Source organism: Aeribacillus sp. FSL K6-2848 (assembly GCF_038004325.1).
Taxonomy (GTDB): domain Bacteria; phylum Bacillota; class Bacilli; order Bacillales; family Aeribacillaceae; genus Aeribacillus; species Aeribacillus composti.
In genome coordinates, this window is the sequence record NZ_JBBOQQ010000001.1 from 2441612 (window position 1) to 2499282 (window position 57671).

Annotated in this window: 48 protein-coding genes, 1 riboswitch and 1 other annotated feature (2 of these 50 running past the window's edge); of the genes, 18 read left to right on the plus strand and 30 right to left on the minus strand. The window is 39.1% G+C overall.

The window, feature by feature from the left end; genetic code table 11:
* A protein-coding gene (locus NSS70_RS11715) for a M20/M25/M40 family metallo-hydrolase (RefSeq protein WP_340881651.1) crosses the window boundary here: on the plus strand, positions 1 to 669 show its 3' portion. Its footprint begins 162 nt before the window's first position; the window shows 669 of its 831 coding nt (coding positions 163-831); the start codon falls outside the window, past its left edge; its stop codon occupies positions 667 to 669.
* A 250-nt stretch (positions 670 to 919) separates the two neighbouring features.
* Positions 920 to 3415 carry a sigma-70 family RNA polymerase sigma factor gene (locus tag NSS70_RS11720; RefSeq protein ID WP_340881653.1) on the plus strand — a complete coding sequence of 832 codons (2496 nt, stop codon included), beginning with the start codon at positions 920 to 922 and terminating at the stop codon, positions 3413 to 3415.
* 19 nt (positions 3416 to 3434) lie between these two features.
* Here the strand turns inward: NSS70_RS11720 and drmB are convergent, their stop codons facing one another.
* The 4 genes from drmB to NSS70_RS11740 all read right to left on the minus strand — a co-directional run bounded on the left by drmB (position 3435) and on the right by NSS70_RS11740 (position 11366).
* Entirely contained in the window at positions 3435 to 5135 is a 1701-nt protein-coding gene (gene drmB / locus NSS70_RS11725) for a DrmB family protein (RefSeq protein ID WP_340881655.1), read from the minus strand.
* Positions 5136 to 5169: 34 nt separating this feature from the next.
* On the minus strand, positions 5170 to 8475 hold the full coding sequence (gene drmA / locus NSS70_RS11730; RefSeq protein ID WP_340881657.1) for a DISARM system helicase DrmA: 3306 nt from the start codon (positions 8473 to 8475) through the stop codon (positions 5170 to 5172).
* Positions 8476 to 8602: 127 nt separating this feature from the next.
* Entirely contained in the window at positions 8603 to 11047 is a 2445-nt protein-coding gene (locus NSS70_RS11735; protein WP_340881659.1) for a DEAD/DEAH box helicase family protein, read from the minus strand.
* Positions 11040 to 11366 (minus strand): nucleoside triphosphate pyrophosphohydrolase, encoded by a 327-nt coding sequence (locus NSS70_RS11740; RefSeq protein WP_015864194.1) that lies wholly within the window; start codon positions 11364 to 11366, stop codon positions 11040 to 11042. The genes NSS70_RS11735 and NSS70_RS11740 overlap by 8 nt, the downstream gene beginning before the upstream one ends.
* Before the next feature lie 141 nt (positions 11367 to 11507).
* Between NSS70_RS11740 and NSS70_RS11745 the strand changes: the two genes are divergently transcribed.
* From NSS70_RS11745 to NSS70_RS11765, 5 genes are all read left to right on the plus strand, one after another.
* Positions 11508 to 11672, plus strand: coding sequence for a hypothetical protein (locus tag NSS70_RS11745; RefSeq protein WP_158082868.1), 165 nt, complete (start codon positions 11508 to 11510; stop codon positions 11670 to 11672).
* A gap of 213 nt (positions 11673 to 11885) precedes the next feature.
* Positions 11886 to 12062 (plus strand): hypothetical protein, encoded by a 177-nt coding sequence (locus NSS70_RS11750; RefSeq protein ID WP_340881663.1) that lies wholly within the window; start codon positions 11886 to 11888, stop codon positions 12060 to 12062.
* 389 nt (positions 12063 to 12451) lie between these two features.
* Positions 12452 to 12919, plus strand: a complete 468-nt coding sequence (locus tag NSS70_RS11755) for a CBO0543 family protein (protein WP_340881665.1) — start codon at positions 12452 to 12454, stop codon at positions 12917 to 12919.
* Positions 12920 to 13041: 122 nt separating this feature from the next.
* Complete coding sequence (locus NSS70_RS11760) at positions 13042 to 13374, plus strand: hypothetical protein (RefSeq protein WP_042411413.1); 333 nt, start codon at positions 13042 to 13044, stop codon at positions 13372 to 13374.
* Between the two features lie 238 nt (positions 13375 to 13612).
* Positions 13613 to 13813 carry a hypothetical protein gene (locus NSS70_RS11765; RefSeq protein WP_340881669.1) on the plus strand — a complete coding sequence of 67 codons (201 nt, stop codon included), beginning with the start codon at positions 13613 to 13615 and terminating at the stop codon, positions 13811 to 13813.
* Positions 13814 to 13970: 157 nt separating this feature from the next.
* Here the strand turns inward: NSS70_RS11765 and NSS70_RS11770 are convergent, their stop codons facing one another.
* The 17 genes from NSS70_RS11770 to NSS70_RS11850 all read right to left on the minus strand — a co-directional run bounded on the left by NSS70_RS11770 (position 13971) and on the right by NSS70_RS11850 (position 33112).
* Complete coding sequence (locus NSS70_RS11770; RefSeq protein WP_340881671.1) at positions 13971 to 14969, minus strand: IS4 family transposase; 999 nt, start codon at positions 14967 to 14969, stop codon at positions 13971 to 13973.
* Positions 14970 to 15077: 108 nt separating this feature from the next.
* Positions 15078 to 15944, minus strand: coding sequence for a 2-oxoacid:ferredoxin oxidoreductase subunit beta (locus tag NSS70_RS11775; protein ID WP_063386733.1), 867 nt, complete (start codon positions 15942 to 15944; stop codon positions 15078 to 15080).
* Entirely contained in the window at positions 15945 to 17702 is a 1758-nt protein-coding gene (locus NSS70_RS11780) for a 2-oxoacid:acceptor oxidoreductase subunit alpha (RefSeq protein WP_063386732.1), read from the minus strand. It abuts the gene before it with no gap.
* A gap of 369 nt (positions 17703 to 18071) precedes the next feature.
* On the minus strand, positions 18072 to 18332 hold the full coding sequence (gene spoVS / locus NSS70_RS11785) for a stage V sporulation protein SpoVS (RefSeq protein WP_003181955.1): 261 nt from the start codon (positions 18330 to 18332) through the stop codon (positions 18072 to 18074).
* 353 nt (positions 18333 to 18685) lie between these two features.
* Positions 18686 to 19795: an IS4 family transposase gene (locus NSS70_RS11790; RefSeq protein WP_144596560.1), complete on the minus strand. Its 1110-nt coding sequence runs from the start codon at positions 19793 to 19795 to the stop codon at positions 18686 to 18688.
* Between the two features lie 126 nt (positions 19796 to 19921).
* Positions 19922 to 20716 (minus strand): TIGR00282 family metallophosphoesterase, encoded by a 795-nt coding sequence (locus tag NSS70_RS11795; protein WP_063386731.1) that lies wholly within the window; start codon positions 20714 to 20716, stop codon positions 19922 to 19924.
* 82 nt (positions 20717 to 20798) lie between these two features.
* Positions 20799 to 22358 (minus strand): ribonuclease Y, encoded by a 1560-nt coding sequence (rny, locus tag NSS70_RS11800; RefSeq protein WP_063386730.1) that lies wholly within the window; start codon positions 22356 to 22358, stop codon positions 20799 to 20801.
* Positions 22359 to 22606: 248 nt separating this feature from the next.
* Positions 22607 to 23647 carry a recombinase RecA gene (gene recA, locus NSS70_RS11805; protein ID WP_082829319.1) on the minus strand — a complete coding sequence of 347 codons (1041 nt, stop codon included), beginning with the start codon at positions 23645 to 23647 and terminating at the stop codon, positions 22607 to 22609.
* Between the two features lie 139 nt (positions 23648 to 23786).
* Complete coding sequence (locus NSS70_RS11810) at positions 23787 to 25046, minus strand: competence/damage-inducible protein A (protein ID WP_340881673.1); 1260 nt, start codon at positions 25044 to 25046, stop codon at positions 23787 to 23789.
* An 18-nt stretch (positions 25047 to 25064) separates the two neighbouring features.
* On the minus strand, positions 25065 to 25643 hold the full coding sequence (gene pgsA, locus NSS70_RS11815) for a CDP-diacylglycerol--glycerol-3-phosphate 3-phosphatidyltransferase (RefSeq protein WP_094246009.1): 579 nt from the start codon (positions 25641 to 25643) through the stop codon (positions 25065 to 25067).
* A gap of 54 nt (positions 25644 to 25697) precedes the next feature.
* Positions 25698 to 26585 (minus strand): helix-turn-helix domain-containing protein, encoded by an 888-nt coding sequence (locus NSS70_RS11820; RefSeq protein ID WP_066246440.1) that lies wholly within the window; start codon positions 26583 to 26585, stop codon positions 25698 to 25700.
* Between the two features lie 15 nt (positions 26586 to 26600).
* Positions 26601 to 27395, minus strand: coding sequence for a YmfK family protein (locus tag NSS70_RS11825; protein ID WP_066246441.1), 795 nt, complete (start codon positions 27393 to 27395; stop codon positions 26601 to 26603).
* Positions 27396 to 27541: 146 nt separating this feature from the next.
* Complete coding sequence (locus NSS70_RS11830; protein WP_063386726.1) at positions 27542 to 27799, minus strand: DUF3243 domain-containing protein; 258 nt, start codon at positions 27797 to 27799, stop codon at positions 27542 to 27544.
* Between the two features lie 73 nt (positions 27800 to 27872).
* Positions 27873 to 28586: an elongation factor P 5-aminopentanone reductase gene (ymfI, locus tag NSS70_RS11835; RefSeq protein ID WP_235600408.1), complete on the minus strand. Its 714-nt coding sequence runs from the start codon at positions 28584 to 28586 to the stop codon at positions 27873 to 27875.
* 15 nt (positions 28587 to 28601) lie between these two features.
* Complete coding sequence (gene yfmH / locus NSS70_RS11840) at positions 28602 to 29891, minus strand: EF-P 5-aminopentanol modification-associated protein YfmH (protein WP_063386724.1); 1290 nt, start codon at positions 29889 to 29891, stop codon at positions 28602 to 28604.
* Positions 29888 to 31165, minus strand: coding sequence for an EF-P 5-aminopentanol modification-associated protein YfmF (gene yfmF, locus NSS70_RS11845; protein WP_340881676.1), 1278 nt, complete (start codon positions 31163 to 31165; stop codon positions 29888 to 29890). Before yfmF ends, yfmH begins: the two co-directional genes overlap by 4 nt.
* A 573-nt stretch (positions 31166 to 31738) precedes the next feature.
* Complete coding sequence (locus tag NSS70_RS11850; RefSeq protein ID WP_327847978.1) at positions 31739 to 33112, minus strand: IS1380-like element ISGsp2 family transposase; 1374 nt, start codon at positions 33110 to 33112, stop codon at positions 31739 to 31741.
* A gap of 201 nt (positions 33113 to 33313) precedes the next feature.
* Positions 33314 to 33358: riboswitch (PreQ1 riboswitch) on the plus strand.
* 9 nt (positions 33359 to 33367) lie between these two features.
* On the opposite strand from NSS70_RS11850, the gene NSS70_RS11855 reads away from it, so the two are divergent.
* From NSS70_RS11855 to NSS70_RS11900, 10 genes are all read left to right on the plus strand, one after another.
* Positions 33368 to 33856, plus strand: a complete 489-nt coding sequence (locus tag NSS70_RS11855) for a QueT transporter family protein (RefSeq protein ID WP_339196478.1) — start codon at positions 33368 to 33370, stop codon at positions 33854 to 33856.
* A 939-nt stretch (positions 33857 to 34795) separates the two neighbouring features.
* Entirely contained in the window at positions 34796 to 36154 is a 1359-nt protein-coding gene (locus tag NSS70_RS11860; protein WP_094245205.1) for a transposase family protein, read from the plus strand.
* A gap of 349 nt (positions 36155 to 36503) precedes the next feature.
* Positions 36504 to 36726, plus strand: a binding site (T-box leader).
* Positions 36727 to 36825: 99 nt separating this feature from the next.
* The gene (gene trpD, locus NSS70_RS11865) at positions 36826 to 37863 is read left to right on the plus strand and encodes an anthranilate phosphoribosyltransferase (RefSeq protein WP_339196480.1); all 1038 of its coding nucleotides are present in this window, start codon (positions 36826 to 36828) and stop codon (positions 37861 to 37863) included.
* Positions 37860 to 38648: an indole-3-glycerol phosphate synthase TrpC gene (gene trpC / locus NSS70_RS11870; RefSeq protein WP_339196482.1), complete on the plus strand. Its 789-nt coding sequence runs from the start codon at positions 37860 to 37862 to the stop codon at positions 38646 to 38648. Before trpD ends, trpC begins: the two co-directional genes overlap by 4 nt.
* The gene (locus NSS70_RS11875; RefSeq protein ID WP_339196484.1) at positions 38649 to 38999 is read left to right on the plus strand and encodes a phosphoribosylanthranilate isomerase; all 351 of its coding nucleotides are present in this window, start codon (positions 38649 to 38651) and stop codon (positions 38997 to 38999) included.
* Positions 39000 to 39007: 8 nt separating this feature from the next.
* The gene (locus NSS70_RS11880; protein ID WP_339196486.1) at positions 39008 to 39256 is read left to right on the plus strand and encodes a phosphoribosylanthranilate isomerase; all 249 of its coding nucleotides are present in this window, start codon (positions 39008 to 39010) and stop codon (positions 39254 to 39256) included.
* Positions 39257 to 39327: 71 nt separating this feature from the next.
* On the plus strand, positions 39328 to 40539 hold the full coding sequence (gene trpB, locus NSS70_RS11885; protein ID WP_339196488.1) for a tryptophan synthase subunit beta: 1212 nt from the start codon (positions 39328 to 39330) through the stop codon (positions 40537 to 40539).
* Positions 40514 to 41296, plus strand: coding sequence for a tryptophan synthase subunit alpha (gene trpA, locus NSS70_RS11890; RefSeq protein WP_340881680.1), 783 nt, complete (start codon positions 40514 to 40516; stop codon positions 41294 to 41296). Before trpB (NSS70_RS11885) ends, trpA begins: the two co-directional genes overlap by 26 nt.
* Before the next feature lie 34 nt (positions 41297 to 41330).
* A complete protein-coding gene (gene trpB, locus NSS70_RS11895; RefSeq protein ID WP_340881682.1) occupies positions 41331 to 42494 on the plus strand; it encodes a tryptophan synthase subunit beta in 1164 nt (387 codons plus the stop codon).
* A gap of 85 nt (positions 42495 to 42579) precedes the next feature.
* A complete protein-coding gene (locus NSS70_RS11900) occupies positions 42580 to 42876 on the plus strand; it encodes a chorismate mutase (RefSeq protein WP_340881684.1) in 297 nt (98 codons plus the stop codon).
* Between the two features lie 754 nt (positions 42877 to 43630).
* Here the strand turns inward: NSS70_RS11900 and NSS70_RS11905 are convergent.
* Positions 43631 to 47023 (minus strand): InlB B-repeat-containing protein, encoded by a 3393-nt coding sequence (locus tag NSS70_RS11905; RefSeq protein WP_340881686.1) that lies wholly within the window; start codon positions 47021 to 47023, stop codon positions 43631 to 43633.
* A gap of 564 nt (positions 47024 to 47587) precedes the next feature.
* Between NSS70_RS11905 and NSS70_RS11910 the strand changes: the two genes are divergently transcribed.
* Positions 47588 to 50167: a LuxR C-terminal-related transcriptional regulator gene (locus NSS70_RS11910; RefSeq protein WP_339196500.1), complete on the plus strand. Its 2580-nt coding sequence runs from the start codon at positions 47588 to 47590 to the stop codon at positions 50165 to 50167.
* A 241-nt stretch (positions 50168 to 50408) separates the two neighbouring features.
* Here NSS70_RS11910 and NSS70_RS11915 read toward each other — a convergent pair whose 3' ends face one another.
* The 8 genes from NSS70_RS11915 to dapG all read right to left on the minus strand — a co-directional run.
* Positions 50409 to 50591, minus strand: a complete 183-nt coding sequence (locus NSS70_RS11915) for a YfhD family protein (protein ID WP_063386722.1) — start codon at positions 50589 to 50591, stop codon at positions 50409 to 50411.
* A 103-nt stretch (positions 50592 to 50694) separates the two neighbouring features.
* On the minus strand, positions 50695 to 50823 hold the full coding sequence (locus tag NSS70_RS11920) for a YfhE family protein (RefSeq protein ID WP_339196502.1): 129 nt from the start codon (positions 50821 to 50823) through the stop codon (positions 50695 to 50697).
* Positions 50824 to 50906: 83 nt separating this feature from the next.
* A complete protein-coding gene (locus NSS70_RS11925; RefSeq protein WP_339196504.1) occupies positions 50907 to 53219 on the minus strand; it encodes a DNA translocase FtsK in 2313 nt (770 codons plus the stop codon).
* Positions 53220 to 53354: 135 nt separating this feature from the next.
* Positions 53355 to 53573 carry a YlzJ-like family protein gene (locus NSS70_RS11930; RefSeq protein ID WP_066246452.1) on the minus strand — a complete coding sequence of 73 codons (219 nt, stop codon included), beginning with the start codon at positions 53571 to 53573 and terminating at the stop codon, positions 53355 to 53357.
* The gene (locus tag NSS70_RS11935) at positions 53570 to 54304 is read right to left on the minus strand and encodes a ClpP family protease (protein ID WP_066246454.1); all 735 of its coding nucleotides are present in this window, start codon (positions 54302 to 54304) and stop codon (positions 53570 to 53572) included. Before NSS70_RS11935 ends, NSS70_RS11930 begins: the two co-directional genes overlap by 4 nt.
* A gap of 120 nt (positions 54305 to 54424) precedes the next feature.
* A complete protein-coding gene (locus NSS70_RS11940) occupies positions 54425 to 56080 on the minus strand; it encodes a ribonuclease J (protein WP_063386718.1) in 1656 nt (551 codons plus the stop codon).
* 187 nt (positions 56081 to 56267) lie between these two features.
* Positions 56268 to 57143: a 4-hydroxy-tetrahydrodipicolinate synthase gene (gene dapA, locus NSS70_RS11945; protein WP_340881689.1), complete on the minus strand. Its 876-nt coding sequence runs from the start codon at positions 57141 to 57143 to the stop codon at positions 56268 to 56270.
* A gap of 22 nt (positions 57144 to 57165) precedes the next feature.
* On the minus strand, positions 57166 to 57671 hold the final stretch of the coding sequence (gene dapG / locus NSS70_RS11950) for an aspartate kinase (RefSeq protein ID WP_340881691.1). It continues 709 nt past the right edge of the window; only the last 506 of its 1215 coding nucleotides appear in the window; its start codon lies off the right edge, out of view; it ends in the stop codon at positions 57166 to 57168.

Here is a 57671-nt window from a genome sequence, read left to right on the forward strand (position 1 = left end):
ACAGATTGGCGCGAAATCGACGATTACGGAAACTTGCTTGCTGCTGTCTACTGCGGAAACGGTCCAACGATTTTGCTTTCCGCCCATATGGATACAGTTCGCCCGTTTTCACCGAAACGCACGATTATCGAAAACGGAACGGTATTAAACAGCTCGCACGGCATCTTAGGCGCCGACGACCGCGCGGGAATCGCGGTCATCTTAGAAATACTTGATTTCATTCGCCATTCCCGCTTCAAGGGAACGCTCAAAATCGCCTTTACCGTCGAAGAAGAAATCGGCTGCCTCGGCTCGCGTAACATCGACCCAACATTTTCGCAAGACGTCGATGCCGCGATTGTCGTTGACCGCCGCGGAACGCGCGATATCGTCACTTCTTACGCCGGCATCGTGCCATTTTGCGACGATAATTACGGCCGCATTTTTGAAACAGCTGGAGCGCTCGCCGGCATGCCCGACTGGAAAATGACCCACGGCGGACTCAGCGACGCCAAAGTCTTCGCCGAATTCGGCATTCCATCTGTCAACTTATCCGTCGGCTATGAGCATGAACATACCGAATTCGAAACGCTCGACTACAAAGCAACGCTTGAAACGGTGATGTTACTTGAAACGGTATTTGAAAACAATATGATTACAGAAGAACTAGTCGTCACGTATAAGTGTTAGGAGTTATTAATGAAAAGTAGAGTGGATAAGAGAAGCCACTCTACTTTTGTATAATCCAAATAACTACATTACATCTACAATATGTAGCATCATATCACTCTTCTGGTTTAAATAGAATTTTCTCTGCTGTCTGCTTTATTGTTTAAAAATACCTGATTAATAATAAACTTTTGCTTCTGGTATAATAATCTAAAAAAACAAAAAGGATATAACAGTTTTACATTTTTTCTTGTACTAGGGGGAATTGGGAATGAAAAATGGTCCTATTTACAGCAATATATCCATAATTAATAGAGCATTCCGTGCGCTTGGATCTCCCCTTCACCGTGACCTTATTATTGATTTTGTTCGTACACATTGGGGAAATGGAAGAGGACTTCCGCTTGAAGAAGCTCAAAATCTTGTAAAACTTGCTCTTGAAGCTCAATTTTATTATGAAAAAGCAAGTGAAGAAGATCATTTTTCACGTAAAGAAGTTTATTGCAAAGAGCTAGACCGTCTCTATTATAATATGCAAATTAACCCTTATCCATATCAATATAATAGTAGAATAATGAATTTAACAATGAGTGAAATCTATTTAGATCCCCGATTTGATACAATTTCATCTGATGACGGAATTATATACTTAGTTCTGAGCGAATGGAATTTGCTGAATGATTTAGTCTACTATTATATGGTAAAAAACAATATTGACAAAATCCCAATTTCCGATATATACAGAAATGTTTTATCTAAATATTCAATCGATGATCCTAATGCATACTTTTTTCCAAAAATTGATCCTCGTTTTCAAGTTAATCGCAAACAAATCGTTTCTCTAGTTGAAAAAAACTATAGCGAGGCATTTCTTTCTGTTCAAGTAACCGACTATATTAAAGAAAAAGTTGCGATGAAAATTCCTATCATTAAACAATTTGTAATGGATAGTAAGGAAGCTGTTAAAATACGGTATATCATTAAACGAATATTTAACTTGCAACCACATCAACCGTTGTTTTTTCCGTATTTCGAAGCAATTAAACAAATAGTTCCACTATTGCAAAACAATCTTTTTTTAGTAAATGACGACTCTCTCATATATTCAGCATCCAAAGAATTACCGAAAATCATACCAAAACAGCGCTTATATGGAAGCACTAATTTGGATATCATTGATTTAAAGGTTAATGAACTAGACTATAACATAAATAACCAGACTACTTCGCTAAAACAAAAGGATCAAACATCTCATGAAACAACGCCGCTAGTGAAAAGACAAAAGTTGAGCTATACCCTTCGCTATTATGATCGAATTCAAGAAACTTTAGCTGCACATTATTTCAAAGATTGGATTCAAAATGGTTATTTAAAAGTAAATTTCTTAGATGGTGAAAAAATAACACCTATGATTATTCATTATGATGAAAAGAACAATGTGTTATATGGTGAACATCTTAGTAATTTTATGATCGATTACGATTTAGAGCCTGGACAAAAGCTAGAATTTTTTCTAAAAGACGATCATTTATACTTGGAATTAGGTGTATTTGATGAAAAAGCACATACAGAGCAAATGAAATATGAAGACTTAGCTAAGCTATCAGAAATGAAAAAGCTAGGCACCAAATCACTAATGCAACATTTAGCTGAACTTCTAATGCTGCATCCATCAGGATTACATATTCGCGAAATCGTACGCGACATTCAAGAAGATACTACATACGCAGAGAGCAGTATTCGAAATACTTTATCTTCCTATCCATTTTTTGAGCCTATTAAAGGAAAGGTGGGGTATTGGCGGTTCAACCCTAAACTGTGGAAAAAACAATATATGGAATTAGAAAATAATATAAAAAATAACCTCAAATCAAAATCAATACCTACTCTTAGACAACAATGGAAAATAAAAGCGTTAGCATCCACTAAAACAAAGCGACGCTTGACCAACGAACAATTTAAACAATTGCCGAAAGAAACTTTTCTTTCTTTAGCATGGGACTATTATTCATTTACAATTTACCAATATGCAAAAAAATTTTCATGTGAAACAGTTCCAATGGAGGATCTTTATCAAGAAGCCTATTTCGCATTACATAAGGCATACGAAAAATACAATCCCGAATTGGGCGGTAGTTTTTATCATTATTTTCGCAGACATTTATTTGCTCGTTTACAACGCTATAAATCAGACAATTTGTCCTTGATTCGTATTCCTACTCATCGGATTGAAACACTTATGAAAAATGATCAAATCTTCGAAAAACAACTAATAACAAATGAGAAAACTAATATTAACATCTTGGATAGCGACTATATACTTTTCAAAACAAATTATATCAGTTTTGAAGAACTTTATTCTCTATATGATGACAATGTTGGAGATGAGGCACGTGCACGCATATATTGTTATTTTAACCATCCTTTTTATGAAGACACCAGCTTAAAAAGGCAGGTTTTTATTGATTATTCTTATATTGAAGAACCTGAGGAATGCGACTGGCTTTTATCAGAAGAGCGTTATGAGGAAGAAATAGAAAACCGCGTATTGGCTGAGAGCGCTATTGATTATTTACGTAATATCATAAAAAACCCGAGAGATTGGAAAATAATTTTGTATCGTTTTGGCTTTATGACAGGTGAAGAAATGACATTGCAAGAAATCGGGGAATTATTCGGTGTTTCCCGTGAACGTATACGTCAAATTGAAAACAAAGCCCTCAAACATTTAAAAAAATGTCCAGCATTAAAAGGAGCAAACCCATAATAGAGTTTGCTCTTTTTTCTTACAATTGGAAAAACGCAAGACTTTCTCCTTCATTTAAGGGAATTAAAGTTCGTCGATCAAGAAGCTGATTCCCCCACTCACATGATGTTTCAGAAACAAATCCACAAGCATGGCAAGCTGCCCCGTTAACGGTAGATTGCATTTCAAATCTTGCATCGGAGCAGTGAGGATCAGACGAACAATACTCCATTTTCTCAAGCGCGCGTACAAAGATTGGATATAACTTCTCTGGCTTAGATAATTCAATTAGCCCACCTAATCCTCCCTCTGAATCAGACGATGCTGTATAAATTAACACACCATACATATCGTCGCTACAATACAATCTCTCTCGCAGAGATGTAGTAGCATATCCAGAGAACCTTGCAAATTCTTGAATCATCGCATGACTAAACGTATGAATCAATATATGGCGGGCTTTTAAATAAATAGATGAATTCCCCAGTTGTTCCCGACGTTTATTATAGCGCTCAAAAATACGAGATAATTCTTGTTTCACATTCTCCTTATTTTCCCATTCTAATAGTTTCTGGATATTGAATTGAAAAAATATACCCTCTCCTAAATTTTTTACCGCTGGCAACCAATCGGTTGACCGGCTATTCTTCATGATGGAGCAAAAAGGAATCTCCGTAGCATCGAATGGATCTAGGTAATGAAGGCGTGTAAATCCTCTCAATACTTGAATTTCAGGTAATGATTCTATTTTTACAATGGATGAAAAATATGGTTTCATTTGTTCGTGAATCTCTACTTCAACAGATTTAAAACCTGTCTCTTCTAAGTAATCAACATTTTTCTTAATTATTGTATTCCATTCTTGCTTACGAATGGTTTCATATGATACTGATTGCTCATACTCACCATTTAAAATTTGCTCAACAGCAGGAAGTTCATTTTCTGTAATATCTAACAATATTAAGGCAATTTGTTTAAATTGCTCATATGATCTATCCTTTATCTTCAGTAAGTTATGTTTCTCTCTGTTTACTTTTTCGATTAAGTTGTCTACTCTCCCATCACTTAAAGGAATACTTAATGTACTAAATACGATGGGAGTATATAACTTCGAAGCCCCACGTAAAACTGTCTCCATTTGTTCTTTGCATTGCTCTTTATCTTGTTCTTCATCCCCTATCCATGGACGTTCTCCTGTACAATCCATCGTAAATTTCATAATATTTGCCAATGATTTTTGTTTTCTACATTTCACACATTGAACATACATATCTGAAAGGGATCCAGCCATACCTCGATAAGTCATTTTTAATATCGGTTTTTTACATTCTTCTTCGCCTTCATGAAGCCATTCAATCCATGGAAAATCTCGAATATGACCATGTTTACACGCTATGACAAAGCGACTAGGAAATAACTCTATTTTTACATTTTCTTTTCCACAGTAATAACACTCTCTTGTATCCCATTCTGTCATCATTCCACATCTTGGACATACTTTCCATTTTGGAAACGGCCGCGCAGTTACACTTATCTTTTCTTGATCTTCATTGAGCAATCTCAAATAAGGAACTCCTAATGAACTCCTTACACGCTCATCTTCTATTACATTTTTGGAACGAAAATCCCATAAATCTGCAGCCATAATCATAACACTGCCACTCAACATATCCACAATGGCGCCTGGTCCATGATAAAACAAAAGCTGGCTTGGCCTCAACTGCCCGAATTGTCTTTCCATAATTCTACACCTCAAATAATTATTTCTTTTGACTTTATCCTTTCCACGCTTTTACTTCAATCTCTGCTTCCACACTTCTGAGAGAATGCATCGCAGGTCTTGCGTCTTTCAATGCATTGCTATCACCAAATGGTTTCAATAAATAAGGCATATGATTATATTTTGAAGATCGATAGGCAAGTGAATCATATTTATTTGTCATTCCAAGCCACCAATCTAAAACACTTTCAATATGTTGTTCAAATTCTTGCTCAGATATTTCTCCTGTCTTTACGGCTCTCTCAATCAAAAATTTCTTAATCTCTTCAACATCTTCGTTTATCACAAAACGTTTTGCGCTTTGCTCTTTGCTAATCTCTATGATTCCTTGCCGTATTGATCCTACTACCAAACCGGTTAATCCACGTTGAATACTCCCTCGAGCAAATGGTGTCACACTTGTAGGTTCAACAAAACGGTAAATTGAACTGTGATAAGATTTAAATCTTTCATAGTGTGATAAATCCCGTGGACGTAAAGAGTTGAATAAGGTTAAAACAAGACCTGGATATGTTCTTCCAACACGGCTAGTTGCTTGAATATATTCTGATGTTGTTTTTGGTTGACCATGCACTACCATAATTCCAAGACGATTGACATCCACTCCTACCGAAATCATATTTGTAGCTAATACAGCGTTAAGCGCTCCATTTTCTGCATACGTTTTTTCCATTTGAGCCAGCAAATGAGGAATTTCCCTTGCTTTTCTTCGACTTGTCATTTCCTCAATAACTAATTCCTTTTGCTCGGAATTCTCATTAAGTAATTTTAAACGAACTGGGATTTCATCTTTAAAAAGCATTGTTGTTCCTGCTAATTCTTTTATCGTATTAAAATACCCTAAAATTGTCCAATACGGATCAATTACAGGTCCTTTTAATTTTTCACTTATTGTCAACAATGCTGAATAAACATGGACAGAATGAATTTTTCCACTGACACCCGGTGCACAAATTCCTACATATAACCTTCCTGGCTTTTGTTGTGTTGGAACTTCATACGATACAAAATTATCTGTTGCTTTTAGGACTGGTAAAGGAAATTGACTAGCCTCACGGCCGTAGAGACGACGAATCTGTTCATCAGCTCCTCTAATAGTGGCCGTAGATGCGACAATTTTAGGACCTGCTCCATCATATTGACATAAATAATCTACAGCTAATTCGTATAGACCCGTCAAAGATCCTAATGGACCAGAGATTAAATGCAGTTCATCTTGAATAATCAATTCAGGAGGCTTTAAATAATTAATTTTCTTATATCCTTTTTTATTCGTTTCAGAAAAAATAAACCCCTTTTCTAAATCATAATGAGTTTTACGACCAAATAACTCATACATATCTTTTTTCCAAGCAATCTGCGCCATTTTATCAACAGTTCCTATAAGAATCGTAGGAACATATTGATAAATAGCCTCATCAATCGTTAAAGCAGGAATTCCCTTTTCAGATGAAAAAGGACAATCATAATAATGACAACGAATTAATTGCTTATGCCGCTCAATGATGTAATCCTCCGCATTAAGTTCTGTTCCGCACCAAGGACAGTGAGTTAACTGCATCGGATTTCCTTCTAGTACTTCGTTTCCTTCCCTAATTTGCTCCATTTTTAGTATTGCATCTTCATATGTATTAGGTGAAGAAGATTGTCCTATCCAAAGTCCTATACGAAATGGTTCAATTCCATATTTTTCAGGATTTTCCTGACGAATCAACTCAGCAGCGCAAATCATAGCTGCAGCTCTTTGAAATTGCTGTGTTGTTAGCAACCGCAATGTATAACGCATAAATACAGTAACACCTGCATATGTTTCCGGATTATCCCACTCCCCAATAAGCCGACGATATCCCATGGTAAATGCAGCTAATCCTAGATACGCCTCTGTTTTCCCCCCACCTGTCGGAAACCAGATTAAATCTACAACATCTCTATCTTCGTGATGTCTATCAACAATACCAGCGATATTCATTAATAAAAATGCTATTTGGAATAAACGCCATTCCGATGTATATTTTGGTTCTATTCTCTCTTGAAAAGTACGATAATGCAAAGCAACCTTCGATTGAGCTTGCTGAATCATCATAACTTTATTTGCAAATTGGAATGCTTCTTTTACAGAAGGATTGCTTATAATTAAACAAATACCTTCTCGAATTCTTTTAATTATTTTTTCAATCTTGTTAACATTATTTCTCGCTATATCTTGTAAATGTTCCGGCAAAGATGGAATATGACCTTTTTGTTCACATAGCCATTTTTCATATTGCTCAGGAATAATAGATAATGTTGTATGTAAACTTTCCGAATCCATTTCACTTAACTCTTTCATAAAAAATCGAGCATGAGAGAAAGTACGATGCTCTACAACAGGCAATTCATAAAAAGGAAGCCATTTGCTCTCAATAATGACGTACTGATCCGTTTCTTTCCAATCTACGCCAACCCCATGACCAACTGCATACTCATGAAAATGCCGTCCGTATAATAGCTCATCTTCGTAATGATTTATATCAGCTTTGGAAGAAAAAACAGCTATATGTTCCTTAGGAACCTCCACAATCATTTTTGTTTGAAACATAATTTCACTTTGTTTTGGATATGAATCCCGTTCATAGCTGTTAATCAAAAATAAACTAATATGATATAAACCGTCATGATATTTAATTTTACAACGTACTCGAGCAGGCTCATTTTTAGCCACATATGTTTTATTTTCAGGAACAAAACACCATTCTTCTTGTAGTTGCGTCCGTTTATGTTCTTCATCATCGTACATTCCCCAACTAATGTGAACTTTTATACTCGAAAGGGATTTCATTTTAAAACTAAATCCCATCGCAGATGGACGAAATACATGGCGATGAATAAGCATTTCATCCATCGCTTCATCTTCTAATAATTGTTTTGTTTCAATATGATTTTCTTCTTCATTAATAACATCAAAAGTGGAACCGAATGGAACAAGCTTCCCAGTTAGATAAAGGGCCATTGGTGCTTTTCTACGACCGAGAGTTTCATTTTCTTCAAATGGACCAACGAGAAATTTCTCTAATTCTGAAAGAATCGTTGAACGCATTTGAACATATTCATTCACATCTATATGAGTCTTATAAGACTGTAAGTTTTCCCCCTTCTTAAGTCTTACTTTTTGGTTTTCAACAACAAAAATATCATTGTATTCTTCCACAAAGCGCTTAATGGTTTTATCAGTCCAAAAACTTCCTATATTTTTAGCATCTTTAAAATCTAATTCTTTATTTTCCTGTAAGTATTCTAGTAACTTCTTTGCTCCTGGCTTCATCGAATCCCTCCACATATAGTAAAAAATGCCTAAAATTATCGTATCGAAAACATAAGAAAAATGTTGTCGAATCGTGTCGGTATAAATAAAAACAGAAGCGTGTATTAGCTTCTGTTCTCATAAACAATTATTTATTCTTTCTCTCAAAATACACATGCAACCTGTACTCACAAATCTCCTTCGTCCATTGGTATAAAATCTCTTCGTCTTCCGGTCCGATGGAAAATGTTAAAGAAAACACATTGTTGTCAAAGGAAAGAAGTCCGTTTGAACTCCCGCTCCATTTCGTCATCGGCATTCTAGCGATAAGTTTGCTTACTTTTTCTTCATCGTAAACCCATAGCCGTTTTGTTTCCTTGTCTGAAAAATCAATGCGCTTCCGGTATTCTTTCTCGGTTAGATAGCGATGGAAAAATGGTGCTGCCTCTTGCGGCGTAATCGGCAAATGCCATCGTGAAGAACCCCGTTGAAGCATCGCCTGTAAAACAACCATTTTGTAGCTTTTTGTCATCGGAGTGCGTTCTACTTCCACTAACCATGATTCATACTTTGAGAAAATTTCTTTCTCTCGTTCTGACAGCTCCCCAGCCCAATAAAGAAACCCGATATACGATTTAAACTCTGATTTATATTCAGACGCCTCACTTCTTCCATAGAGATGAAGCTGCAAGTATGTCGGGCGATAACCGAGTTCCTGTTTTAGTTGTTGATAGTCAAATAATAGTTTCTCACGACGCGGCTGGCGTTTTTTTCTCATTTCTTCTAATAAGTTAATAGCCTGTATATCTAAATGAAGCGAGCAATTGTCGGGAACGGTCGGTATCACCTTTTCTCTTTTTCCATTTTTCTCCGCATTGCGCTCTGTATCAAACAATTTCAGCTTCACATCAGCATTGCGATAGTTTCCGATTAAATCGATTATGACGCAATAATCCTTTCCTTCGTACAACCGAAGTCCGCGGCCGACTTGCTGGGTGAACACGGTGAGCGATTCTGTCGGCCGGACAAACAGCAATGTATCCACTGATGGAATATCAACGCCTTCATTAAATAAGTCCACCGTGAAAATAGCATCTAATTCCCCTTTTTCCAGCATCGCGATAGCTTGATCGCGCGGAATGTCTGTCTGCTGGGAGTGAAGGCTGACCGTTCGATAATTTCGTTTTCGAAAATATTCGGATAAAAAGTCGGCTTGTTTGATCGATGAACAAAATACAAGCGTTCTTGTTTTCTTATATTTCTCCCATGCTTTTAAAATCTTGTCCGCCATTTCTTCTCTTAGCTGCACTTGAAGCAGTTCTGTTTCATCATAGCGGTTGCCAAGCCATTTGATCTTGGAATAATCCGTATCGTCGTAAACACCGTAATAGCGGAAAGGAGCAAGCCATCCGCGCTGAACCGCTTCAATAAAATCAATTTTGTAGGCAACATTTCCGTCACAAATCGCATATACATCTTTGTTGTCATTTCGATCTGGAGTTGCGGTAATGCCAAGCAGAAATTTTGGCTCGAAATAGTCAAGCACCCGCTGGTAAGAACGCGCCGCGTCGTGATGAAATTCATCGATGATAATTAAATCGAACGCATCTTTGGAAAAGGCTTTTAAATGTTTTTTCATGCTTAGCGTAAAAATGGAGGCAAAAATAATGTCGGCATCCTTATCTTTCTTATTTCTGTCATAAATGCCAAATGTTTTATTCGGGATAACCCTTTGAAACGAACGTTTTGCCTGCCGAAGAATTTCTTCACGATGTGCGATAAACAGCGCTTTTTGAAAATTGCGGGCAAAAAATGCGGCTAAATACGTTTTCCCAAGTCCTGTCGCCATGACAACCATCGCCTTGTCGTAGCCTTCTTCGTAAGCCGCTTCCAGCCGCTCGAGCGCTTCCACTTGGGCAAAGCGCGGCTGAATCGTTTCGTATGTGACCGTTGCTGGATCGTAAATTACGTCATGATCACGTTCATTGATTTCCGTCTCCGCTTTATCCACTGGAAGCATTAATTCAACTTCTTCCGATTCCGCCCACGTTCGCGCAAGATTCGGATGCCGTTGGTGATAGTCATGATACTGGTTTTCATAGTCCTTTAATGTCTCTTCGTTCACTTGTACTGTTTCATCAGCGTAAAACAGCTTCAAAAACTCTTCCATTGACTCTGCAAATACGTTTTCATCGACAGTTTTATCCAGCCCGATGTTCCATTCGATTCCCTCTGTCAGCGCCGATTTCGATAAGTTGGATGAGCCGACAATAAAATAGCCGTTCGTTGTATTTTCAAATAAATATGCTTTCGGGTGAAAAGATACTCCCCTGCTTCGCCATAAACGAACTTCGATGTCCGGATGAATAGAGATCAGCTCACGAAGCGCTTCCGGCTGGGTGACAAAGAGATAATCGCCAGCGCAAATTTTAATATCCGCCCCTCGTTCCGCCGCTTTTTTCAATGTTTCTTTCAGCAGGCGGACACCCGATTTCATCACGAACGAGGTCAATATGTATATGGTTGACGATGTTTCGATATGTTCCTGTATCTTTTCGATAAGATTGCGTTGAATTAATTCGACCTTACTCATCGTGTACCTCGACTAAAAAGATTTTTTCTTTAAATCCTCCCCGCTTCTCTGCTTTTTCCGCTCGAATTTGTTCAACGCGTTCGATCGACGATCCGTGGCATTCGGCAAGAGCATGAATAATTTCCAGCACATCCGCCAATTCTTCCAGCGCTGTTTCATTATCACTCGCATTCATATATTCTTCTAATTCTTCAAATGCTTTTTTTCGCAGCTCTTTGCGATATTCGTCATCTTCCAATATTCTCGTTGTAAATGTCTTTCCCGTTTGTTCAATAATTTGTGGAATCTTATCACGGACAAGTTTGTTGTATACTGGCATGATACCCTCTCCTATTTTTATTTTCTCTTTACATATTCTACAAGATTTTTCCCTTGTTTGAAATGTGCACTTTTCTGCCCTCTATCGAAAAATGAATCATCGTCTTTGGGAAACGATAATCGATTTAAAGGATTTGTCTTTATGATCAATGTTATTAGTTGGCGACTTCTTCTTTATCCAACTCCCAAACAAGATAATCTCACATGGGCTGGGAAATTGGATGACATCACCGCCAATCTAGACAATGCCGCCATTCAAATTCTCCTTTCCCCCTCCAAGACCAAAACGCAAGACCCATTATCTTAATCGCGGCATTCATCCATGCACGGGATGAATCGTTCATAATTGTTTTTATGGCCCATCACCGTGTTTGGGTGAGCACTTTTATCAATGCGGTATCCATGAATGAGAAAATTCGTATCCAACCCAAAACATCATATACATACTGAACTCGCTCATAAGGAAATATAAGTAACAAACGATGATGATTTCCACTTCCAGAAAATGAAAGGGGATACGATGAGAAACATTGCTGCTTTATTTTCAATTCTGATGCCTGGATTTGGGCAAATATATAATGGTCAATTCATAAAGGGTGTCTTCTTTGTCATTGTGGAACACTTTGATAATGCATTCGGACATATAAACGAAGCCATTCACCTTGATTTTAACGGATTACATCAACAGGCTATCTAGGTGACCCATTTTGACTACATGTTATTTTACCCTGGATTTTATGTTTATTGCGTATGGGACGCATGGTATCACGCAAAACCAAATGCGGACAAGACAAAAACTGCCATTCCTTTTATTATAGGCGGTTTTCTGGGAGGGATGGGTGCAATATTCGCAAACCGGCTGCCGATACCTACTCTAACCGTCGCAATGTTAATGATCATTCCGATGATTTGCGGCATGATCGTATTTAGAGATCAATAAGCGCATCTTTTGTCTATTTGAGCCACGAGTTAGTGAAACAACCAAATCAGTGCTTAAGCGGCATTTTCATTTATTCAGAAATATTCCATTTTTCTCTTGTCCATACTAAACGATATGCAAATCAATCATAGGAGATGGATGAATCCATGGACAGAATCCTTTTGTGGGCATTGCTGATGATTGGCATTGCCTTACTTTGTTTTAGTCTGAGAAAACCGCTAATCAAAGACACGCTTTTAGTGTTCTTATTGAAAGCCTATTTTTCCTCATTTTTTGGCGTTATTGTTGCAGAAGGAAAATTGGTTGAATACCCTGTAAGGTTTTTAGGCCAATATTTCGACACGAGCATTCTTTTTGAATACTTTCTGTATCCGATCATGTGTGTGTATTTTTACCAAACCTCTTATCATTCTCGCCTTCTGGGCATTATCGTGCAATGCACATTATATACCGCTGCTTTAACGATCATTGAGGTTCTTTGTGAAAAATATACAGATTTAATTAACTATCATACATGGACATGGATGGATTCGTTTATAACCATCTTTATCCTATCGTTTTTCGTGCGCATGATTATGGAGCTAATCAACAAAAGGGAGCAATCAACAGGATAATGTGCATGAGATCATGCCTGATAGGAACTGCATACATGCCGCTACTTTCTAAAAAAGAAGTCTAATTTTCTGCCGCTGCTTCTATATATGTAGTAATAGATGATAAAAGGAGGCAGCAGATCATGATACTGTACGATGTGAAAAACAAGCTATTCTACAAAGTCATCAATTCAGGCCGACCAAAAATGACAAATTTCCCTCAAAAAAGGGCATGGGGCTACGTCTGGAAAACAGTGAACGGAGAACGGGTTAAGTTTTGGTTTGACTTTGCAAAAGGGCGGTATATGTATTTTCAATACGGACAAAAGTGGTATCGCGTACGATATTTGCAGTCGAATGATAAAAAGACAAATGAAGATATTTTCAATGGGGTGCTGATTGATTTAAGCATCGATGGGCAGGAGTTGAAACTATTGAAAGGCAATGCCGAAAAATATGAGAAGCAAGCGATATGACGTCAGTTGCAATAATAAGGTGGCAAAGAGGGACGGAGACCATACCCGTCAGGTTAGCGGTATAAAATTTTTTAGGATGATACGCATGTTCGAAAAATCAATCAAAGGATGAAGAGAAAACCAAATGCTGGGCATGGGGGTGTCTAATAAGTCGTTTTTACGGCTTATTGACGCCCCCATTAATGTGTTAGAAACATTGATATATCGGTGTTTATGATTTTTTGTTCTCAATGAGGATTTGACTTTCTGGACAGCCCCATTATCCATGACCCACACTACCATATCCCCAATTTCTTTAAAAGATCCGATACCGTTTCCTCTCCTTTCCTTCGGTCTTTCCTCGCGTGTTTCCTTAACAGAGACAGGAGAGATGGAAGGGCGGTTTCCATCGCTTGGGGATGCAAAAGAAACCGATGCCAATACGATTGGAGGATATTAAGCGCTTTCCATTCACTGATCTCGATTCCCTCCCGTTGATGCCAATACCTTCGGGCTTGGAACAGAAGAGTCTGCGTGACTAAAATGGCAATCAATGTCCCATATAAGTGGCATTCGAATCGTTCCTTCTTCATCTTTTTGACACGGTCAAGATCAAATCAGCCCTTAAATAACAGCTCCACTTGCCAGCGCAGCGAATACAGCTCATAAACTTGTTGCGCATCAAACGATTCTTGTGGTAAATTGGTCAGTAAGATGTGATATTTCTTTTGTTCAAGGGTTTGGCGTGACAGCGCCTTCCCTTTCTTTTTTTCCTTTTTCCGCACGTACGCCAGCCGTTTTTCCCATTCTTCCGCCGTGAGACGGCGAAAAATCAGACGCGGAACATACAGGCGTTGGTGTCCGATATACACGTGTTCCACTTCCACGGCTTCCCCCTCGCCCAATCGATTTCCTATCGATTCCCAATCCCATTCGTGCCACTCCCCGTCCTGCTTGATATAGACTTTGATATCGGAACGCAACCGGGTAATATAATAAGCACCTCGAGCATCGATCTCCGCCAGCGTGGCGAGTGAAAAAAACCCCAGATCCCGAATGCAAAGGTCATTCGGTAAAATCGTGTGCTGGGTATGATAAGCAAAACGGGCATCGGAATCATTGGCCTGTTGGACGCACAGCTGAAGACAGGTTCCCGATAACAGCTCATACTCAAATTGGATTTTGGCGCCAGATGAAACCGAACCTTGATCCTCACCATAGTCGGTCGGAAGTAAAAAACTGGTAGAGTCTAAGATCCACAGACGGGTGAAACAAGCGCGATACGTTTCGGTGATGGAAGAGAGTGCCGGACGTTGATGCATCAGGAGAGTAAAAAAGACCTCTTTTAAAAACGCCACGGCACGAGGCGTAAACCGCTGATTCAGTCCTTCATTCGAGAGAGAGCAATCATGCCAGAGCGCCAAATCGGCACACAACCGCTGAAGCGACTGACAGGCGAGCGATCCGTCTCCCCAAGCACATAGTGTCAGAAAGGCTTCCGCTGTTAATGAACGCTGCCGCTGAATGAATCCGACTTTCCGTTCCAGACGGGTCAGTTCTTCATAGGAGAAGAGTTGACGAATCGTTTTTATCCATGCCTTCATCTTTTTTGCCATCAAAAAATAATCCTTTCCAACGATGATTTTCGTTAGAAAGGATACCATGTTTTTGGCGCTGAAAAAAGATCAAATTCTTAACTTGATGGCTATGGGGGAACCCCTCTCCTACATAAACTCTGCTACTAATTCGTCAAATTTTTCTTTGCTAAGTTTCAGTTCAGCTTTTGCAAGCGGCACTTCGCCGAATCCTGGAACAAGCTCTTCATATGGTTTTTGTTCTTTATTTTGATAAATAAGACCTGTTACAAGACCGTTATATTCCATTAACGTTTGCATCGCAAGTTTTTTGTCAGAAGGATCATATCCTTCAATATCTTTCAGCTTTGTTAAATTCTCTTTAAACCAGTCGTATGTGTTCACTTTGTTATAAGTAACGCAAGGACTGAACACGTTGATAAAGGAAAAGCCTTTATGCTGAATTGCTTGTTCGATCAAGGAAGTTAAATCTTTTAAATCTGTCGAAAAGCTTTGCGCAACAAACGTAGCACCTGCTGTTAACGCCAATTCCATTACGGACAGCGGAGATTCAATTGAACCTTGCGGGGTGCTTTTTGTTTTAAAACCGACATCACTTCTTGGGGACGTTTGTCCTTTTGTTAACCCGTAAATTTGGTTGTCCATCACAATATACGTAATGTCGATATTTCTTCTCATCGAATGAATGGTATGCGCCGTACCAATAGCAAACCCATCGCCGTCACCGCCAGCTGCTATGACCGTTAAATCTTGGTTCGCCATTTTTACACCTTGTGCGATCGGAAGCGCACGACCGTGAATTCCATGGAAGCCGTAAGAATATATATAACCTGAAATCCTTCCTGAGCATCCAATTCCGGAAATGACTGCAAGCTGATGCGGTTCCAAACCGACATTAGCCGCTGCCCTCTGTATAGCTGCTTGAACCGAGAAATCGCCGCAACCCGGACACCAATTCGGTTTGACATTGTTGCGAAAATCTTTAAAAGTGGCCATTTAGAACAACACTCCTTGTTTTGTGAACTCCTTGCTTTGCGTATAAATTTCATTCGGCAGGAACGGGTTTCCGTCATATTTTAATAGAGATTGAATTTTGTCAGCAAATCCGACATTCATTTTTATAAGATTTGCTAATTGTCCTGTTGCATTATGCTCCACAACGATGACTTGTTTAGCCTTTTCAATGAGCGGGCGAATTTCCTCTTTCGGGAATGGATGAATGAGACGGATGTGCGCATGGTTCACTTTCACTCCGTCTTCTTCTAGACGTTCCATCGCTTCCTCAATGGCCCCTCTTGTCGAAATGTAGCCGATGAACAAAATATCCGGCTCTTCATGCTTGTCATTTTTATGAACTTTATTGTTGAACTCTATTTGTTCTAATTTGCGAAGCCGTTTTTCCATTTGCGCCTTTCTGTTTGCGGCAGCTTCCGAAGGTTTTCCAGTTTCATCGTGCTCAACACCTGTCACATGGTGGATGCCGTTTTTCATTCCAGGAATCACTCGCGGCGATATACCGTCTTCTGTTATTTCATAGCGTTTGAAATACCCTTGATTGCCTGCTTCCGGAACTAATTCTTCATTTAATAGTTTTCCGCGCCGAATTTGGATAGATTCATAGGAAAGAGGTTCAACCGTTTGCTTACCAAGAGAAAGCTGCAAATCAGAAAGTACAATCACAGGGCATTGGTACTCTTCCGCTAAGTTAAACGCCTCAACCGTATCATAAAATGCTTCTTCCACCGTACTCGGTGCAATAACAATTTTTGGTATCTCTCCATGTGTTCCGTAAATCATAGCCATTAAATCCGATTGCTCCTGCTTAGTTGGAAGTCCAGTGCTCGGACCACCGCGCTGTGTATCAACTATGACTAGCGGAGTTTCCGTCATGCCTGACAGACCGATCGATTCCATCATTAATGATAAACCAGGACCAGCAGAGGAAGTAAATGCCCTAGCGCCAGCATAGTTGGCTCCAATCGCCATTGTGGCTGCAGCGATTTCGTCTTCCGTCTGAATGACAGCTCCTCCTAAATCTGGAAGCTTTTTAATCAAATATTCCATAATTTCCGAAGCGGGAGTAATCGGATAGGCAGCCATAAAGCGTGCACCAGCGGCAATCGCACCTAGAGCGATGGCGTCGTTTCCAATCATGAACATCCGCTTTTGACCATCAGCTTTTTCCAAATAAAGATCTGAACGGTCAAACCCTAATTCTTCTTTTAAATATTGGGCGCCTTTTCTAATCGCCTCCATGTTGTTTAAGACGACTTGTTCGCCTTTTCTTCCGTAAGTGTCTTGTACAACTTCCTGAAATAATGACGGGTCAAGATTCAAAATTGCGCTTGTTGCACCGATTGCAACCATGTTCTTCATTAAAGATGTTCCCAGCTCTGAAGCGATTTCCGTAAAAGGTACTGAATATAAGGAAACATTGCTTCCTTCAGGGATTTTCGGTCCAAACTTTGCATCGGCAAGAATAACTCCGCCGTCCCGCAATTCGTGAAAATTAAAATCGATCGTTTCTTGGTCAAAAGCAACAAGAATATCTAAATCATCGCTTATCGTTCGAACTTTCTTCGTGCTGACACGAATTTTATTGTTTGTATGTCCCCCTTTAATTCGTGAAGAAAAGTGGCGGTATCCATATAGGTAATAACCAAGCCGGTTGAGCGTAATTGCAAAGACTTCTCCTGTACTTTCGATTCCTTCTCCTTGCTGCCCACCGACTTTCCATGAGAGTTGGTTTACCATTTCTATGTTACACTCCTTTGGATCTAAAATATCTTTATCATTTCCGGTATTTTAGAGGCCCACTGCCCTGCCGAAAAGTCTATGATGATGAATTATGCTATTTTTAGCAATAATAACCTTGTTCTGGCAGCAAAACCACCATACCTTAAAATTTTTGGGATAATCCTAAACGATTTCAATTTTATCCCTAAATAATCAAAATTACAAGTTTAAATGCTTGTAATGACAAAAAATTTTAAATATTCACCATTCTCTACTTCTGTATAATGAAATTATAATAAAACCGATAAATATTATCAACATTTTAAGCAAAAAACAGTCTGCAACCGAAAAGGAGTGCAGACTGTTTAGCTAATTTATTTAAACATGTTATCTCGGCTCAACAATCAATTTAATGGCTGTTCGTTCTTCACCGTCTATTTGAATATCTGTAAATGCCGGAATACAAATTAAGTCAACACCGCTCGGAGCTACAAATCCTCTTGCTATCGCTACCGCTTTTACAGCTTGATTCAATGCTCCAGCTCCAATCGCTTGAATTTCGGCGGCTCCACGCTCCCTCAGCACCCCTGCTAGCGCTCCGGCGACAGAATTCGGATTAGATTTTGCTGAAACTTTTAATATTTCCATTTCCTAGTTCCCCCTTCATTTTTTACAATGGTTCGTGAAAATTTATTGGAACAAATGCTGTTAGATGCATTGTTCAAAAGACCCATCACCTCTTGAACAATTGGTTCCATCCCATAGTTACTATATTCCCTAAAGTTTAGCAGTATTCCTGCTTATTTTTAATTTTTTTTATTTAATTTCAGTAGCGTTGCATAAAAAATAAAAACATTTTATGCAGAATTTTCTGAATAAAATATTTTATGATAAACGAAAAACAAGGCAGTAACCAACTAAAGGTGATCACTATCCATTTGGTAATAAATGTATTTGTTTTATTGTTACATGGCTACTGCGCTTCGCCGACTTTTTTCAACTCATTCCCGTTGAATTCGTTCCACCCACACGGTACTTGGTTTCCAAAGAAAAACGCGAAGCCAACGATAAATCTGGGTGAGAGAATGTTTCGATTTCATTTCAAGTTGAATAAGAATGAGTAAACAGTAAGAAATCAGAGCTAAGTAAACCTGATTTTCTACAGCTTCTGGACTCGTTCCATAAAGATGTTTGAGTGTTAAACGTTGCTTAATCCACTTAAAAAATAGTTCAATGGCCCATCGAGAACGATAGATATCACCAAGTTCTTCTGGATCTAGGTCGAATCGGTTCGTAATGATTCGAATTCGATTCCCGTCCGAATCGAATGTTTCGATTAATCGAAAGACATTTTCCGTTCGTTTTTGTGGTGTCCCAATGACCACCATCGAATCAGATAAAATAGAGGAATTGGATGGGACAGAGAACGATTCAAGAAATCGAACATAGGCATTCTTTTTCAGACGGGAGGCGAAAAAGAGGCCTTTATCACAGTAATAATCGAACTTTTCGTAGTCTACATAACCACGATCAAACACGTACATGGCATCTGTTTCGTCGATCAGTTGTTCCATTTGTGTTCGATCATTGTTCCCTGCTGGGGTCATGACCATTTTTTCCGGATAAACCGTATCTTCATTGACAAACACCAGTCGTAAATGAACCTTAATTCCCGACTTCGTTTTGCGAAACGTAGCCCATTGATATTTTTTCAGATTCAGTGAAATGGTCGTAGAATCCACGATTTTTAAGCCACTCACCTGACTGGAGGAATTCGTGGACATCTGGCGGATTTGATTCACTAAATCCAGAAAGATTTCTGCGAGCAATTCGGGTTTTACTTGGCGATGTTTTCGAGAAAGTTGTGAAGCACTAATAGATGTCAATCCTAATTCTCGCTGAAAATCATCCAGTAACGCATCATCGGCGATGGCGCGCAGTCCTTCTCGTTGTTGAAGTTGAGCATGCAAAAACAAAAGTAAATACGCTTTTGTGGTTAATTTTTTCGTATATTTATCTTGTTTCATCTCTTCAATTCTTTGTGTAAATTTAACAGAATTGAGAGGAGTGACCCATTTACCAAATGAAGAAAATAGTGTATCCTTGTCCATAGGCTTCATCCTTTATATTGGATTTGGACAGGGACCACCTGTACCATCCATTATAAAGGATTTTTTTATGGACTTCTTTCAATTCGGAATTTTCGAATTAAATTAATGCAACGCTAGTGATTTAATTTATTCAAAATAAACGTGATCATCATTGATTAATATTCGTTTGATCGATTTCGCTTTGCCGGTTCCTTCCTCAATTTCCACTAATACGGCATTCAATTGTCCTCTGCCTTCATTGATTTCAAACCGAACAGGGAGATTCGTTAAAAATTTTTTTAATACTGCTTCCCTGTCAACTCCTAAAATACCGTCATATGGTCCTGTCATCCCGACATCGGTAATAAATGCCGTTCCTTTATCTAAAATTCTTTCATCGGCAGTTTGAACGTGTGTATGAGTGCCAACCACTGCGGAAACTTTCCCATCCAAATACCAGCCCATCGCTTGTTTTTCGCTCGTTGCTTCCGCATGAAAATCAACAAAAATATATGGAGTTCTTTTCTTCGCTTCTTGAATCAATTCATCCGCTTTCCGAAAAGGGCAATCGATTGCCGGCAAAAATGTTCTTCCCTGGAGGTTTATGACTGCAAGCTCTTTTCCATCCGCTTCCACGTACACGATTCCTTTTCCTGGTGTGCCTTCAGGAAAGTTAGCCGGTCGAACCAACGCTTTTGCTTCATCGATAAATTCAAAAATTTCTTTTTTATCCCAAGTATGGTTGCCCATTGTCACTGCCTGAACTCCCAATGAAAGAAGCTTCTGGTAAATTTTCATAGTTATTCCTTTGCCATGTGCAGAATTTTCACCATTGACAATTGTTACTTCAGGATTATATTTTTTCTTCAGCTTCGGCAAATATTGTTCAACCATTTCTCTCCCTTTTGCTCCTACCACATCGCCTACAAATAAAACTTTCATGATGAATTCCTTTCTAAATGTTTATTATATAGTTTTGCATAAATTGAAAAAAAAATAAAGCGGCACATTTTCATGTACCACTTTATTTGGCATATTCAACCGCACGAGTTTCCCTAATGACGGTCACTTTAATATGTCCAGGGTAGTCAAGCTCTTCTTCGATCCGCTTGCGAATATCTCTTGCTAATCGATGAGCTTCTAAATCATCTATTGCATCCGGTTTTACCATGATGCGAACTTCGCGGCCTGCTTGAATGGCGTACGATTTTTCCACACCTTCAAACGACTCGGAAATTTCCTCCAATTTTTCAAGCCTGCGAATATAATTTTCAAGCGTTTCACTGCGGGCACCCGGCCGTGCTGCCGATAAAGCATCAGCCGCTGCAACTAAAACCGCAATTACCGATGTCGGTTCTTCATCCCCATGATGGGAAGCAATGCTGTTGATGACAACCGGGTGTTCTTTATACTTCGTTGCCAGCTCCACGCCGATTTCAACATGGCTTCCTTCTACTTCGTGGTCAATGGCTTTTCCGATGTCGTGCAGAAGCCCTGCACGTCTTGCAAGGATTTGATCCTCACCTAATTCGGCAGCCATCAATCCGGTTAAAAAGGCAACCTCTATTGAATGCTTCAGCACGTTCTGGCCATAGCTCGTTCGAAATTTCAATCTGCCTAAAATTTTGATCAAATCCGGATGAAGACCGTGAACGCCAACTTCAAATGTCGTTTGTTCTCCGATTTCCCTAATATGCTCGTCCACTTCCCGCCGCGATTTTTCCACCATTTCTTCAATTCGCGCTGGATGAATGCGCCCGTCTTGAACAAGCTTGTCAAGCGCAATTCTTGCTGTTTCACGGCGAATCGGATCAAATCCTGATAAAATAACCGCTTCCGGTGTATCGTCGATGATGAGGTCGATCCCTGTCAACGTTTCAAGAGTGCGGATATTTCTTCCTTCTCTGCCGATAATTCTCCCTTTCATTTCGTCATTTGGCAAATTCACAACAGAAACGGTCGTTTCAGCCACATGATCTGCTGCACAGCGCTGTATAGCAAGGGAAAGAATTGCCTTTGCTTTTTTGTCTGCTTCTTCTTTCGCCTTTGTTTCTGCTTCTTTCACCATTACAGCAATATCATGAGAAAGTTCCTTTTCCACTCGTTCAAGGATGATTTGTTTCGCCTCTTCACGCGATAAACCCGAAATGCGTTCAAGCTCTATTTGTCCTTCTTGCACCATCTTTTCCACTTTGCTTTCCATCTCTTCAATATGCTGTTGTCTTTCATTTAGAGAATCTTCTTTTTTATCTAGCATCGCCTCACGCTTATCTAATGATTCATCTTTTCGATCGAGATTCTCCTCTTTTTGCATTAAACGGTTTTCTTGTTTTTGAAGTTCATTTCTTCTTTCGCGAATTTCTTTTTCTACTTCCAAACGAAGCTTATGAATTTCATCCTTTGCTTCCAGAAGCGCTTCTTTTTTCGTTGCTTCAGCTTCACGCTTAGCATCTTCAAGAATTTGTTCCGCGGCGTTTTTTGCACCCGCTATTTTCGCTTCAGCAATGGATTTTCGAACAAAATAACCAACAACTGCACCGACGATTAGGCCAAGCAAAATGGAGATGATTTCAATGAGTTCCATTCTTTCACCTCCTCTTGCTATGAACTTGTCACAAAGAAAGTGTCGGCATTACACATTTACTCTCCCAATAACATTTTCCAAAAAAATATGTTAAATATATTGCAAAAATGAAAAAATATACATATCCATTTTAAATGTGGGAATAACCCTTGTCAAGTTTTCATCTTGTCGAACAAAGGATGGGGCTTTTTTTGACCAAAAAAATAAGACCGGCTACTCCGCCAGCCTTACGCTAAGATGTGCGTACATTATTCATCCAAAAGCTCGAACGTTTCCTGCCCCTCTTGCACAGGTTCATTCGTTTCAAGGCCATATGCCTTGCGAATTTCTTGCTGAATGGCATCGCGAATATCCGGATTTTCGCGCAAAAATTGCTTTGCATTTTCTCTTCCCTGTCCTAAACGCTCCTCTTGGTAAGAATACCACGAACCGCTTTTTTGTATAATATCCAATTCCGTTCCCAGGTCGATGATTTCTCCTTCTTTTGAAATCCCTTCCCCGTACATGATATCAACTTCTGCCGTTCTAAAAGGAGGCGCTACTTTGTTTTTGACAACTTTAATTTTCGTTTTGTTTCCTACCATATCATTTCCTTGTTTCAGCTGTTCAGCTCTGCGCACTTCAAGGCGGACAGATGAGTAAAATTTCAGCGCGCGTCCCCCTGGAGTTGTCTCGGGATTTCCGAACATGACGCCCACTTTTTCCCTTATTTGATTAATAAAAATCGCAATGGTTTTCGACTTGCTAATGGCTCCTGAAAGCTTCCGAAGCGCTTGTGACATAAGACGCGCCTGCAATCCGACATGCGCATCGCCCATTTCGCCTTCAATTTCCGCTTTTGGGACGAGTGCTGCGACCGAGTCAATGACAATGATGTCGACTGCACCGCTGCGAACGAGAGCTTCTGCAATCTCAAGAGCCTGCTCGCCGGTATCGGGCTGCGACAAAAGCAGTTCATCAATATTAACACCTAAATTTTGCGCATAGACAGGGTCGAGCGCATGTTCCGCATCGATGAACGCTGCTTGCCCGCCTAGAGCTTGAACTTCAGCAATGGCATGAAGGGCCACTGTCGTTTTACCGGAGCTTTCCGGTCCATATATTTCAATAATCCGACCTCGAGGATATCCGCCGACGCCAAGAGCTGCATCCAATGCCAGCGATCCGCTTGGAACTGTTGAAACTTTTCGCTCAGCCTGTTCTCCAAGCTTCATTATCGAACCTTTTCCGAATTGTTTTTCAATCTGTTTTAACGCCATTTCCAAGGCAGCTTGACGATCATGATTCAATACAATTTCCTCCTTAAAAAATTGATAGCTTCAAAATAAATATACCGTGTTTTTTCCTGTTTGCCAAGAAAAAAGGGAACATTTATTCGTTTTTTAATTTTCATTATTATATAAAAATTAAAAAACCGGATGAAGACGCTCATAACCGGTTTTCCATTTCCTTTATTACATTCATTACATAGTAGCAGCCATAATTTGCCGTTCTGTGCCTGATCCCTTCCCGAGTACCGGAAAGATGAAGCTCAAAGACTGCCGTCGGCCGATCGTCGATTTGAATACCGATATAGACAGTCCCAACTTCTTTTCCTTCAGAAGGATCAGGTCCTGCCACTCCCGTAAAGCTGATGCCGATATTGCTGCCGGTCAATTTTTTTATATTTTCCGCCATTTCTTTCGCACATTCAGAGCTAACGGCTCCTTTTGTTTTCAACGTTTCTTCCGACACGCCAAGAACATGCTGCTTCACTTCGTTTGTATAGCAGACAATTCCTCCAAGCACAACATTCGAAGCGCCTGGAAAATGGGTCAGCTGTTCGGAAAAAAGACCGCCCGTCAAACTTTCTGCAGCCGAAATAGTATATTGCTTTTCTTTTAAAAGCTTCATAAGCTGCTCTTGGATCGAAGTTTCACCGTGTCCATAAAAATATCGGCCAACACGGCTTAAAATCTTTTTTTCTGTTTCGTCAATCAGCTTCAGCGCAGTCGACTCATCTTCATGTTTTGCTGTCAGGCGCAATGTTACTTCGCCGTCTTTTGCCAGCGGCGCGATGGTCGGATTTGTTTGCTGATCAATCAGATCCTCTATATCTGTTTCAAGCTGAGATTCGCCGATGCCAAAAAAACGGAGCACACGCGAGATGATTTTTTCTTTTAACCCGTAATGATATTGCAAAAACGGCACACCGTAGTTGATAAACATCGGCTTCATTTCTTTCGGAACACCCGGCATGAGCAAATATATAATTCCGTTCGCCTCTAACGCCATTCCTGGCGCCATTCCGTAATGATTTGGCAAAACAGTAGAACCTTCCAAAACTAATGCTTGTTTCCGATTGTTTTCCGACATTGTCCGTTTCGTCCGTTTAAAAAAATCCTCAATGTTTTTCATCGCCGCCTCGTCGATCACGAGACGTTTATTCAAAATACGTGCAATCGTTTCTTTCGTCAAATCATCTTTTGTCGGGCCGAGCCCGCCGGTAAAAATGATGCAATTCGACCGTTTTTTTGCCGTTTCGATCGTATGCTCTAGCCTCTCAGCATTGTCTCCAACGACCGTATGATAAAAAACATTTACGCCTATTTCGGCAAGCTTTCTTGATATAAATTGGGCGTTTGTGTTGGCGATCTGTCCAAGCAACAGTTCTGAACCGACAGCAATAATTTCAGCATTTACATTCATACAATATCCTCCACATGGTTATTTCGAATTGACAAACGCGTGTTTATTTTTCATGAAATAGTCCCATCCAGATAAAATGGTAAAAAAGAGCGCAACCCACAAAGCAATGTCTGCAAATGGAAACGAAATCCATTCAAAAGGTATATTATGTAAAAGCAAAGCGGAAATAGCCACAATCTGCGTCCATGTTTTTATTTTGCCGAGCATATTAGCTGCTACGACTTCTCCTTCACCGGCCAGAACTAAACGCAATCCGGTTACGGCAAATTCACGGCTGATGATCAGAATGACAATCCAAGACGGAGCAGCACCTATTTCCACCAATATGATGAGAGCTGAAGAAACGAGCAATTTATCGGCAAGAGGATCTAAAAACTTTCCTAAATTTGTCACAAGTCCAAGCTTGCGCGCATAATATCCATCAATCCAATCGGTCGTCGAAGCTAAAATAAAAATGAGGGCGCCAACGACATGTTTGACAGGAATAACTTCTTCACCGACCGACCAATTTCCCCAGTTAAAATCGCCAAGCATCACAATCATAAATATTGGAATTAGCATAATTCTTGATACAGTAATTCGATTTGGCAAATTCATTTTGTACCTCCACTAGCATAAAGTAAGAATGAATAAGCCATCTCGTACGATGACTTATTCATTCTTGTTATTTAAAATGATAATATCCTGCCGAACCATTTTATTCGGGTCCGTTTCATAAGAAACGGCTTCTCCATTCACTTGAATGGTCGTAAATCGAGCATCGCCTACAACGATTTTTGCTTCTTCTTCCGCTGTTACATCAACCGTTTTCTGCTCATTTTGTCGCATCATTCCTGCAAAAAACGATTTTCCTTTTCCGTTCTTCACTTCTATCCACGAATTCCCATTGGTTGAAATATCGATCACCAATTTGTCCGCATTGGACAATTCATATATGGTTTCTTTCCCTCTTACTTCTTTTACCGTCAATGTTTGCTTCGTTTCATTTTCGGCGTTCTCTTCTTTTTTCTCCTCTTGTTCTGTTTCTTCAACCGAACGGTCTTTTTCATCGACAATATTATTTTGCTCTTTTTTCTCAGGCTCCACGCCAGAGGTTTCTATTTTGACGGATTTTGTATCGTCCTCCGTCTGAACGCCTTCATCTGTGCTTCCACGCTGGGAAAGCACCCAAACGATAATCGCCACCAAAATAATAACAGCGATGACGGCAAGCTTCGGCAACAGCTCTAAAAATTTGGAAGCCGGCTTTGGAAGCTCTTTATGCGTTTGAACGCGGGACAATTTCTCAGGTATCTCATCATATGTACTTGGTATTTCATTTTTATACTGCTCAAATAAAACATCCGGATCAAGGTCAACCGCTTCCGCGTATTGTTTAATAAACGCACGCACATAAAAATTCCCCGGCATGATCGAGTAGTTTCCTTCCTCAATGCCGATTAAATAGCGCTTTTGAATTTTAGTTATTTCCTGCAAGTCATCGAGTGAGATGTTTTTTTCCAGCCTAGCTTGTCTCAGATGGTTACCTAACTCGCTCAAAACGTACCCACCTTTCTAAAAATCAAATCCATTATAAATTGAGTGGCCAAACGGCTGATGATTATTTTCTACAACGTCATACGTAATTTCTTCATCAGGGTGATGTCTAAGTTCAATAATGTAGTCGAAATCATCCAAAGTATATTCGGAGCTCTGAACGAAAATATCTGGATGCTCCACGACTTTCGTTGCCGGAAGCTGCATCACTTCCCGAACTAATTGCAAATGCTGTTCAGAGCCTCTTTTCATCGTGACGATTCCATCTAAAATAAACACGTTATCTGTCCGGTATTCATCAGCAATCAGCCTTTCCCGGACAGTTTGCTTCAGCATGGTTGAAGAGAGAAAAAGCCATCTTTTATTCGCACAGACGCTCGCCGCTACGATCGATTCTGTTTTTCCGACACGCGGCATTCCGCGTATGCCGATTAATTTATGACCGTCTTGTTTAAAGAGCTCGGCCATAAAATCAACAAGAATACCAAGTTCATCGCGAACAAAACGGAACGTCTTTTTATCATCTGCATCCCGTTGAATATAAAAGCCATGACGGACAGCAAGACGATCTCTCAGCTTAGGCTGCCGCAATTTTGTCACTGTTATGTTGTCCATCGTATTCAGAATAGATTCAAGCCTTTTAATTTGTTCAATCGTTTCACAGCGCAGAAGCATCCCGCGGCGCATATCATCAACGCCGTTAATCGTAACGATATTAATGTTCAGCATACCGAGCAAAGACGAAACATCTCCCAGCAGCCCCGGCCGGTTTTTTTGAATTTTATATTCTAAATACCATTCAGTTTTTTCCACCTTCAAAGACCCCCAAATAACACACCTATAAATTTATAATAAATCATTTTAGATAAAGAAGAAAGGATAATTGCAAGGAAAAAATAAAGGGCATCTTGGTCATTTCACCAAGTGCCCTAACTTGACAGTAATAAATGAAAAACATCCTAATGGACGCTGTCATTTTGAACAAGTTTCACCATCATGTTGGCGATTGCATGTTGCTCCTCTTTTGAAGCGACACTCCACAGATCGTGAAGAATTTTTTCTTCAGGGTTTTTCGGCTCCACTTGCTTTGCTAAATAATCACCGATTTCATACGCTAAATTGGAAATAACCTCTTGGGACAATCCGCCGCTTTCTGCTTGCTGGAGGCGATCCGCCAAAAAATCTTTCCATTGATTCCAATTTTCCAATACTGACATATGTTCCCCTCCTTTATCGTTTAATCAATTTTTATTTTCCCTTGATCATGCAGTTTTTATACGGGAGAGGGAATCAGCAGTACCATCCTCCATTGACAGCAATCACCTGACCTGTAATGTAGGAAGCTTGCTCGCTAATAAGGAATAAAACAACATTCGCGACTTCTTCAGGCTTTCCATTTCTTTCAAGGGGGATGCTGTTTTTAATATCTTCCAATTCTTCAGGAGAGAATCGATCATTCATACTTGTATCGATCATGCCTGGCGCAACGGCGTTGACGCGAATATTGGAAGGCGCTAATTCCTTCGCTAGTGCTTTCACAAAGGAAATTTGCCCCCCTTTTGCCATGGAATATAAAGCTTCACAGCTGGCTCCTGTCTGCCCCCATATAGAGGAGATGAAAAGAATGCTTCCTTTTTGTTTTCTTATCATTCCACTGACTACTTTTTGAGTAATAAAAAAAGGCGACGTGAGATGAAGCTGTATAATTTTTTGATAATCTTCCATCAAAACATCTTGAATCAGTCCGTAGTGGGAAATACCGTTAGCAAAAATAAGAGCATCTATAGAAGTTGGAATGTTTTCAAGTAATTGTTCCGTCCCGCTTTCCGATGACAAATCCGCATAAACTGGAATGATCTGATCATATAACTCCATTGCTTCTTTTAACGGTTCAATGTTTCGAAAGTATTGAGCATAAATTTGATATCCTTCCTGAGCCAATTTTTCTACAACCGCTTTTCCGATTCCTCCGCTGGCTCCAGTTACTAACGCTGTTTTCAAGATTTCCCCTCCGCAATATTATGATTTCGGCAAAACTTGGAAAACTGTTAAATAATCTTCATCAATCGCTTCTTTTAAAACTGCTTCAATCGTGTCCATGTTTACATTTTCTAAAGCTTGCACAACATCGAACAGATTCATTTCGTTAAATTGATACCGGGTAAATTGATTGGCGATAAATTCAGGAGAATTAAAAGCCCTTAAAAAAGAGCCGATTTTTTTCTTTTTGGCGGCTTCCAGCTGCTCATCGGTAAATAACGATTGCTTGCTTTTCATAAGAGCTTCTTTTATATATTCACTCAGCTCATCCGGCCGGTCGGTATCGCCGCCGACCATAGCAAAACCGAAGCTGTACTCCTCTGTATAATCGAAGCTGAACGTATCATCAATGAGCCCTTTTTCATACAATTCCAAATAAAGCTTTGAGCTTTTGCCAAAAAGCATTTCTAAAATTAAATTCATGGAAAGCTCATGCGTAAGCAGCTCTTCCCCTTTTCGGAAAGGATGTTTTGCCTTTAAGCCAACTAAGCATTTCGACGACTTGACATTCATATAAATTTTTTCACTCGTTTTAAACACTTCATCTCTTTCATGTACTTGTTCACGAACAATATTCGTTGGCTTTTTAAAATCTTTTTTTGCCTGATTCTCTTCCACTTGCTTGATAATTTTTTCCGGTTGCACAGGCCCGATCACAAACAGGAGCATGTTGCTGGGATGGTAAAACGTTTCGTAGCATTCATAAAGCTGCTCTTTTGTAATTTGATTTATCGAATCAATTGTGCCGGCAATGTCAATCCGTACTGGATGGCTTTCATACATGTTTTGGATGAGTCCAAAATAAAGCCGCCAATCAGGATTGTCTTGGTACATGTTGATTTCTTGACCTATAATGCCTTTTTCTTTTTCAACGGATTGGTCAGTAAAATAAGGACTTTGGACAAAATCTACTAACGTTTCTAAATTTTTTTCAACATTTGCTGTGCTGGAAAAAAGATATGCCGTTCTCGTGAAGGATGTAAATGCATTGGCCGATGCCCCTTGTTCACTAAACTGTTGAAATACGTCCCCATCCTTTTTTTCAAAAAGCTTATGTTCCAAAAAGTGAGCAATACCGTCCGGGACGTGAACGATTTCCTCTTTGCCAATTGGAACGAATTTATTGTCAATAGAACCGTATTTAGTGGTGAATGTCGCATACGTTTTATGAATCCCTTGTTTTGGAAGGACATAAACATCTAATCCATTTTCCATTTTCTTATAATAATACGTTTCTTTCAGTTGATCGAATGTAATTTCTTTTATCATAAAGATCCGCCCCCTTTCAAAAAATAAACCGTATCCAGTTGAATTTTTTCAGCAAGCTGGACGATTTCGTCTTTTTGGACCTTTTCTACCCCTTCGATCCATTCTTCAATAGTTCGGTTTGTTTTCGCAACAACATTGTGGTACAGCACTTCCGTCATTCCGTAAGGGGTATCGATTGTTTCCAGCAACTGATTTTTGATCACCGCTTTCGTTTGTTCCAATTCTTTATCTGTAAAATCTCCCTTTTTCATCGCTTCCATTTGTTCATGAATAATCGTGAGAGCGCGTTCGTAGTTCTTCATTTCAATTCCTGACATCACCATTAACAAGCCTTTATGACTTTCCACTCTCGAGGAAGCATAATAAGCAAGACTGTTCTTTTCGCGAACGTTTAGAAACAGCTTCGAATGCGGAAATCCCCCAAAAATGCCGTTAAACACTTGCAATGCGTAATAATCATGATCACTATATGTTGTGTGCGTGCGGTACCCGATGTTCAATTTCCCTTGGGTAATGTCTTGTTCTTCGATAACTTCGTTAACCTTCTCAATTTTTTTTTCAACACTTTCAGCCCTAGCTTGTTGATTGGATTTTGTTAAACGGAAATATTTCCTGACAATATCAGCCACTTGTTCGTTTTCAATATCCCCGATCACAAATAAATCGACTTCATCATGCTGCAGCATGTTTGTATAATAATCCGTCAGCTGTTGAGGAGAAATTTGATCGATATGCTCTTTCTCTCCGTTGACATGCAGACGGTACGGCTCAGTTTTGCACATTTCTTGAATTAAACGTAAATTCGCATAACGCATTTTATCGTCATAAACCGCTTGAATGCGCTGGTTTAATGTCCGCTTTTCTTGTTCGATAATGCTTTGATTGAACACCCCTTCTTGCAGAGGAGGCGAAAGAAGTACTTCGGACAACAATTCGATCCCTTTTTCCAATAAAGGTGTCTTATCTTTTAAAAATTTTTCATTCGGGATTTCCATCCGGAACGTAATGATATGGTTTTCTCCCTTTTTGGCTAAATCGACTTGCAGTGTTGCACCGTACAAATCATCCAAATATTTCCTTAATTCAGTTGTGGATGGGTAGGATGCTGTACCCCTTTGCAAAACATGGGGAAGCAAAGCTCGAATGGTTACATCCTTTTCCGATAGCGGCGCCTTTAACCTTAAAATGAGTGAATTTGTTTTAAAAGCATTTGATGAAACGGTATGCAGCTGAATCCCGTTTATTTCGCTTACTTGCTCTTGTAAAAAACCCATTCTATCCCTCCTAAGCTGAAAGCTTTCTATATGATATTGTTTCCAATCATGAAAAAACACGTTATTAGTAATTATATCAATCATAGGATATTGAAGGAAATCATAACGAAATGAAATATTATTTAAAGTTTACATAATTAAATTACTGTTAATTATTTAACAAAAAGCAGGGATGCCTCTAGCCAGATCAGCTGACTTATGACATCCTTCTTATGTATAAAATATGGGTATACGATAACATGCAGGAATTAAAAAGTGTTTAGCAGATTCTCGGAGAAAACACACTATTGATCGTTGCCCAATACTTTTTTGTGTGTTTCAGTTTATTGTTCAATTTTAAGTGAAAAAATACCATATACTTAAAAACCTGAATCCGTGATGAATTGAAATCGACTTTGATTTTGTTGTAATTTTGATGGATTGATAATCCATAAAACCCTTTTTATGCTTATGACCTATGTCATCTCTATTTCCGAAAATGGAACAAATCTCTTTTTTAGGTATACGAACCAAAAAAATAGACAAAAAAGCACAGGGAGTGACGTTGGACATCAGTGCCCGAACATTCGTTCGTTATCTTGCCTCTCTCCATTTCTGATAGACGTTCAGTAGGGGCTCGCTATAGCCACTCCTTCGCGTCAGTTTCATCCAGATCTGTCGTGATCGACGGACGAGTCGCCCTGCCATCGTGATCACCGTCTGAATAATCGTCTTGATGCGGCGGCGTTTCACTTTGTGGTGCAACGGATGTCTCGGATCGCTTAATAGATCTTGTCCAATCAGACGAAGAAGATTGTAAACGAAGGCTCCCATGACCAACACGAGCGCATTCGTTTTCATCTTCCCAGATGGAAGCCGCTCTAAATCTAAGTCGCTCTTCAGTTCGCTATGAAACTGTTCGCATGTCGCATGGTCATGATACAACGCGAGCACATCGCTCATTCGAACATGCTCGTATCCTTTGAGCCGCACCCAATAGCTTTCCACTTCATAATCAGGAACGAGCATCAGCTGTCCATTGCGTTCCATCGTCCGTTCCGTCACTTGGGTGACTTGAACGTACGTATACGTGTTTCCATCGATCGCTGCCTTCTGTGGAAGGCATAGCTCATAGGTTTGTACTCCTTCGCTTTGTCCATCATCGACACGTTTGCCCTTTTGCGAAGCGATCTGGAACCAAAGCGCTGTCGATTCTCGGCGTAAGTTTCGCTTGATGACAAAGTCCACGTCTTCCTTTAGGCATACGTGCACATTCGCTTCTGCATCGTTTCCTGCATCCATGCGAACAAGCAGACGAGATGAAGTCAGTTGACGAGCTCGACGGATAGCGGTGACTAAAAACGAGGGCATGTTGTCTTGCACATGTTGTTTCCCTGGACGCAACTCGGCATGAACGAGATACCCTTCCTTCCCTGCATACGCAAACAACGGTGTAAAACCGTCAAATCCTTTATACGTTCGACTGACTCCTTCTTTTTTCGTATCGGAGTTGTCAAATGGGGAACCATCTATATCAAGGGGAAGCCATGTCGTCTTTCCTTTGGTCCAACAAGGGGACAAAGTGGCATGTCGTTGAATCAACAGACGTATGGACTCCTCCCAAAGAATCGTTTCGGTCATCGGAAGACAAGCGAGCTGATCGAGTCGTTGTCGCAAGGTTGGAGAGGAAGGCACGTGCTGAATCCCCATCGATGCCGAAAAGATATCGTCCTGACGATACGCTTCGATATGATCGAAATCCGTTTTTCCTGTGGCAAGCAAGCCAATCATCGAGCGAATGACATCGCTATGGGAAATGTGCACTTCTCGACGAACCGTTGGAAGCCGAAGTGCGTTTACCCGTTTATCCAGTTTCGTTCGATGGAGTAAGTAGCCAACGAGAGCAAGCCCAGCACTTGGGGTAATCGCTTCATCTGTCAATACAAACCGAATCGGGAAATCTTTCATCACATCACCTACTTGATGAAGAATCGTCAACGTCGTTTTCCCTTATCGTATCAACGGTTTGCGACCATTGTAAAGATGTTTTGTCACGGATTCAGGTTATTATAAGAGTTTTAAAAATTTGGATTTTTTATATTTTTTTGGTAATTTTAAATAATTGACTTTTACTTTTTATTTTATTAATATATAATCTTGTGTTTCATAAACACCGTGGTTCGAAACCATCCCACGATAAAAAACTAAGGAGCTGTTGAAAAAATGAATAGTAAAACAAAATTTTTAGCGACGACAGCGATTATTGCAGCACTTTACTTTGCAGTATCGATGTTAGTTGCACCGTTCGCATTTAAAGAAGTACAATTTCGTATTTCTGAAATGTTTAACCATTTAGTCGCTTTTAATCCGCGCTATATGTTAGGCATTTTGCTTGGAGTATTCATCACTAATTTATTTTCACCATTAGGGCCGATAGATATTTATTTTGGAGTAGGCCATTCACTTTTAACTCTTGGAATTTTCATTTTAATTTGTAAGTTTGTGAAAAATATTTGGCTTCGATTAGTGATTAACTCATTTTTATTTACATTCACAATGTTTATTATCGGTATTGAATTAAACATCATGTATGAAATTCCATTTTGGTTTGCATGGTTAACGTGTGCAATTGGTGAATTTGTCGTCTTAATTATAGGTGCACCAATTATGCACTTTATAAATAAACGTCTTAAATTTAAAGATTTAATATGATATCGAGTAGGAGGGGGTGACTAACCCCCGACCTCTCACACCACCGTACGTACGGTTCCGTATACGGCGGTTCAATTAAGATAATTGACGCAAGTCTTTATAACTTCCGTGAATAGCTGTTCTCTTTATGCCAGTGGTCACTCCACCCTCCAAGAGGTCTCCCACGGGATTCACCGCGTCCTCCCTCAAGTGAGGTACTACGTTTTCTGTGTTCATCATGACTCACTGAATGCCAAGGGCTATTCTCTCTTAATTGTTCGGTCCTTCTTAGTTGTTCTAGACCAACTAATACTATGACCTCTGCTGACTTCTGACTGTTCAGCTATCTATCACTAGATAGGTTACCAAGGTTACTTGGCGTGCCAGCCAGACCTCCCCGGGTAAGAGTGTAATCTTTCCTTCCATCCATCTGCTTCATTTACTCTGTATCACCTTCGGCAGAAAGGGCTTTGTTTTGTCTTGCAAACTCACCCAGTGATACCTAGCCTCATATGAAGTTCGTGTTCCTCAGACCGGAAGTTTGCCGCTCGCTTCCTTCAGATTCCGCGTCACCACGGACACCCTTGCGTTAAGCTAACTGCTACTTCTGCCTTCGCAGCTCGGGACTTTCACCCTATAGATTACACCCATGCCGGGCGCACAAGCAGGAGAGGTAGGGTTAGCACCCACCTCTTTTTATATTTTTAAAGAAGCTACTTGTAAAATAAAACCCTTTTAAATCTAGTGCTTCTCCCTTCTTGATTTTTCTAATGAAGAAACTGCTTAATCGTTCATTCTGTAATTTACCTCCCCCCAACCTTTTCAAATGAAATCAATCTATTTTTTCCAGCCCTGAAGAGTAAAAATTCTTCGAGATAATTCCACCCAAACTTTGCCAAATATGTGATAATAAGGGTATGTAAAAAACCTAATATATTGGCATTTGGGGGGGATTTTTTTATGGTAACGAGGAAGGAAAAGCGTGAAAAGGAAAAAGAGGTAAATTATTTATTCGAGTTGCTAAAAACACAAAATCACTTTTTTAAAAATTTAAACAAATTGCTCAAAACTATTGATGATCCAAGGCACCAAAGCTATATTACCTATGACACGGAAGTCCTTTTGATGATGGTTATTTTGAAAAATGCATGCAACTTAAAAAGTATGCGCGAAATGACAAACGAATTTAATAAGGAAGAGTGCATTAAAAATTTGGGGAAATTGTTGGGGAATGAAGATTTGGAAGAACTGCCCCATTATGACACAATCAATGATTTTTTGGCACGAGTGAACCCGGCAGAACTTGAAAGGATCCGAATCGATATGATCAAGAAATTATTCAAAAAGAGGTGTTTTGAATCCTATCGTATCAATGGGAAATACTGGGGTATTGCCATAGATGGGACCGGTATTTTTACTTTTGACAAAAAACATTGTGAACACTGCCTGAAACGGGAGCGCAAATACATAGACAAGGAAACGGGTGAAGAAAAAATAAAGACCATCTACATGCATCATGTCTTGGAAGCCAAGTTAATTGTGGGAAATATGGTACTAAGTGTGGCCTCCGAGTTTATTGAAAATGAATCAGAGGACGTGGAAAAGCAAGATTGTGAGTTGAATGCTTTTTATCGACTGACTGCTAGACTGAAAGACACCTTTAAAAAACTGCCTATCTGTCTGATTGCCGATAGTCTTTATGCCTGCGAAAATGTATTTAAACAATGCAAGGCGAATAATTGGAACTACTTATTCCGTTTTAAGGAAGATCGTATTAAAAGCATCACCGATGAGTTTCAAGCGTTAAAAAATATGGAAGAGGAGGAAGGCAAGAAAGCCAATGTGGTAAAGATACGTGAAAGCGAACAGCGAGGGGAAATCACCTGGGTGAACGATATTGATTACAGAGGCTTTGGGGTGAATGTTTTCGAATGCGAATTAGAAGATGAAAAAAGAAAACAAAAATTTACCTTTATCACAGATATAAAAATCACAAAAAACAATGCAAAGAAACTGATGAACGCTGGCAGAAGCCGCTGGAGAATAGAGAATGAGGGGTTTAACAGACAAAAAAACCTGCGCTACCACATTGAACACGCAAGCAGCCAAGATTACAATGCCATGAAAAATCACTACCTATTAACCCAAATTACAGAGATTATCATGGTGTTACATGAGCATGGGTCAAAAATATTGAGAAGCATGAAGAAAACGATAAAAGAAATATCCTCGCGATTGTTAGAAGCCTTCCGTGGGCAAACACTAACAGACGAGGATATCGCACAACTGGGAAAACCTATGCAAATTAGGTTTACCTAGCGAATTAATTGTACCAAAGGATGTGATGTTTGGCAAAGAAAAAAAGTTATCCACAACAAACAAAAATAAGTTATCCACATTTTTTAAAAAAATAAGCAAAATTGGTTCTTTTTGACCCTTTTTGTAAATAAATTTAACTGGAAAATTTTACCAACTGTGGATAAGTCGTAATTGCATAATACTACCGAAAATTGATAAATTTACTCCTCATAGCTGTATTTTTTCTGAATACATTGACAATATAGAAATATTTTTATAGAATGAAATTTACATAATCGTTCGGAATTGGCATTCGCCATGAAGAGCTGAGCAGAGTTTAGTTTAGTATGAGAATAGTTGAGAATAGCCGAGTAAATTGATGAGTAAGAATAGTAGCGATTTTGTACGCTTTAGAGAGCTAGTGGGTGGTGTAAACTAGTGCGAAAGAATCGTGAATGGGCCTTACGAGAGCGACTAGCGCAAGTTAGTTGACGGATTCCCTCGTTATCGGGAAGTGTCAATAGTAGACACACTAAGGTGGAAGTTTTTACAACTTCAACAGAGGTGGCAACGCGGTAAATACCGTCCTCTACAAGGAAAATGAAATTCCTTGTAGGGGACTTTTTTATTTGTCTGCAAATCCTCGGCTTTACCACTCAACTTCAAATTATAACAATTTGGAGGAATGAATGATGACACTTCAACCGTTTATTACACGAGTAAATAATAATGAATATTTATCTTTCGATGACATGTTACAAGCAGCAAAACTTGTTTTTAATGAAACTACACCTAAAGATGAAATTGCCCAGTTTCTTGTTGCATTAAGTCAAAAAGGTGAAACAGCAGAAGAAATTGCAGCATTAGCTACTGTCATGAAAGCAAACTCTTTAAATGTTGCCGTTCCAGAAGGAGTATATATGGACAATTGTGGAACAGGTGGAGACGGTTTAAAAAGCTTCAATATTAGTACCGCTTCCGCTTTTATCCTTTCATCTTGCGGTATAAAAGTTGCAAAACACGGTAATCGAAAAATCTCAAGTAGCTCTGGTAGTGCTGACGTTTTAGACGCTTTAGGTATTCCTGCAAGTCTATCTATTGATCAATCTGTCAATCTAATTAAACAACATGGAATTACCTTTTTATTCGCTCCAAGCGTTCATCCAAAATTAAAACGAATTGGAGAAGTTCGCCGTGCTATTGGAAAACCAACAATCTTTAATCTAGTAGGACCATTAACAAACCCTGTTAATATTGAAAGACAACTTGTTGGCATAAACCGCCCAGCACTTGTGATGCAGTATGCAGAAGTACTTAAACTTTTAGGAAGAAAACGTGCTATTGTCGTTTCAGGTTCAAAAGGAATGGATGAAGCTTCTTTAAATAATGAAAATACTTTTGCATTACTCCATGACGGAGAAGTAATTCCTTTTTCCATTGACATTACTCAACTTGGATTTTCTGAAACTCCAGTTGAAGATTTACGTGGTGGTACACCTGAAGAAAATGCAGAAATTTTACGAAACTTATTAAAAGGAAAACAAAGTCCATATTTCGATGCTGTTTTACTGAATGCGGCAATCGCCCTTTTCGCATATGGCAAAGTGGAAAATGTAAAAGATGGTGTAGAATTGGCACGTGAAACAGTACATTCTGGCAAAGCTTACGAAAAACTCGAAGCTGTTTCTAATTTCTGTCAATCAATTTCTAAGGAGAATATTGCGCTATGACAATTTTACAAAACATAATTGATTACAAAAAAACGTTAATCCCTTCATTACTTGAAAAAAAACCGAATTTTAATATACAGCCGAAAAAACGACCTTCTTTATATGAAGTTTTGCGCAAAGCAAACCAATTACAAATTATTGCTGAAATGAAAAGAGCTTCCCCTTCTAAAGGACTAATCAATACAGATGTTGATCCGATTGAGCAAGCTCGTAAATACGAAAAAGCTGGTGCAGCTTGTATTTCCGTATTAACAGAAGATAAATTTTTCAAAGGTTCTTTTGAAGATTTAGCGCAAATTGCAAACAACGTGGATATTCCTCTTTTAAATAAGGATTTCATCATTCATGAAGTCCAAATTGATTATGCCAAAGCAAGTGGTGCATCGGTCATTTTACTTATCGTTGCCGCTTTAACTGATGAACAACTAAAGTCTTTATACGATTACGCAACAAAAGAAGGATTAGACGTTTTAGTAGAAGTCCATAACGAAGAAGAAGTAGAAAGAGCTTTAGCGATCAAACCAAAAATTATAGGTGTCAATAATCGAGATTTAAAAACATTCCATGTAGATTTAATCCAAACGGAAAAACTAGCCAATCGAATTTTACAATTTGAAGATATTATCTTTATTAGTGAAAGTGGCATTTGGGAAGAAAAGGATGCCGAGCGTGTTGCCAAAGCTGGTGCCCGTGCCATTTTAGTCGGTGAATCGTTAATGAAAAGTGACAATGTGGAAGAAGCAATTCAATCTTTCCAAGTCCCTCTTCCAAAGGTTGTGAAGTAATTGGTCAAAGTAAAAATTTGCGGAATTAAAGAAGTCGAACATGTAAAAGCTTGTGTGGAAGCCGGAGCCACTTGGATTGGCTTCATGTTTGCAGAAAGTAAAAGAAAAATCACAATTGAACAAGCAAAAGAATTAGCTCAACATGTACCACCTCATGTAAAAACAGTTGGTGTTTTCGTCAATCCAACTGCTAAACAAGTTCAGGAAGCCGTTGAAAAAGTAGGGCTTAATTATGTTCAATATCATGGCAATGAAGAGCCATCCTTCATTGAATCACTTGGCTACCCTTCCATCAAAGCTTTTTCCGTTCGAAGCTATGAAGATGTTGAAAAGCGAGAAATTATAACGTAGATTACTATTTGTTCGACTCACCAGGCACTAAATTTGCAGGTGGTAGTGGAAAAATTTTCGACTGGACACTACTCGATCAATTATCCATCCCAAAAGAAAAAGTCATTTTAGCTGGTGGATTAAATCCAAACAACGTAAAAGATGCCGTTGAACGAGTAAAGCCTTTCGGTGTTGATGTATCGAGCGGTGTTGAACAAAATGGGCGGAAAAATAGCGAATTAATTAAACAATTTATACACATTTCTTCAAAACTATAGACAATTAAAATTAGACACATGCATTGGAAACTATTATATTAGTTCCTCGCTACAAACAAAGGAGTGACATTATGACGACTGCACAAAAAGGACGTTTCGGCCGCTTCGGTGGTCAATTCGTACCTGAAACATTAATGAGTGCTTTACAAGAACTTGAAGAAACTTATGACCAATTAAAAGATGACCCTTCTTTTAAAGAAGAGTTGAACTACTATTTAACAAATTACGTTGGTCGCACTACCCCACTTTATTTTGCTGAACGTCTCACTGAATATTCAGGTGGTGCAAAAATTTACTTAAAACGTGAAGACTTAAACCACACTGGCGCCCACAAAATTAATAACGCTTTAGGGCAAGCACTTCTTGCAAAACGAATGGGGAAAAAGAAAATCGTCGCAGAAACTGGTGCCGGTCAACATGGTGTTGCAACAGCTACAGCTTGCGCCCTACTTAACTTAGAATGTATCGTTTACATGGGTGCTGAAGACGTAAAACGACAAGCTTTAAACGTTTTCCGTATGGAACTTCTTGGTACAAAAGTTGTTGCGGTTGAACACGGCTCTGCTACGTTAAAAGATGCAGTAAATGAAGCGTTACGTCACTGGGTAACACACATTGAAGATACCCACTATATTTTAGGTTCAGCCCTTGGTCCTCATCCTTTCCCTACTATCGTTCGAGATTTCCAACGAGTAATCGGGGATGAAACGAAACAGCAAATTTTAGAAGTTGAAAACCGTCTACCTGATGCAGTTGTCGCATGTATCGGTGGCGGTAGCAACGCAATCGGAATGTTTTATCCATTTGTAGAAGATACATCCGTAAAACTAATCGGCGTGGAAGCAGCTGGTGCAGGCATTAGTACAGGGAAACATGCCGCGGCAATTCAAGGTGGAAAAACGGGCGTATTGCATGGTGCTTACATGTATTTATTACAAGACGAAAACGGCTTTGTCCAAGAAGCCCATTCCATTTCTGCAGGATTAGACTATCCTGGTGTAGGTCCAGAACATTGCTATTTATACGAAACAAAACGAGCTACTTACGAAACAGTAACAGATGCAGAAGCACTAGAAGGAGTAAAATTACTTTGTAAAACAGAAGGTATTCTCCCTGCTTTAGAAAGTGCTCATGCCATTTATTACGCTTCTAACTTAGCAAAAACAATGTCAAAAGATGATATCATCGTCGTATGCTTATCAGGTAGAGGCGATAAAGATGTTCATACAATTTCTGCTGCCCTTGGAGGTGACACTCATGAGTCAATTAACGAATGCAATTAATGAAGTCATTTCCCGTGGCGATAAAGGGTTCATCCCATACATTATGGCCGGTGACGGTGGACTAGATCAATTAAAAGAAACCATTTTAAAACTTCAACAACTTGGCGTAACTGCTATTGAAGTTGGAATTCCGTTTACTGATCCTGTAGCAGACGGACCAACAATTCAAAAAGCAGGAGAACGAGCTTTAGCAAATGGTACAACTTTACAAAAAGTTTTAACTACTTTGCGTACTTTCTCTGATGAAATCACAATTCCACTTGTTGCTATGACTTACTTAAATCCGATATTAGCTTACGGTGTTGAAAAGTTTGCCCAAGACGCATATGAAGCAGGTATCCGCGGTGTCATTATTCCAGATATGCCTCTTGAGGAATCAGACATCGTGCAACCGTCATTACGCGATTCTGGCATTAATCTTGTTCAACTCGTTACATTAACAAGTACAAAAGAACGAATTGAAAGATTAACAAAAGCTAGCGAAGGATTTATTTATGCAGTTACTGTCAACGGTATTACAGGCGCACGCTCTTCCTTTGAAGCATCACTGGAGGATCATTTTAAGCAAATTAAATCTTACACAGATTTACCAGTACTTGCAGGGTTTGGTATTTCGACACCTAATCACGTAAAATCTTTCAGTTCCTTTTGCGATGGAGTCATCGTTGGTAGTAAAATAGTAGATAGTTTATATCAAAATGATTGGGAAACCATTGAACAGTTAGTAAAAGCTTCTAAAGTAGCTACAATAAAATGAAAAATTAAATTTTTGTAAAAGGGGTTGCTAATTTATGAGTTTCGTATCAGTAAAAGATGGTTATTATGGACAATTCGGAGGTAGCTTTGTTCCTGAAGATGTACAAAACGTATTAAATATCTTAGCAGAACAATTTAAAAAATATAAAGACGATCCTGAATTCAACGAAGAATTAAGCTATTACTTAAAAGAATATGCAGGTCGCGAAACTCCACTTTATTTCGCTGAAAACTTAACAAAACAATTAGGTGGCGCAAAAATTTATTTAAAACGTGAGGATTTAAATCATACAGGTTCTCACAAATTAAACAACGTATTAGGTCAAATTTTACTTGCAAAACGTATGGGTGCAAAACGTGTCATTGCTGAAACTGGCGCTGGCCAACATGGTGTGGCAACAGCGACAGCGTGCGCTATGTTCGGTATGGAATGTACAATTTACATGGGTGCAAAAGATACGAAACGCCAAGCTTTAAACGTGTTCCGTATGGAATTACTTGGCGCAAAAGTAGTGGCAGTTGATAAAGGAAACGGTCTTTTAAAAGAAGCGGTAGACGAAGCTTTTGCAGACTTAGTACAAAACCATGAAAATACATTCTATTTACTAGGATCTGCTGTTGGCCCTACTCCATATCCTGAAATTGTAGAGCACTTCCAATCTGTCATTAGTAAAGAAAGTCGAGCACAACACTTAGAGAAAGAAGGCAAACTTCCAACAGCTGTTGTTGCGGCTGTTGGTGGCGGAAGTAATGCTGCTGGTGCATTTGCAAACTATATTGGGGATGAAAGCGTTCGTTTAATTGGTGTTGAACCTGCTGGTGCGGCATCGATTACAAAAGGTGTCCCTGCTGTATTACACGGCTTCAAAAGCTTAGTGTTACAAGATGAAGAAGGTAATTTACTTGGCACAAACTCCATCGCCGCTGGATTAGATTACCAAAGTGTAGGTCCATTACACGCATACCTTCACGAAACAGGTCGCGGAGAATACGTAACAGTAACAAATGAAGAAGTATTGGAAGCTTTCCAAATATTATCGAAAGTAGAAGGAATCATTCCAGCACTTGAAAGTTCTCATGCAGTAGCTCATGCAATAAAACTTGCACCAACTTTATCACCTGAAGATACAATTATCGTTAATATTTCTGGCCGTGGTGACAAAGACGTTGAGCAAGTATTTGAGATGTTGAAAAAGTAACCTACTTTATAGTCGGTCCTTTGTTACTACTTTAAAAAGTATCAAAGCACTTTCTCTTTTTAGTACTAATTTAAAGAGGTGCGTAATGATGACTGTAGAACTTAAAAGTTTAGAGGAAGTAAGAAATAAAATTGATGAAATTGATAGTAAAATCATTAAGTTAATTAGCGAAAGAGCTAACTTCGTTAAACAGGCAGCAAAATTTAAAAAAAATCAAGACGCAGTAAGAGCACCTAAACGAGTAGAAGAAGTAATTGAAAAAGTAAGAAACCTTGCAGTTAAAGAAAATTTAGATCCTAATATAGCTGAAGACGTATATCGAACGATGATTAATTGTTTTATTAATTACGAACTAAACGAGTATTCAAAATCCACTAAATAATCCCTTCTTAACAAGGTTTATTTGAGAAGAATCGAGTAGGAGGGAGCGATTAACTCCCGTCCTCTCACACCACCGTACGTACGGTTCCGTATACGGCGGTTCAATTAAGATAATTGACGCAAGTCTTTATAACTTCCGTGAATAGCTGTTCTCTTTATGCCAGTGGTCACTCCACCCTCCAAGAGATCTCCCACGGGATTCACCGCTTCCTCCCTCAAGTGAGGTACTACGTTTTCTGTGTTCATCATGACTCACTGAATGCCAAGGGCTATTCTCTCTTAATTGTTCGGTCCTTCTTAGTTGTTCTAGACCAACTAATACTATGACCTCTGCTGACTTCTGACTGTTCAGCTATCTATCACTAGATAGGTTACCAAGGTTACTTGGCGTGCCAGCCAGACCTCCCCGGGTAAGAGTGTAATCTTTCCTTCCATCCATCTGCTTCATTTACTCTGTATCACCTTCGGCAGAAAGGGCTTTGTTTTGTCTTGCAAACTCACCCAGTGATACCTAGCCTCATATGAAGTTCGTGTTCCTCAGACCGGAAGTTTGCCGCTCGCTTCCTTCAGATTCCGCGTCACCACGGACACCCTTGCGTTAAGCTAACTGCTACTTCTGCCTTCGCAGCTCGGGACTTTCACCCTATAGATTACACCCATGCCGGGCGCACAAAAAGAAGTGTTCATTTTCCGTTTTGAAAATGGCACTTCTTTTTTAGTTAAATTACTCCTATATAATACAGCGTTATTATGATTTATTGAGTATTTCGTTTCCTATTAAGAATGTATCCAAAAGCTCCAATTAAAATGAATGCTAGTCCTATTAAAAGCCAGTTCATATAGTGCATTGCAGTTTTAGGTAATATTGATGATTCTTCATTTGGCTCATTTTGTATTTCTTCTGTTGGTCCACTCCCTGGTTCTTCTATACTTGGTCGTATTTCTTCAAAATTAGCCGTAATTGTCACATCTTCTGCAGGGACCGTATAAATGAACGATGGTTCGTCGCTTACTTCTTTGCCGTTGATCGACCAATTGACGAAACGATAGCCTTCGTTTGGTGTTGCTTTTAAGATGATTTGACTACCATATTCGTACGTACCACCGCCACTCACTTTACCTGCTTTTGGATTATTCGCTTGATCAGTTACTTTGAATGACAGGATTTCAAAGTTCGCGATGATTTCTACATCCTCTGCAGGAACCGTGTAAGTAAACGATGGTTCGTCGCTTACTTCTTTGCCGTTGATCGACCAATTGACGAAACGATAGCCTTCGTTTGGTGTTGCTTTTAAGATGATTTGACTACCATATTCGTACGTACCACCGCCACTCACTTTACCTGCTTTTGGATTATTCGCTTGAGCAGTTACTTTGAATGACAGGATTTCAAAGTTCGCGATGATTTCTACATCCTCTGCAGGAACCGTGTAAGTAAACGTTGGTTCGTCGCTTACTTCTTTGCCGTTAATCGTCCAATTCACAAAGCGATAGCCTTTATTTGGTGTCGCTGTTAAAGTAACGTTCTCGCCATATTCGTAAGTACCTTCGCCTGAAACAGTCCCACCTTCTGGATTGTTTAATTTCACGGCTACTTTGTATGATTGTTTTCCAAAGTTTGCCATAATTTCGACGTTTTGAGCTGGAATCGTGTAAGTAAAAGTCGGCTCTGTACCTACTTCTATGCCTTCTACGGTCCAATTGATGAAACGATACCCTTTATTTGGGGTCGCTGTTAATGTAATGTTTTCTCCATATTGGTAAGTACCTTCTCCTGAAATCGAACCGCCTTCAGGATGATTTGATTTTACTGTTACTTTATAAGTTAATTTTTCAAAATGAGCTACAATTTCTGCGTCTGTTGCTTGGACAGTATACGTGAATTTTAGATTTTTACTTACTTCAGTACCATTGACAGTCCAATTGACAAAGCGATAGCCCTCATTTGGTGTGGCTTGTAATGAAATTTGGTCCTCAAAAAGATACTTTCCACTATTACCTGTGACTGTACCACCTTTTGGATCGTTTGCTTTCACAGTCACTTCATAGGATAGCTTCTCAAAGTTGGCGAGAATTTCAACGTCTTTTGCTTGGACAGTAAAAGTAAATGTTGGATTTTTACTTACTTCTTTACCGTCGACAGTCCAATTGACAAAACGATAGCCTTCGTTCGGTTCTGCTTTTAATTGAACTTCATCTTCGAATAAATAACTTCCGCTACCTGTAACTGTTCCGCCTTTTGAATCATTCGCCTTAACAGTCACGTCATAGGATTGTTTTTCGAAGTTAGCGATGATTTCAACGTCTTTTGCTTGGACAGTATAAGTAAATGTTGGATTTTTACTTACTTCTTTACCGTCGACAGTCCAATTGACAAAGCGGTAGCCTTCCTTAGGTGTTGCTTGTAATGATATTTCTTCATCGGGTAAATAACTTCCACTTTTGTCAGTAATCGTACCACCCTTTAAATCATTCACTTTAACAGTTACATCGTAGGTTTTTGCAAAATTTGCAACAATCGTAACGTCTTTCACTGGCATTGTGTAGGTAAAATTTGCTTTATTGCTTAATTCATGGTTATCTATCGTCCAATTGATAAAACGATAGCCAGGTTCTGCCTTTGCTTTTAGTTCTACTTCTTCGCCAGGCTCATATTGCCCTTGTCCTGTCAATGTACCAGCGTTTGCCAGATTAGATTGTAAAGTTACGGTACTTTTTTCTGCAGCACCGATTCCTTCTGTTGTTTGTAATGTCGGATAACCATTTTGACCAATCTTCCATATATGATTAAAATCCCAACCTAAAGCTACATAGGTTTGTTGATTTTGCGCTTCTTCTATACTAATGTCTGTGCCGTTAACACCGTAATAAACGTCATTGTTATAAGGATTTGTAATATTAAGTATCATATCTTTTAAGGCATAAATATTTGAGAAATATGGATAACTATAATAACCGATGACTTTACCAATATAGCTATCATTTCGTACATTTAGATTTATTTGTGCATTTAAAGCGAAGGAATTTAAAGTCTCTCCATTTCCCAATTGCCCAATTAATCCACCAACACCAATACAAAGCATACCTGTTACAATTCCTTTTGCGTAAGTTTTTGTTATTTTACTAAATGATAATCCAACTAATCCACCAACATTATCATCGCCACTTACATCTCCAGTGGCATAGCTGTTTGTGATACTGCCACCACTAGTCTCTCCCACCAATCCACCTATAAATGTACCACCTGTTACTTTTCCAGTGGCGAAAGTATTTTCAATTGTGCCTCCAACATTTCCTCCTATTAGTCCACCGACAGATCCTCTTCCTGATACATCCCCTGTCGCATAGGCATTTGTGATTTGCCCATTTGTATTCTGGCCTACTAAACCACCAATATACCATTTGCCATTTACATTTCCTGTGGCAGTGGAGTTTTTAATTGTGCCGTTTTCACTTTTTCCGATTAATCCCCCAACATTGTTTCCAATACCTTGAACATCTTTTGTCGCAGAAGCATTTTCAATTGTTCCGCCATTATGATATCCGATTAGCCCGCCGACATTTTCTGCGCCTTCTACAGTTACTTTGGATAGCAGGAATGTAATATTTCCACTGTTATATCCAACTAGCCCGCCGACAGAATTTTTTCCTTTTACGGTTCCTTCAGCGAGAGAATTTTCAATGGTACCTTGGTTGTATCCAACGATTGCCCCGACATTCTCTTTATCGCTGGTGTTTATATTGACATTTTTTAAGATGACAAATTTAATGACGGCATTTGAATCGGTTGCGCCAAACAAGCCGATGTCGTTTGTCGGGGATTGTTGAATGGTTAAATTGGATATCGTAAATCCGTTTCCATTCAATGTTCCCGTAAAAGGAGCGGACTGGCTTCCTATTGGAACCCATTCTGATTCTAAATCCGATAAATCGATGTTTGCCGCTAACTTAAAATGCCTATCTAGATAATTTCTGACGTTGTCTAGCTGCTCGGCAGTTTTAATTAAATACGGGTCATTCGGATCGCCTGAGCCGCCAGCAAATTCAGCGGATTGTGCTTCGACAATCGGCAGCTGGTGCAGCAGGGTGAATATAACTAACAGAAAAGCTAGATTGGTAGATACAATTTTTGTGAAACGTTTTGACACGAAATATCTCTCCTTTTGCAAATCATTCGTAATTTTTTACACATGTTTGCATTAGTAAGTATGCCAGTCTAAAAGAAACTTTTAATTATATGTGGAAGTTGGTTATATACAATTGGTTGAAGCATTTGAGCAATTTTTCTATTAACGTGATGCATTTAAATATTATATATACTAGAATTTATTTGTTTGTAAATCGACCAAAAGGTTGAAGGACTGGGTGGAATTGATAGGGAGATGTTGGTAATAAAGGCGTTTTGACATGTAGAAAACCGTTTTCTTTTTTGTTTGTTTGTCGAATAATCTATGGACATTTATGTGTAATATAGCGAATATTCAAAATTGACTATTTTTAAACATAACTATAGTATAAATTGTGTAAGAAATTGTTATTATTTAGAGGTTTTGATCGAAATATGATGAATTGAATTTGTTCATTTTTTGTTCCACTGCTGTTGACATGCGTTTTGCACTAACTATGAGGTATTCTTAGTCTTAGTTAGTTTAATTTTGCAAAATGTGATAACGTTCTAAAAAAACAGAAGGGAATAAAAAGGGGTTAACGGAATGATCATTGAAACGAAACTTTTTGTCCCGAAAACAAGGGGGAAATTAATTGTCCGTTCCCACTTGAATCATCGTCTTAATGAAGGTCTTTACCGAAAACTTACTATAATAACTGCTCCTGCAGGGTACGGCAAGAGTACGTTACTCAGTGAATGGGTAACAACAATCGATGCACATATTGGATGGATATCTCTAGATGAAAGCGACAATAATCCGGCTCAGTTTTGGGCACATACCATTGGAGCGCTTAAACGAGCTAATCCATCATTTCGTGAAAAAGTTGAGAGGCATTCGATAGAAATAGATTTGTATGGAAATACGCACATTTTTAAGTTAATCAATCTTTTGCATCAATTTTCTGAACAAACGGTGTTGGTTTGGGATGACTTTCATGTTATTAAAGATCCATCCATTTTGGATGGATTGTCTTACTTACTAGAACGTATACCTGCACATGTTCATTTTTATATTGCCACTCGTAATCAACCTATTTTGCCGATATCCCGATTGCGCGTTGAAGGTAATCTCGTTGAACTGGTCGCAGATGATCTGCGGTTTGACATCGAAGAGACAAAAGCTTATTTTAACCAGTGCACTGAGTTGACTTTTAATAACATTGAACTGTTGGACATCTTTCAACGTACGGAAGGTTGGGCTGCCGGGATGCGGATGGCAGCTTTATCCATTGATAATAAATTAAACGGGACGAAGGTTGCTTTGGATATGTCAGGAAAGCAGCGTCATGTGGCTGATTATTTTTTTGAAGAGGTACTAAGCAAACAACCGAAGGACGTTCAACAGTTTTTAATGAAAACATCTATATTGGAACGAATGAATGCTTCCTTATGTGAAGCGATTACCAATGAAACGAATTCATCCACTATTTTGCACCAGCTAGAACGGGAAAACCTGTTTCTTGTGTCATTAGATAAAGACCGAGAGTGGTATCGTTATCATCACCTTTTCCAAGAGTTTTTGCACATGCAACTTCAATTGTCTAGTCCAGAACAAGTGAAAGCTTTGCATGAAACAGCAGGTCGATGGTTTGAGGAAAACGGTTTTCAACAAGAAGCTTTGGAACATTATTTGTCTAGCGGAAATTATGAACACGCCCTTCGTTTACTAGAAAGAATGCTCCCTCTTATGCCAAATTATGAATGGGCGGTTTTGCACCAGTGGCTGAATCGAATTCCGAATTCCGAGCTTTTTAATATACCGATATTTTTTTTAATGAATATTGCGTCTCTTTATTTAACAGGCTATATTTTTGAAGCAACAGAAAAATATTGTTGGGCAATCGATAAACTGGAAAATCATCCTAATTTACTTTCACAAAAAGATAAACAACATTATGGAGCAGGATTGGATTTCCTTGTGGCATTTCGCTCTTTTTTAGAAAAAGATTTTGAGTCTTTTGTAGAATATTCTAAAAGATATTTAGAGCAAGACCCTGACGGTGGGTTTCTTCCTGAATTCGGCATTGAACAAGACGGCTATCATCCGATTTGGGATATTTATTTAACATGTGAAAGTGAAAATCTTTATAAAACAGAAGAAACTTTGCGAATGTTATTAAACATGTGGGGGAAGACAAGACATACATTGTTTTTAGCTCATTTATGTTTAGATTACAGTGTTTTGTTATATGAACGAAACCGCTTGGAAGAAGCTGAATATTATACTCAAAAAGCTTTGGGGATTGGGAAAGAGTGTGACAATCTAAATTTTGTAGTGAAAGCTTCCTTAATGTTGGCGCAAATTGCTGCTTATAGTAACCGTAAACATAAAAGTGACCAAATCATTCATCAATTGATCATCGATGTGGAGCAAAGAAAAATTCTAAGACTATTAAAAGAAATTAAATTGTTCCAAATGCGAGATATGTTAAAAGATGGTGAATTAACTGCGGTGGTAAACTGGGCAAACGAAAATGGCTTTTCTGTATCGGATGAAATTTCCGTTGCGATGATTGAAGAATATGAGTTATTCGCTAGAATGTTATGGATGCAAGGACAAAAAACGGAAGCTATGAACTTGACAAATCGCTTGCTCACTCTTGTGGAAAAGGAAAGAAAACCTCGACACGTTATTCGTCTCACTATTTTGAAAAGTTTATTACTTGCTCAGCAAAATCAAATGCTTGAAAGTTTTCAAGTATTAGAAAATGCACTATCTTTTGCACTCCCCAATGGGTTTTTAAGAGTTTTTCTAGATGAAGGAATGCATTTAGAACAATTACTTAAACGATATGTTCAAGGAGTAAGAAACCACTATATTAATCGATCGAAACACGTTAATTTAGATGATGTGAAAAGATTGCTTGAAAAGATGTCAATGGAATGTTTTGTCAAATCATCAGAAGGAAATGCAAATTTAAGCGAGCATTTGTTAACCAATCAGCAAATGAAAGTTTTAAAACTGATGCAAGAAGGACTTTCGAATAAAGAAATGGCAGAAGAATTGGATGTTTCATTATCTACTGTCAAAACTCATATTAATCATTTATATCGTAAATTAGGAGTCCATAATCGTATGTTAGCTATTAAAAAAGCTCAGGAATTGAATTTGTTTTCCGAATAAAAAATCTAGTTTGAATTCAATTGTGAAAAAAATAAGCTGTAATACTAGAATTTAAACGAAATCTAGAAAAATAAACGTCTTGCAAATTGTTTTGAACTATAAAAATATGCTTGGGATGAAATCTTTACGAACCTATCAGAGATATCCTAAATTATGGAATAATAGTATCTAAAAAGACAACAGAAAATAAATTCTGTTGTCTTTCATCATTATTTTTCAGGCACAGCTTTTGAAACAACCTTTATGTTCTTTTCTGTTGCCTTTTGTCCGCTGCAGCAGAGCGAGCCAATGCTTGAAGATCGTCCTTGTCGGCAAGCTCTCTTGAAAATTCAATACTTTTGCCGTCTGACTTCAAATTTTTTGGCACTTGCGGCAGCTTAGCTTTGTTTTTATCACGCGCTTTTTGCTTATGTGCTCTTCCCATTTTGCGCACCTCCGCAAAGAGGGTGTAGACAGTTGCTTTCACAACATGTCCTATCCATTAGGGTGACATGTTCGGAGCATTTTATAATTGGCATTTTTATGCTTTAATGGCTTTCATGTTTTTCTGAAAAGCCTCCCGCTCTGTCAGCCATTTTAAACTCTCTCGAATAAGTGACTTCTTGGGCGCTGCTCAAACTGCTTTTTGCTTTTTTACGTTTCGCATCTTTTGCCATCCATCGATCTCTCACTTTCTAGTAAATGTAGTTTTAGTATGCCCGTTATTTAAATATTTTTTACATGAAAAACACGAAAATTTTTATGACAAACGTTCCTCCAGCTCTTCTTTAGAAATCAACACTTGGCGCGGCTTGCTTCCCTCATAAGGTCCGACTACCCCTCTCTCTTCCATGGCGTCAATTAATCTCGCAGCTCTTGAGTAGCCGATTCTAAATCTTCTTTGCAGCATGGATACACTTGCACTTTGCATGTCCACAACTAGTTGAACCGCTTCATTATATAATTCATCATCAACATCTCCATGATCCTCGGAATCTTCGTTCGGAATCATTTCTTCTTGATATTGCGCCTTTTGTTGTGAAATGACGTAATTCACGACTTTTTCCACTTCTTCATCTGATAAAAACGCTCCTTGAACACGAATCGGCTTTGATGATCCGACTGGCAAAAACAGCATATCTCCTCTTCCGAGCAGTTTCTCAGCTCCCCCCATATCCAAAATAGTGCGTGAATCGGTTTGGGAGGACACACTAAAGGCAATTCTCGATGGAATATTGGCTTTTATGACTCCTGTAATTACATCAACAGACGGACGTTGAGTCGCAATAATTAAATGAATGCCAGCAGCACGGGCCATTTGTGACAAGCGTGTAATCGAATCTTCTACATCAGAAGAAGCAACCATCATTAAATCAGCGAGCTCATCCACGATGACGACAATAAAAGGAAGCTCAGGCTGCTTCTCTTTTGACAGCGAATTTTGCCTTCTGATCATTTCATTATATCCTTCAATATTGCGCGTTCCAGTATGTGAAAACAGCTCGTATCTTCTTTCCATTTCATTAACTACTTTTTGCAATGCGAGCGACGCTTTTTTCGGATTTGTCACAACAGGAGCCAATAGATGCGGAATCCCATTGTAAACACTTAATTCGACCATTTTTGGATCGATCATCATCATTTTCACTTCATGAGGCTTCGCCCTCATCAAAATGCTTGTAATAATCCCGTTAATGCAGACGCTTTTTCCGCTGCCTGTTGCACCTGCGACAAGCAGATGCGGCATTTTGTTCAGTTCAGCCAGCACCGCTTCTCCAGTTATATCACGTCCTAAGCCGATCAGCAGCTTGGAATCAGGGCGATCGTTCATTTTGGATTCCAGCACCTCGCGCAATGACACCATCGCAATTTCTGAATTCGGCACCTCAATTCCAATTGCAGACTTTCCCGGAATCGGCGCTTCAATCCGAATATCTTTTGCTGCTAAAGCCAGCGCCAGGTCATCGCTTAAACTGACAATTTTGCTTACCTTCACCCCGACATCCGGGTACACTTCATATTTTGTTACAGCAGGCCCTAAATGTACTTGGGTAACCTTTGCCTTCACTCCAAAGCTTTGGAAAGTGCGCTCTAGTTTTCTCGCATTATCGTAAATATTCCGCTTATCGGCATGCTGACCGCTGTATTTTGGAAGAGACAGCAAATCAATCGGAGGCAATTTATAATCTTTGTTTTCTATCTCCTGAAAGGCGATCGGCTCATCCTTTTCTTCAAACGTAATTTGTTCCTGCTTTAAATTATTTTCGGGCTCTTTTTTATCATTTGTCATGATTTCCGGATGGTCTGTAAAACTGGAAATAATCGGTTCAGATGTATTTTCTTCTAAATGTTCATCTTCTTGTTCTTGATCGTCTTCAGCCTGAACCTTATTGGAGCGATGCTTCTTTTGCTTTTTCTTTTGTTTTTTTACTAAGGAAAATAAGTTCTTCATATCATCCACAAAGGCAAAAAATTGTTTTTTGAAAATCCGGCCGATGGACTCAACAATTTTGGAGAGGCTGTTTCCGAGTGATTTTCCGGAAATTAAGATGCAACCAATTATGATCAAGACAATGGAAATAATTCGAGTGCCCCCTGAAGAAAATAAATAGTATGATGCAGCAAAAAAAACGGCGCCGATCATTCCTCCTCCAAGATCTTGAGCGCTTGCCTCCCCGTTTAATTCCTTTAAATACATCTCCCAAGTATTCAATATAACGCTTGGAGAAGCAAAAACTCCTCCCTTTGACAAATTTTCAAACAGCTTCATATGGCTGAGAATTAAAATTGAGCCAACTATAAGATAGATCCCGAGCCATCTTCTCGTTAAAAAATGAGGGAATGTCTTTTTCCAAAATATATATATGGAAAACCATAATAATCCTAGCAAAAAGATAATAAACCATTCTCCAGCGAAGAACCGAAAAAAGGAGACAAGCGCTTTGCCAGCAAATCCAAATTCGCTTAAAGCGATTATCGACAATGATAATAGCAGAAGTCCCGCTATTTCAAATTTTAGTTTATTTTGCCAATCCGTTTTTCTCTTTTTTCGTTTTCTTTTCACTTTTGCCACTTTAATCCCACCTATGTATTATGTAAAACAAGAACGCAGCCACTATTTGGCTGCGAACGACTGTTTGTGTCCATATTATATCATACAAACTTGAATTTAGGTATGCTAGCAACGATGTTGTCTTTAAAAGGAATGTTAGCTTCGAAAAAAAGGTACTTTTTGACCGGGGAAAACAGATTCCAATAAATAATGGTTTGGATTGGTTGAAAGCACTCTGACGATTTGGCATTGATTTTCTCCCGTTTCTTCTATTAATAATGAAATGCCGTTCATCTCAATAATGTGCCTTTTTTGAAAAGCTTCTTGATCTGATGGAAAAATGAGCTCTTCAGGAACAGTCGTGTATAAAATCATTGAAGGATGTCCCCTCCTTTTCCATTCTTTCTTTCCAAAATAAGCTCGTTCAATTTTTTCATCGCGCTTCCTACACCGCCTATTTCATCGATCAAGCCGTACTTAACCGCATCTTGACCGATAACATTTGTTCCAATATCCCTTGTTAAATTTCCTTTTGAAAACATCAGCTCTTTAAATTTATCTTCTGTAATATTGGAATGCTTTGTTACAAAACTAATAACCCGCTCCTGCATTTTATCAAGATATTCAAACGTTTGCGGAACACCAATGACCAAACCGGTTAACCTTATCGGGTGAATCGTCATCGTAGCCGTTTCCGCAATAAATGAATAATCGCATGACACAGCGATGGGCACACCGATAGAATGTCCGCCGCCAAGAACGATGGATACAGTCGGTTTCGTAAGCGAAGCAAGCATTTCAGCGATCGCAAGTCCTGCTTCAACATCGCCGCCGACAGTATTTAAAATGACGAGCAGTCCTTCTATTTTCATATTTTGTTCGATCGCCACAATTTGCGGAATGATATGTTCATATTTCGTTGTTTTATTTTGAGCAGGGAGCTGTATATGTCCTTCAATTTGACCGATAATGGTCAAACAATGAATGTTTGTTTCCTGATCCATTTGCGGAATGTTTGTTTGTCCTAACTGCTGAATTTTGTCAACTACATTTTCGCTTCCCTTTTCCACTGGCTGAACAGTCGGTTGATCAGCATTTCCGTTCATCCCAATCATCCTTTCTTCTTACCGTTATGATGTTAGTATGAACGGAATCCATTTTTTCATGCGGCCAGGAAACCGTTTTAAAAATGTGAAAAAAGCAGGCTTCGTCGGCCTGATTTTTGTCTAAACCTCCATAATAATTGGCAAAATCATCGGGCGGCGCTTCGTTTGCTCATATAAAAATTGATTCAAGACGTCGCGAATGTTTTGTTTCATTGTTGACCAATCCATTGAAACATCTTCCATACAAGACGACAGTGTGTCATGCACCATTTTCGTAGCTTTGGAAATTAAACTTTCAGACTCACGAACATACACAAACCCTCTTGATATAATTTCAGGACCAGCGACAATTTTTTTCATCTCTTTGTTTAACGTAACAACAACAATTAAAATGCCGTCCTGAGATAACAAACGCCGGTCTCTTAGCACGATATTTCCAACATCTCCTACACCAAGCCCGTCAATGAGTACATTTCCAGAAGGTACTTTTGTAACCGTTTTGGCAGATTTAGGGGTGAATTCAACCACATCTCCTTGATCGAGCAAAAAAATGTTTTCTTCGCGTATTCCGATCGATTGCGCAATTTTAGCATGCGCTATTTGCATTTTAAATTCACCATGAACGGGAATAAAGTATTTTGGTTTCATTAAATGTAGCATAAGCTTCAGCTCTTCTTGGCAGCCATGACCAGAAAAAAACGCTTTTTTATCAATCGAAACAACATTGGCTCCTGCTCGAAACAGCAAATCAATCGTTTTCGAATAAATAAGTTCTTGTCCGGGTGTTGGGGTCTGAGCAATTAAAACCGTATCATCGGAAGTTATATGATGTTGCTTGTGAATGCCTTTGGCCATTTTTGAAATTTCCGCAAGCGGATCGAATGAATCGCTTGCACATAGTAGAACAGAGTTTTGTTTTTCAAGCTTTTTTAAATGCGACACCGGAATAAACAAATCATCGTCAGCCTTTAAATACCGTAATTGTCTTGCAAGCTCAATAATTTTGGCAAACGATTTCCCTATAATTGCTATTTTTCTTCCAGTCTCAACTGCGGCATTGAAAATTTGCTGAATTCGGTAAATATTCGTCTCTGCTACAGATACAACAACTCTTCCAGGCGAATTATACATAACATCGTTGATCATTTCTCCGGCAAGAGCTTCGGAACCAGAAAAGCCGGGTCTTTCTGCATTGATACTGTCGGAAAGCAAACAAAGAACTCCGCTATTACCGATTTCCGCCATTTTACCAAAATCAAGAAAATGACTTCCGATCGAGGATTGCTCTAATTTAAAATCGCCTGTATGCACGATCGCTCCCATTGACGTATGGAAACAAACTCCCATAGAATCAGGAATATTTGAGAATGTGCGAAAAAAAGAAACCGTCACTTGAGGAAAATGTACAGGCTTTCGCATATTCACTTCGCGAAAATCAGCGGTAACAGAATATTGCTTCATTCTTTCTTTTGTCAAGGCAATTGTCCATTTCGTTCCGTAAACTGGCGCATTGATATGTTTTAAAATGTAGAAAATCGCACCGATCCGATCCAATCTGCCATTTGTTAAGAAGATGGCCCGAACCCTATCTTTACGTTCAAGCAAATATGTAATATCCGGTATCACCACATCAATTCCGAGCATCTCGTTTTCAGGATATTTCAAGCCGGCATCCACAATAAAAATATCCGAGTCGATTTCGACGATGTACAGGTTTTTTCCGACTTCCCCAACCCCTCCTAAAGCAATAAGTTGAATTTTTTCAGCTTTTTTCATAAGTGTTAGTGATCCTCCCTAAATATCCCCGTCCAAAGCACTTAGCAATATTATACCTGATGAAAGAAATGGAATACAAGTTAATTTATATCAGGCACACTTATCCGAAAAATTAAGCCGCTAGACTCAGCTGTTTTGAATGGGGCAGAGTGGAATTTTTAAAATAAAAAAAGGCTAATCACGATGATCAGCCTAATTCATGGATCACAGCGGCTAATGATGTTCGCTCATCTGTTGTTAACGGAACTAACGGCAAGCGCACCGGCCCAACATCCAGACCTTTTATTTGCAGCGCTGCTTTCACTGGAACAGGGTTTGGCGCCTTAAACAGTTCTTTCATTAATGGGAGAAGTCTTCGATGAAGGCTTCCGGCTTTTTTCACATCACCTGACAAAAAGGCTTGAATCATTTCTTGCATTTCATCTCCTACAACATGGGAGGCTACAGATATGACGCCATCACCGCCTATTGATAATGTCGGCAGCGTTAAGCTGTCGTCCCCAGTGTATAAAGCAAAATCATCTGGCGTTTTCTCGATAATTTTGGCCATATTATCAAGATCTCCGCTAGCTTCTTTAATCGCAACGATATTGTCAATTTCCGATAGACGAATAATCGTTTCAGGCGCGATCGAGGACGATGTTCTGCCAGGCACATTGTAAAGCATCACAGGAAGATGCGTGCTTTCTGCTATCGCTTTAAAGTGCTGATAAATCCCTTCCTGATTCGGTTTGTTGTAGTATGGAGTGACAAGCATAATCGCATCGACGCCGGTTTGTTCCGCCTTTTTTGTCAGTTCTATGGAAGCTCTTGTATTGTTTGTACCTGTCCCTGCAATCACTGGAACTCTTTTATTGACAACAGAAACGACATGTTTAAATAAAGCGAGCTTTTCTTCCGTTGTTAAAGTTGGAGATTCACCCGTTGTTCCAGCCACAACAATTGAATCTGTTCCATGATGGATTAAATATTCTACTAATTTTTCTGTTTTTTGAAAATCAATATTCCCGTTATTGTCAAACGGGGTAACCATTGCAGTTGAAATTCTTCCAAACATACCCACTTGTTCCTCACACCTTTATCGATTATTTTCCAAGATCAAACGCTTTATGAAGTGCATTAACTGCTTGAATCATTTCACTTTCCTTCACAAGCACCCAAATTGTTGTATGGCTGTCTGCCGATTGCAAAATTTGTATCCCTTCCTCCGATAAAGCAGCTACGATTTTGGAAGCGACTCCAGGGACTCCTTGAATGCCTGCTCCTACAATTGAGACTTTTGCACAATGCCGCGTGATCATCGGATCATATCCGATCTCTTTCAAAATTCCAACAGCAAAATCCGTTACATCCCCATGAACAGTATATATGACACTCTTAGGAGTAATATTAAAGAAATCGACGCTAATTCCGCTTGTAGCCATCGCTTTAAAAATTTCTTGATGAAAACGGAAATTCCCTTCTTTTGCATCTACTTTAATTTGCGTGACATCGGAAACATGAGCAATTCCAGTAATTAAACGTTCTTTTATGTCCGCACCTAGTTTGTCCTGATGGTGAGAAGTGATGATCGTTCCTTTCGATTTAGAAT

Coding starts and splice junctions, on each gene's coding strand:
- NSS70_RS11920 (WP_339196502.1), bottom strand. CDS start 50,823: ATGGCAAAAGATGCGAAACGTAAAAAAGCAAAAAGCAGTTTGAGCAGC.
- yfmF (WP_340881676.1), bottom strand. CDS start 31,165: ATGGGTTTTTTACAAGAGCAAGTAAGCGAAATAAACGGGATTCAGCTG.
- NSS70_RS11810 (WP_340881673.1), bottom strand. CDS start 25,046: ATGAATGTAAATGCTGAAATTATTGCTGTCGGTTCAGAACTGTTGCTT.
- NSS70_RS11915 (WP_063386722.1), bottom strand. CDS start 50,591: ATGGGAAGAGCACATAAGCAAAAAGCGCGTGATAAAAACAAAGCTAAG.
- NSS70_RS11735 (WP_340881659.1), bottom strand. CDS start 11,047: ATGAGTAAGGTCGAATTAATTCAACGCAATCTTATCGAAAAGATACAG.
- NSS70_RS11940 (WP_063386718.1), bottom strand. CDS start 56,080: ATGAAAAAAGCTGAAAAAATTCAACTTATTGCTTTAGGAGGGGTTGGG.
- NSS70_RS11770 (WP_340881671.1), bottom strand. CDS start 14,969: ATGGCAAAAAAGATGAAGGCATGGATAAAAACGATTCGTCAACTCTTC.
- NSS70_RS11850 (WP_327847978.1), bottom strand. CDS start 33,112: ATGAAAGATTTCCCGATTCGGTTTGTATTGACAGATGAAGCGATTACC.
- trpA (WP_340881680.1), top strand. CDS start 40,514: ATGAGTCAATTAACGAATGCAATTAATGAAGTCATTTCCCGTGGCGAT.
- yfmH (WP_063386724.1), bottom strand. CDS start 29,891: ATGATAAAAGAAATTACATTCGATCAACTGAAAGAAACGTATTATTAT.
- NSS70_RS11930 (WP_066246452.1), bottom strand. CDS start 53,573: ATGATTTTATACACGACTGTTCCTGAAGAGCTCATTTTTCCATCAGAT.
- NSS70_RS11910 (WP_339196500.1), top strand. CDS start 47,588: ATGATCATTGAAACGAAACTTTTTGTCCCGAAAACAAGGGGGAAATTA.
- trpC (WP_339196482.1), top strand. CDS start 37,860: ATGACAATTTTACAAAACATAATTGATTACAAAAAAACGTTAATCCCT.
- NSS70_RS11760 (WP_042411413.1), top strand. CDS start 13,042: ATGATACTGTACGATGTGAAAAACAAGCTATTCTACAAAGTCATCAAT.
- drmB (WP_340881655.1), bottom strand. CDS start 5,135: ATGGAAAGACAATTCGGGCAGTTGAGGCCAAGCCAGCTTTTGTTTTAT.
- NSS70_RS11900 (WP_340881684.1), top strand. CDS start 42,580: ATGATGACTGTAGAACTTAAAAGTTTAGAGGAAGTAAGAAATAAAATT.
- NSS70_RS11790 (WP_144596560.1), bottom strand. CDS start 19,795: ATGGACAAGGATACACTATTTTCTTCATTTGGTAAATGGGTCACTCCT.
- pgsA (WP_094246009.1), bottom strand. CDS start 25,643: ATGAATTTGCCAAATCGAATTACTGTATCAAGAATTATGCTAATTCCA.
- NSS70_RS11860 (WP_094245205.1), top strand. CDS start 34,796: ATGGTAACGAGGAAGGAAAAGCGTGAAAAGGAAAAAGAGGTAAATTAT.
- NSS70_RS11740 (WP_015864194.1), bottom strand. CDS start 11,366: ATGCCAGTATACAACAAACTTGTCCGTGATAAGATTCCACAAATTATT.
- trpB (WP_339196488.1), top strand. CDS start 39,328: ATGACGACTGCACAAAAAGGACGTTTCGGCCGCTTCGGTGGTCAATTC.
- NSS70_RS11775 (WP_063386733.1), bottom strand. CDS start 15,944: ATGGCCACTTTTAAAGATTTTCGCAACAATGTCAAACCGAATTGGTGT.
- trpB (WP_340881682.1), top strand. CDS start 41,331: ATGAGTTTCGTATCAGTAAAAGATGGTTATTATGGACAATTCGGAGGT.
- rny (WP_063386730.1), bottom strand. CDS start 22,358: ATGGAACTCATTGAAATCATCTCCATTTTGCTTGGCCTAATCGTCGGT.
- NSS70_RS11855 (WP_339196478.1), top strand. CDS start 33,368: ATGAATAGTAAAACAAAATTTTTAGCGACGACAGCGATTATTGCAGCA.
- NSS70_RS11750 (WP_340881663.1), top strand. CDS start 11,886: ATGAGAAACATTGCTGCTTTATTTTCAATTCTGATGCCTGGATTTGGG.
- NSS70_RS11830 (WP_063386726.1), bottom strand. CDS start 27,799: ATGTCAGTATTGGAAAATTGGAATCAATGGAAAGATTTTTTGGCGGAT.
- NSS70_RS11780 (WP_063386732.1), bottom strand. CDS start 17,702: ATGGTAAACCAACTCTCATGGAAAGTCGGTGGGCAGCAAGGAGAAGGA.
- NSS70_RS11745 (WP_158082868.1), top strand. CDS start 11,508: ATGATCAATGTTATTAGTTGGCGACTTCTTCTTTATCCAACTCCCAAA.
- drmA (WP_340881657.1), bottom strand. CDS start 8,475: ATGAAGCCAGGAGCAAAGAAGTTACTAGAATACTTACAGGAAAATAAA.
- NSS70_RS11795 (WP_063386731.1), bottom strand. CDS start 20,716: ATGAAAGTTTTATTTGTAGGCGATGTGGTAGGAGCAAAAGGGAGAGAA.
- spoVS (WP_003181955.1), bottom strand. CDS start 18,332: ATGGAAATATTAAAAGTTTCAGCAAAATCTAATCCGAATTCTGTCGCC.
- NSS70_RS11935 (WP_066246454.1), bottom strand. CDS start 54,304: ATGAACGGAAATGCTGATCAACCGACTGTTCAGCCAGTGGAAAAGGGA.
- NSS70_RS11720 (WP_340881653.1), top strand. CDS start 920: ATGAAAAATGGTCCTATTTACAGCAATATATCCATAATTAATAGAGCA.
- trpD (WP_339196480.1), top strand. CDS start 36,826: ATGACACTTCAACCGTTTATTACACGAGTAAATAATAATGAATATTTA.
- NSS70_RS11755 (WP_340881665.1), top strand. CDS start 12,452: ATGGACAGAATCCTTTTGTGGGCATTGCTGATGATTGGCATTGCCTTA.